General features: G+C 33.9%; 64 protein-coding genes (2 of these 64 only partly in view). 38 read left to right on the top strand and 26 right to left on the bottom strand.

The annotated features are described in order from the left end of the window. From ACZ1JT_RS10825 to ACZ1JT_RS10760, 14 genes are all read right to left on the bottom strand, one after another. On the bottom strand, positions 1-208 hold the 5' portion of the coding sequence (locus ACZ1JT_RS10825) for a hypothetical protein (RefSeq protein WP_465093841.1). It extends 92 nt beyond the left edge of the window; 208 of the gene's 300 nt are visible here — the first part of the coding sequence; it begins with the start codon at positions 206-208; its stop codon lies off the left edge, out of view. Position 209: 1 nt separating this feature from the next. Beyond that, positions 210-584: a hypothetical protein gene (locus ACZ1JT_RS10820; RefSeq protein ID WP_465093840.1), complete on the bottom strand. Its 375-nt coding sequence runs from the start codon at positions 582-584 to the stop codon at positions 210-212. A gap of 56 nt (positions 585-640) precedes the next feature. Further along, entirely contained in the window at positions 641-1,204 is a 564-nt protein-coding gene (locus ACZ1JT_RS10815; protein WP_465093839.1) for a hypothetical protein, read from the bottom strand. Positions 1,205-1,241: 37 nt separating this feature from the next. After that, the gene (locus ACZ1JT_RS10810; protein ID WP_465093838.1) at positions 1,242-1,898 is read right to left on the bottom strand and encodes a hypothetical protein; all 657 of its coding nucleotides are present in this window, start codon (positions 1,896-1,898) and stop codon (positions 1,242-1,244) included. A gap of 11 nt (positions 1,899-1,909) precedes the next feature. Beyond that, a complete protein-coding gene (locus ACZ1JT_RS10805; protein WP_465093837.1) occupies positions 1,910-2,623 on the bottom strand; it encodes a hypothetical protein in 714 nt (237 codons plus the stop codon). 4 nt (positions 2,624-2,627) lie between these two features. Continuing rightward, positions 2,628-2,864: a hypothetical protein gene (locus ACZ1JT_RS10800; protein ID WP_465093836.1), complete on the bottom strand. Its 237-nt coding sequence runs from the start codon at positions 2,862-2,864 to the stop codon at positions 2,628-2,630. A gap of 11 nt (positions 2,865-2,875) precedes the next feature. After that, positions 2,876-3,730, bottom strand: coding sequence for a transglutaminase-like domain-containing protein (locus ACZ1JT_RS10795; RefSeq protein WP_465093835.1), 855 nt, complete (start codon positions 3,728-3,730; stop codon positions 2,876-2,878). Between the two features lie 135 nt (positions 3,731-3,865). After that, entirely contained in the window at positions 3,866-4,111 is a 246-nt protein-coding gene (locus tag ACZ1JT_RS10790) for a hypothetical protein (RefSeq protein WP_465093834.1), read from the bottom strand. A gap of 227 nt (positions 4,112-4,338) precedes the next feature. After that, a complete protein-coding gene (locus ACZ1JT_RS10785; protein WP_465093833.1) occupies positions 4,339-4,602 on the bottom strand; it encodes a hypothetical protein in 264 nt (87 codons plus the stop codon). Positions 4,603-4,613: 11 nt separating this feature from the next. Next, on the bottom strand, positions 4,614-4,955 hold the full coding sequence (locus tag ACZ1JT_RS10780) for a hypothetical protein (RefSeq protein WP_465093832.1): 342 nt from the start codon (positions 4,953-4,955) through the stop codon (positions 4,614-4,616). A 238-nt stretch (positions 4,956-5,193) separates the two neighbouring features. Then, the gene (locus ACZ1JT_RS10775; RefSeq protein ID WP_465093831.1) at positions 5,194-6,963 is read right to left on the bottom strand and encodes a hypothetical protein; all 1,770 of its coding nucleotides are present in this window, start codon (positions 6,961-6,963) and stop codon (positions 5,194-5,196) included. A gap of 132 nt (positions 6,964-7,095) precedes the next feature. Further along, the gene (locus ACZ1JT_RS10770) at positions 7,096-7,377 is read right to left on the bottom strand and encodes a helix-turn-helix domain-containing protein (RefSeq protein WP_465093830.1); all 282 of its coding nucleotides are present in this window, start codon (positions 7,375-7,377) and stop codon (positions 7,096-7,098) included. A gap of 407 nt (positions 7,378-7,784) precedes the next feature. Continuing rightward, positions 7,785-8,684 carry a hypothetical protein gene (locus ACZ1JT_RS10765; RefSeq protein ID WP_465093829.1) on the bottom strand — a complete coding sequence of 300 codons (900 nt, stop codon included), beginning with the start codon at positions 8,682-8,684 and terminating at the stop codon, positions 7,785-7,787. Positions 8,685-8,986: 302 nt separating this feature from the next. After that, the gene (locus ACZ1JT_RS10760; RefSeq protein ID WP_465093828.1) at positions 8,987-10,204 is read right to left on the bottom strand and encodes a tyrosine-type recombinase/integrase; all 1,218 of its coding nucleotides are present in this window, start codon (positions 10,202-10,204) and stop codon (positions 8,987-8,989) included. A gap of 430 nt (positions 10,205-10,634) precedes the next feature. On the opposite strand from ACZ1JT_RS10760, the gene ACZ1JT_RS10755 reads away from it, so the two are divergent. The 8 genes from ACZ1JT_RS10755 to rlmH all read left to right on the top strand — a co-directional run bounded on the left by ACZ1JT_RS10755 (position 10,635) and on the right by rlmH (position 16,065). Then, positions 10,635-12,017, top strand: coding sequence for a hypothetical protein (locus tag ACZ1JT_RS10755; protein WP_465093827.1), 1,383 nt, complete (start codon positions 10,635-10,637; stop codon positions 12,015-12,017). A gap of 72 nt (positions 12,018-12,089) precedes the next feature. Further along, positions 12,090-12,554 carry an SRPBCC family protein gene (locus ACZ1JT_RS10750; RefSeq protein ID WP_465093826.1) on the top strand — a complete coding sequence of 155 codons (465 nt, stop codon included), beginning with the start codon at positions 12,090-12,092 and terminating at the stop codon, positions 12,552-12,554. A 160-nt stretch (positions 12,555-12,714) separates the two neighbouring features. Continuing rightward, positions 12,715-13,164, top strand: coding sequence for an SRPBCC family protein (locus ACZ1JT_RS10745; protein WP_465093825.1), 450 nt, complete (start codon positions 12,715-12,717; stop codon positions 13,162-13,164). Between the two features lie 15 nt (positions 13,165-13,179). Beyond that, the gene (locus ACZ1JT_RS10740; protein ID WP_465093824.1) at positions 13,180-13,902 is read left to right on the top strand and encodes a phosphodiester glycosidase family protein; all 723 of its coding nucleotides are present in this window, start codon (positions 13,180-13,182) and stop codon (positions 13,900-13,902) included. A 7-nt stretch (positions 13,903-13,909) separates the two neighbouring features. Next, positions 13,910-14,329: a DUF1801 domain-containing protein gene (locus ACZ1JT_RS10735; protein WP_465093823.1), complete on the top strand. Its 420-nt coding sequence runs from the start codon at positions 13,910-13,912 to the stop codon at positions 14,327-14,329. A 221-nt stretch (positions 14,330-14,550) separates the two neighbouring features. After that, positions 14,551-14,940, top strand: a complete 390-nt coding sequence (locus tag ACZ1JT_RS10730; protein WP_465093822.1) for a hypothetical protein — start codon at positions 14,551-14,553, stop codon at positions 14,938-14,940. Positions 14,941-14,952: 12 nt separating this feature from the next. Continuing rightward, the gene (locus ACZ1JT_RS10725) at positions 14,953-15,510 is read left to right on the top strand and encodes a DUF4256 domain-containing protein (protein WP_465093821.1); all 558 of its coding nucleotides are present in this window, start codon (positions 14,953-14,955) and stop codon (positions 15,508-15,510) included. Positions 15,511-15,591: 81 nt separating this feature from the next. After that, the gene (rlmH, locus tag ACZ1JT_RS10720; protein ID WP_465093820.1) at positions 15,592-16,065 is read left to right on the top strand and encodes a 23S rRNA (pseudouridine(1915)-N(3))-methyltransferase RlmH; all 474 of its coding nucleotides are present in this window, start codon (positions 15,592-15,594) and stop codon (positions 16,063-16,065) included. 2 nt (positions 16,066-16,067) lie between these two features. Here rlmH and folP read toward each other — a convergent pair whose 3' ends face one another. Continuing rightward, positions 16,068-16,892 (bottom strand): dihydropteroate synthase, encoded by an 825-nt coding sequence (folP, locus tag ACZ1JT_RS10715; protein ID WP_465093819.1) that lies wholly within the window; start codon positions 16,890-16,892, stop codon positions 16,068-16,070. Between the two features lie 113 nt (positions 16,893-17,005). Here folP and ACZ1JT_RS10710 point away from each other — a divergent pair, with 113 nt between their 5' ends. The 11 genes from ACZ1JT_RS10710 (at position 17,006) to ACZ1JT_RS10660 (ending at position 27,803) form a co-directional block, all read left to right on the top strand. After that, positions 17,006-17,551, top strand: a complete 546-nt coding sequence (locus ACZ1JT_RS10710) for a DUF1599 domain-containing protein (RefSeq protein WP_465093818.1) — start codon at positions 17,006-17,008, stop codon at positions 17,549-17,551. A gap of 17 nt (positions 17,552-17,568) precedes the next feature. Then, complete coding sequence (locus ACZ1JT_RS10705) at positions 17,569-18,666, top strand: BT_3928 family protein (RefSeq protein WP_465093817.1); 1,098 nt, start codon at positions 17,569-17,571, stop codon at positions 18,664-18,666. Between the two features lie 9 nt (positions 18,667-18,675). Further along, positions 18,676-19,185 carry a TlpA family protein disulfide reductase gene (locus tag ACZ1JT_RS10700; protein ID WP_465093816.1) on the top strand — a complete coding sequence of 170 codons (510 nt, stop codon included), beginning with the start codon at positions 18,676-18,678 and terminating at the stop codon, positions 19,183-19,185. After that, positions 19,185-19,937: a triose-phosphate isomerase gene (gene tpiA, locus ACZ1JT_RS10695; protein ID WP_465093815.1), complete on the top strand. Its 753-nt coding sequence runs from the start codon at positions 19,185-19,187 to the stop codon at positions 19,935-19,937. The genes ACZ1JT_RS10700 and tpiA overlap by 1 nt, the downstream gene beginning before the upstream one ends. Before the next feature lies 1 nt (position 19,938). Further along, a complete protein-coding gene (locus ACZ1JT_RS10690) occupies positions 19,939-20,694 on the top strand; it encodes a Rossmann-like and DUF2520 domain-containing protein (protein WP_465093814.1) in 756 nt (251 codons plus the stop codon). Continuing rightward, a complete protein-coding gene (locus tag ACZ1JT_RS10685) occupies positions 20,687-21,214 on the top strand; it encodes a KdsC family phosphatase (protein ID WP_465093813.1) in 528 nt (175 codons plus the stop codon). The genes ACZ1JT_RS10690 and ACZ1JT_RS10685 overlap by 8 nt, the downstream gene beginning before the upstream one ends. A 9-nt stretch (positions 21,215-21,223) precedes the next feature. Beyond that, entirely contained in the window at positions 21,224-22,147 is a 924-nt protein-coding gene (locus tag ACZ1JT_RS10680) for a geranylgeranylglycerol-phosphate geranylgeranyltransferase (RefSeq protein ID WP_465093812.1), read from the top strand. After that, positions 22,140-22,736 (top strand): Maf-like protein, encoded by a 597-nt coding sequence (locus ACZ1JT_RS10675; RefSeq protein ID WP_465093811.1) that lies wholly within the window; start codon positions 22,140-22,142, stop codon positions 22,734-22,736. The genes ACZ1JT_RS10680 and ACZ1JT_RS10675 overlap by 8 nt, the downstream gene beginning before the upstream one ends. 88 nt (positions 22,737-22,824) lie before the next feature. Continuing rightward, on the top strand, positions 22,825-23,412 hold the full coding sequence (locus ACZ1JT_RS10670; RefSeq protein WP_465093810.1) for a hypothetical protein: 588 nt from the start codon (positions 22,825-22,827) through the stop codon (positions 23,410-23,412). 101 nt (positions 23,413-23,513) lie between these two features. Further along, the gene (locus ACZ1JT_RS10665) at positions 23,514-26,003 is read left to right on the top strand and encodes a PIG-L family deacetylase (RefSeq protein ID WP_465093809.1); all 2,490 of its coding nucleotides are present in this window, start codon (positions 23,514-23,516) and stop codon (positions 26,001-26,003) included. Positions 26,004-26,117: 114 nt separating this feature from the next. Continuing rightward, positions 26,118-27,803 (top strand): sodium:solute symporter family protein, encoded by a 1,686-nt coding sequence (locus ACZ1JT_RS10660; protein WP_465093808.1) that lies wholly within the window; start codon positions 26,118-26,120, stop codon positions 27,801-27,803. Between the two features lie 45 nt (positions 27,804-27,848). Here ACZ1JT_RS10660 and ACZ1JT_RS10655 read toward each other — a convergent pair whose 3' ends face one another. Beyond that, positions 27,849-28,694, bottom strand: coding sequence for a DUF2911 domain-containing protein (locus ACZ1JT_RS10655; RefSeq protein WP_465093807.1), 846 nt, complete (start codon positions 28,692-28,694; stop codon positions 27,849-27,851). A 136-nt stretch (positions 28,695-28,830) separates the two neighbouring features. Between ACZ1JT_RS10655 and ACZ1JT_RS10650 the strand changes: the two genes are divergently transcribed. Together ACZ1JT_RS10650 and ACZ1JT_RS10645 are read left to right on the top strand one after the other, a co-directional pair. Beyond that, a complete protein-coding gene (locus tag ACZ1JT_RS10650; RefSeq protein WP_465093806.1) occupies positions 28,831-29,289 on the top strand; it encodes an SRPBCC family protein in 459 nt (152 codons plus the stop codon). Between the two features lie 6 nt (positions 29,290-29,295). Next, on the top strand, positions 29,296-30,585 hold the full coding sequence (locus tag ACZ1JT_RS10645) for a cryptochrome/photolyase family protein (RefSeq protein ID WP_465093805.1): 1,290 nt from the start codon (positions 29,296-29,298) through the stop codon (positions 30,583-30,585). On the opposite strand, the gene ACZ1JT_RS10640 is transcribed toward ACZ1JT_RS10645, so the two are convergent. Further along, positions 30,582-31,328, bottom strand: coding sequence for a DUF3667 domain-containing protein (locus ACZ1JT_RS10640; protein WP_465093804.1), 747 nt, complete (start codon positions 31,326-31,328; stop codon positions 30,582-30,584). The two genes, ACZ1JT_RS10645 and ACZ1JT_RS10640, sit on opposite strands and share 4 nt — an antisense overlap. A 20-nt stretch (positions 31,329-31,348) precedes the next feature. Continuing rightward, entirely contained in the window at positions 31,349-32,014 is a 666-nt protein-coding gene (locus ACZ1JT_RS10635) for an HAD family hydrolase (protein ID WP_465093803.1), read from the bottom strand. A 243-nt stretch (positions 32,015-32,257) separates the two neighbouring features. On the opposite strand from ACZ1JT_RS10635, the gene ACZ1JT_RS10630 reads away from it, so the two are divergent. The 3 genes from ACZ1JT_RS10630 to ACZ1JT_RS10620 are packed head-to-tail and all read left to right on the top strand — an operon-like array spanning position 32,258 to position 33,665. Continuing rightward, entirely contained in the window at positions 32,258-32,800 is a 543-nt protein-coding gene (locus tag ACZ1JT_RS10630) for an RNA polymerase sigma factor (protein ID WP_465093802.1), read from the top strand. A gap of 30 nt (positions 32,801-32,830) precedes the next feature. Beyond that, positions 32,831-33,217 carry a hypothetical protein gene (locus ACZ1JT_RS10625; protein WP_465093801.1) on the top strand — a complete coding sequence of 129 codons (387 nt, stop codon included), beginning with the start codon at positions 32,831-32,833 and terminating at the stop codon, positions 33,215-33,217. A 1-nt stretch (position 33,218) separates the two neighbouring features. Then, positions 33,219-33,665 carry a hypothetical protein gene (locus ACZ1JT_RS10620; protein ID WP_465093800.1) on the top strand — a complete coding sequence of 149 codons (447 nt, stop codon included), beginning with the start codon at positions 33,219-33,221 and terminating at the stop codon, positions 33,663-33,665. Between the two features lie 26 nt (positions 33,666-33,691). Here ACZ1JT_RS10620 and ACZ1JT_RS10615 read toward each other — a convergent pair whose 3' ends face one another. After that, entirely contained in the window at positions 33,692-34,786 is a 1,095-nt protein-coding gene (locus tag ACZ1JT_RS10615) for a WD40/YVTN/BNR-like repeat-containing protein (protein ID WP_465093799.1), read from the bottom strand. Between the two features lie 37 nt (positions 34,787-34,823). Next, positions 34,824-35,183, bottom strand: coding sequence for a DUF983 domain-containing protein (locus ACZ1JT_RS10610; RefSeq protein WP_465093798.1), 360 nt, complete (start codon positions 35,181-35,183; stop codon positions 34,824-34,826). 99 nt (positions 35,184-35,282) lie between these two features. Here ACZ1JT_RS10610 and ACZ1JT_RS10605 point away from each other — a divergent pair, with 99 nt between their 5' ends. Genes ACZ1JT_RS10605 through ACZ1JT_RS10595 form a run of 3 tightly spaced genes read left to right on the top strand, consistent with a single transcriptional unit; the run spans position 35,283 to position 38,542 of the window. Then, positions 35,283-36,158: an AraC family transcriptional regulator gene (locus tag ACZ1JT_RS10605; RefSeq protein ID WP_465093797.1), complete on the top strand. Its 876-nt coding sequence runs from the start codon at positions 35,283-35,285 to the stop codon at positions 36,156-36,158. A 45-nt stretch (positions 36,159-36,203) separates the two neighbouring features. Continuing rightward, on the top strand, positions 36,204-37,418 hold the full coding sequence (locus tag ACZ1JT_RS10600; protein ID WP_465093796.1) for an RsmB/NOP family class I SAM-dependent RNA methyltransferase: 1,215 nt from the start codon (positions 36,204-36,206) through the stop codon (positions 37,416-37,418). Between the two features lie 14 nt (positions 37,419-37,432). Next, positions 37,433-38,542 (top strand): endonuclease, encoded by a 1,110-nt coding sequence (locus ACZ1JT_RS10595; RefSeq protein WP_465093795.1) that lies wholly within the window; start codon positions 37,433-37,435, stop codon positions 38,540-38,542. A 69-nt stretch (positions 38,543-38,611) separates the two neighbouring features. Here the strand turns inward: ACZ1JT_RS10595 and rho are convergent, their stop codons facing one another. Beyond that, positions 38,612-40,294, bottom strand: coding sequence for a transcription termination factor Rho (gene rho, locus ACZ1JT_RS10590; protein ID WP_465093794.1), 1,683 nt, complete (start codon positions 40,292-40,294; stop codon positions 38,612-38,614). Between the two features lie 196 nt (positions 40,295-40,490). On the opposite strand from rho, the gene ACZ1JT_RS10585 reads away from it, so the two are divergent. The 4 genes from ACZ1JT_RS10585 to ACZ1JT_RS10570 all read left to right on the top strand — a co-directional run bounded on the left by ACZ1JT_RS10585 (position 40,491) and on the right by ACZ1JT_RS10570 (position 43,834). Continuing rightward, positions 40,491-40,901 carry a DUF4293 domain-containing protein gene (locus ACZ1JT_RS10585; RefSeq protein WP_465093793.1) on the top strand — a complete coding sequence of 137 codons (411 nt, stop codon included), beginning with the start codon at positions 40,491-40,493 and terminating at the stop codon, positions 40,899-40,901. 163 nt (positions 40,902-41,064) lie between these two features. Next, positions 41,065-41,727: a response regulator gene (locus tag ACZ1JT_RS10580; RefSeq protein WP_465093792.1), complete on the top strand. Its 663-nt coding sequence runs from the start codon at positions 41,065-41,067 to the stop codon at positions 41,725-41,727. A gap of 26 nt (positions 41,728-41,753) precedes the next feature. Then, positions 41,754-42,038, top strand: a complete 285-nt coding sequence (locus ACZ1JT_RS10575; RefSeq protein ID WP_465093791.1) for a hypothetical protein — start codon at positions 41,754-41,756, stop codon at positions 42,036-42,038. An 8-nt stretch (positions 42,039-42,046) separates the two neighbouring features. Continuing rightward, positions 42,047-43,834 carry an ATP-binding protein gene (locus ACZ1JT_RS10570; protein ID WP_465093790.1) on the top strand — a complete coding sequence of 596 codons (1,788 nt, stop codon included), beginning with the start codon at positions 42,047-42,049 and terminating at the stop codon, positions 43,832-43,834. Here the strand turns inward: ACZ1JT_RS10570 and ACZ1JT_RS10565 are convergent. After that, entirely contained in the window at positions 43,802-44,299 is a 498-nt protein-coding gene (locus ACZ1JT_RS10565) for a metallophosphoesterase family protein (protein WP_465093789.1), read from the bottom strand. The two genes, ACZ1JT_RS10570 and ACZ1JT_RS10565, sit on opposite strands and share 33 nt — an antisense overlap. Before the next feature lie 152 nt (positions 44,300-44,451). Here ACZ1JT_RS10565 and truA point away from each other — a divergent pair, with 152 nt between their 5' ends. The 6 genes from truA to ACZ1JT_RS10535 all read left to right on the top strand — a co-directional run bounded on the left by truA (position 44,452) and on the right by ACZ1JT_RS10535 (position 52,824). Continuing rightward, complete coding sequence (gene truA, locus ACZ1JT_RS10560) at positions 44,452-45,195, top strand: tRNA pseudouridine(38-40) synthase TruA (protein WP_465095292.1); 744 nt, start codon at positions 44,452-44,454, stop codon at positions 45,193-45,195. Then, entirely contained in the window at positions 45,195-46,946 is a 1,752-nt protein-coding gene (locus ACZ1JT_RS10555) for an ABC transporter ATP-binding protein (RefSeq protein WP_465093788.1), read from the top strand. Before truA ends, ACZ1JT_RS10555 begins: the two co-directional genes overlap by 1 nt. Positions 46,947-47,178: 232 nt before the next feature. Continuing rightward, positions 47,179-48,567: a dihydrolipoyl dehydrogenase gene (lpdA, locus tag ACZ1JT_RS10550; protein WP_465093787.1), complete on the top strand. Its 1,389-nt coding sequence runs from the start codon at positions 47,179-47,181 to the stop codon at positions 48,565-48,567. 323 nt (positions 48,568-48,890) lie between these two features. Beyond that, positions 48,891-50,801: an SPFH domain-containing protein gene (locus ACZ1JT_RS10545; RefSeq protein ID WP_465093786.1), complete on the top strand. Its 1,911-nt coding sequence runs from the start codon at positions 48,891-48,893 to the stop codon at positions 50,799-50,801. A gap of 177 nt (positions 50,802-50,978) precedes the next feature. Continuing rightward, positions 50,979-52,226, top strand: a complete 1,248-nt coding sequence (pepT, locus tag ACZ1JT_RS10540) for a peptidase T (protein ID WP_465093785.1) — start codon at positions 50,979-50,981, stop codon at positions 52,224-52,226. Positions 52,227-52,239: 13 nt separating this feature from the next. Next, a complete protein-coding gene (locus ACZ1JT_RS10535; protein WP_465093784.1) occupies positions 52,240-52,824 on the top strand; it encodes a YdeI/OmpD-associated family protein in 585 nt (194 codons plus the stop codon). A gap of 46 nt (positions 52,825-52,870) precedes the next feature. Here ACZ1JT_RS10535 and yajC read toward each other — a convergent pair whose 3' ends face one another. The 4 genes from yajC to ACZ1JT_RS10515 form a co-directional block, all read right to left on the bottom strand. Then, a complete protein-coding gene (gene yajC / locus ACZ1JT_RS10530; protein ID WP_465093783.1) occupies positions 52,871-53,146 on the bottom strand; it encodes a preprotein translocase subunit YajC in 276 nt (91 codons plus the stop codon). 15 nt (positions 53,147-53,161) lie between these two features. After that, entirely contained in the window at positions 53,162-53,641 is a 480-nt protein-coding gene (locus ACZ1JT_RS10525) for a DUF1573 domain-containing protein (RefSeq protein ID WP_465093782.1), read from the bottom strand. 14 nt (positions 53,642-53,655) lie between these two features. Continuing rightward, positions 53,656-54,600, bottom strand: a complete 945-nt coding sequence (nusB, locus tag ACZ1JT_RS10520; RefSeq protein ID WP_465093781.1) for a transcription antitermination factor NusB — start codon at positions 54,598-54,600, stop codon at positions 53,656-53,658. An 81-nt stretch (positions 54,601-54,681) separates the two neighbouring features. Beyond that, positions 54,682-55,788 carry a Glu/Leu/Phe/Val dehydrogenase dimerization domain-containing protein gene (locus ACZ1JT_RS10515; protein WP_465093780.1) on the bottom strand — a complete coding sequence of 369 codons (1,107 nt, stop codon included), beginning with the start codon at positions 55,786-55,788 and terminating at the stop codon, positions 54,682-54,684. Positions 55,789-55,987: 199 nt separating this feature from the next. Between ACZ1JT_RS10515 and ACZ1JT_RS10510 the strand changes: the two genes are divergently transcribed. Next, positions 55,988-57,411: the 5' portion of an ABC transporter ATP-binding protein gene (locus ACZ1JT_RS10510; RefSeq protein ID WP_465093779.1), read on the top strand. It continues 325 nt past the right edge of the window; only the first 1,424 of its 1,749 coding nucleotides appear in the window; it begins with the start codon at positions 55,988-55,990; its stop codon lies off the right edge, out of view.

Here is a 57,411-nt window from a genome sequence, read left to right as displayed (position 1 = left end):
TTGCTATATAATTGACCTCTAATTTTACCTTTGAAAAAGTGCCATCAGGAGGAATTAAAATCTGCTTCTGTGTTGGGTAAATAGTAATACCGTTGATAATTGCAATTGTAGTTCCTGTATTTACAACCAAAAGGCAGGTAACTCCCTCTAAAATGGGAATTTGCTCTTCTCTAAACTCTCTTGTTATAAAAGCAGATTCTACAAACATGCTATACTTTTTTAATGTTATTGTTATATAAAAACACTACATGAAATTTCAATGGGACATTACCAGTTAGAGGTTCGTCCAAAGCGAAAATGAGTGAATAATCCTTATTACCTGTGTCGAAATTCAAAGGCTTAAAACTCTTTTCGTATTCGCCACCGTTTGATTGTCTCCAGTTATCAATGTGAACCGAAGGGATGATAGCAATACTGTTATCGTCTTTCATTTCAATGGATGCCATTGCACTGATGCTTTTTTCTACACCGTTGGTGTACACAGCTACTCCTGTCGTAAATCCGATTGGAAGTTTAAAGTTCTCTGAAGTATTACTTTCTCCTGGTCTTATGGTTGCCTTTACTACATGTTGAATTTGTCGCATACTTTTAAAGATTTAAAAAGCCGTAGCCGTTATGACTTCGGCTTTTATTTGTTCTTTTACTTTTTAGCTTCAGTTACTCTAAATTCCAATCTGAGAAACATTGGCATTCCTTCTTTTATTGGAACGGTAACCCCTTTTGGGAATTCCAATTCCAATTTAAACTCCTCTTTAGCTCTTAAAAGTGGAGTTGTCGCAATGGGACGGTAATCCTCATTTTTAAAATTTTGAATATCAGTAAGCGGTAAATCAATGAGCATATCATTAGTCTGAATCAGCCTCAAATCAGCATTCTGTAATTCTGCTGGAAGTGTATCTCTACTTTGCCAATCGGCACTTTCAATTCTTTGTCCTTTAGTGGTAAACTGCACACGAATTGCATCAATAACCACATCACGACCAGAATTCAAAAGATTACCATCAAAATTGGTAATACCCACTACTTTTTTCGTGTTGGCATCAACGAGTTCATTAATACCACTCATACCATCAACCTTTACATTAAGGTAAAAGGTCTTATCTACTAATTTTGTGGCTTGTGGTCTTGCAACTTGATTGTTTTGACGTTGTCTTGCTCCTAAAACTTTAATTGCCCTTTGCAATTGTGGATTTCTATTTTCCATTTTTCTTTATGAATTTAATTTTACTTCTTGTTGTGGGTTACAAAATGTAGTTTCCGTTTTCGTCGATGTATGCTCCTAAGCCGTCATCTTCATAAGCTCCTAAACCATCATCTTCATAACCACTTAAGCCATCTTCTACATAGTTCCCGTTAACATCAATGTAGCCTCCTAAACCATCTTCGTGATAGTTTCCAGCTTCATCAAAATATCCGTTTAAACCATCTTCTTCGTAACCTCCCAAACCATCTCCTTCATAAGCGTTTAAACCGTTTTCTACATAATTGCCATTGATATCAATGTAACCACCTAAACCATCTTCGTGATAGTTTCCGTAAGCATCGATATAGCCTTGCAATCCATTTACCGCACCTGAAAGACCTGCTGTCTTTTGCATAAATCTTCCGATTGTTGTTTCAGGATTTAGCTTGGAAGCTATTTTTTCAGACGAAAAAATATTCTTCACTAATTCCAGACCGTGGGCAATGGAAACACCAATTGCCGAACCTCTCAAAAGCGAGCTTTTGGTATCGCTTCCGTTTACTTTTACCGCTAAAAATCCGGCACCAACTGCAACTGCTCCATTAACAACACTTTTTACCGTGTTGGAAGATGTCTCGGTCATAGTGCCTGTAAGACCTCTTGAGAGAGCGCCTACAACAACGGCAGAACTGATTGTTATTAACTCTTGTTTCATTTCTATGTTTATTAATTACTTTTTGAACTTGTGGCTAAAAGGATTCCGCCAACCGCTACCGCACCAATGACAATTGGAATAGTATAATTTGGTTTATCCGTTGGAGTTGTCCCGCTCTCGATTTGGGCGGTTTCCTTTTGTGCTTTTACTTCTTCTTTCAAATTCTGCACGGGAATATCTTTGATATTTGAAAGGGTTTCAATCTGCACATCGTTTGGAACTGCCTCGCCAGTTGGTGTGCCTGTAGATAAGGATTCCGCCGGAACTCCTTTTACCTCTGCAATGGTTTCTAATTGCGCTGGTGTAGGAGTTGCATTTGGCATCACTTCAACTGGCTCGGAAGCTTCCATTTGCTGTGGTTCGTTGTAAGCAGGCTGTGGCTGATTGCCTGCAAAGGCATTTTTAATCGTTGGCTTTACAACATTGTTTATCGCAAATTTGCCGACTTTGCTCTTGCCTAATTTTGTAGCTAATTTTATGGCTTTACTGCTTTTAACCTTGGTTAATATCTTGCCGACTTTGCTATCAAGCACTTTGCTTACTATACCGCCTCCAGGAATAATGCTCATAGCCATAGAAGCAATCGGAACTATCTTTTTACCCACTTTAACAGCGTTCTTGATAGACACGTTTTTTAACCTCACGTTCTTTTTAAGCATTTTGCCTATTTTAAGTCCTCGATTCAGACCTGCATTTAAGCCTGTGTGTTCTTCTAATATTAACATATACCTATCTTTTTAAAAGTGTGTGGGGTGCGAATACTCCTTTGATTAATCGATTTCTTTGATTCTTCTTTATCAAAGTGTGTGGTGCTAATGCTCCTTTGATAAGCATTCCTCTTTTGTTCTTTGGAATGAGTAGATGCGGTGCAAATGCCATTTTTGCAACATTTTTGAAATTCAGTTTCTTAAAAAGGCCCCTGTTCAATCCCGCATTCAAGCCTGTGTGTTCTTCTAATATTATCATACTCTCAATTATTAAAATGGAAATCTTCCTCTAGTGGGACTTGTCTTTTTTAATGCTCCTTTAAGTCCTCTTTTGCTACCGTAAACACTATTGCTTTTTACATAGATATTATAGACTCCTCCCTCGCTGTTAGATTTGTGAGCGATTGCAACAGCTCCTAATGATTCTAACATATTCTTTGCTTGTTCAGCACTTCTAGCAAAATCGTATAACTCGTAAGCTTTGGTGCAAGGCTTCTTTGTAACATACCAACCTTTCTTTTTTGGTGCAGGACAATTAAGCCCGATGTGTGGCAATTTCTGATTCATAAAAACATCTTTTTTATCGGTATAATTCGGCTCTTTGTTACTGGCAATTGTCCCGTCAATTATTGAGTGACCTTTTTCTAATTTCCCGCTCTCTTGGTCCGTTGGCACAACCACGTAAACATGTGTGTACTGTCTCGGATTAAAATTGGGCTGTTTGATTTGCCTGATGTAATGCTTAATCCCTAAATTCATTAAAACCGAACTGGCAAAAATCGAATAGCTTTTACAGTCAATTCCCTCTCTACGGTTAAACCAACTGTTTGCAGGACTTCTTAAATTCTGCGTAACCCCGTCAGCTTGATATTGTATGTCATAGTATAGAAAGTAATGGATCTTGTCACACGTCTCTTTTAGGGTCTGACCTTTCAAAATCTGTGATAGCTTGGCAACCTGTTTGTAAAAATTCTCAACCCATACTTTCATCATGGCAACCGAATAAAACGTATCGCCTTTTTTCAGTTTTATCTTTTGGTTTTTGGGCTTCTCGATTAAATGGTTAAACTCGTCACCTTTTTTTATCCTGCGCTTTAGAATTAAGTTGATTTCATCTTTCGTCATTTGCTAATTCTCTAACTTTTACATGACAAAGGTTTACAATAAAAAACCCCCGTCAGGCTGATTGACGGGGGTTAGTGGTGATTTCGACTGATTCAATTTAATTGCAATTATTTTTCGGAACAATTGCAATTGCTATCAATCATCATCTTCTAAATAATAGCCGACTGGCAAACCATAAATGGCAACAAATTCTTCTAAAATATCAGGCGGTACGGTGTGCATCCCTATTGAATATTCACATTTCTGCACTTCTTTTATTTTAGCTTCGATTATGGTATTCACGGCTTTTTTGATGGTGGCTTCACTCATCTTGTTTTTTAAATACATACTGACCAGTTCTGATTTGGTGACAGCACTTGGCATCGGTTTCTTATCTCTCATTGTGCAGCTGGCTTAAATGTTCTTTCTCAAATCATTGATAGAAAACAGCGTTCTAAAAACCCTGTCTTCCAAATATCTCAATATCCTGTTTTTGCCTTTTATCAGGAAAAGGACAAATTGCAATGGCATTGTGATAGCAATTGCAATGCACAGCAATACTACATAAGCGTTACACAGCAGTATTTTAAGGCGGTTTTTTAGTTTCATTTGTGTAGTTTTTTTAAAAGTTATTTTGAACAAAAATCAATTTTCAGACGGTTTCTAATCAGAAAGGTGTACTTATCAGCCTGACCGTTTAAAACCTTGGCAAACAGCTTCATTTTCAGTTTATCGTCATTTATCAGTTTTGAAATGGTGTTTGCCGTTCGGAGTTTGGTATTTTTAACTGGATTCTGTTTCGGATTTTCAAGCACCCTGATAATGAAATTTTTATTGATAATGGCATTAGTGGGATAGCGTGATTTCTTCCCTGCAATGAGCCTCTTTTCCATAGCCTGCCTTTTTAAATATTGACAAGCTTCTCATGCAATACATCGGACACCATTTGCATTGCAATTCTCTGCTCTTGTGTTCTTTCCTCTCTTTCCCATTGACAGCAAAAAAGAAGTATGACCGCTTGCGTAGGAGAAAGCGTAAGATTGGATTCTTGTTTTTTGCTTTCAATCTTTGTCCTAAAAATGAAAAACATACTTTGGAGCGTATCGATTACAATGATGTCATTGCAATACTTTTCATAATCCTTGCAATGGGCAATATTATCTACTTTGTGTCTAATGAATTTCAGCAGTTCGGATTGTATGATTTCGATGTCTGCTATCTTGATTTTCTTTAAGGCTATTTTCATAATTGAATTTGAATTGAGAGATTAATAGATTGTTTTCATAGAACTGTACCACGTTGGTAATGGGGAAAAGTTTGCTTTTTTCAAACCTCCTGAGCATACTTCTAATAACCAATTCGCTCTTTCGTTTGTTCTGATTAATGGGTGACCACCAAACCGCATTACTCTGTTTGTTTTGGGTTAGGATTACCATTTTAATTTTCGATTTTGTGTTGTCAAAAACTGGCATATTGTCTTAGTTTTAAAATTCAAAAAAGCTGTACTTTACCGCATCATTGCCCGTTATTGCAATGGTTTTCTCGTTGTCTTTCAATGATTTTTTAAGTATCAAATCAGGCAGTTTTTCCAGGTATTCTTTAGGCAGGTTCTTTTCCACGTAATCAAACAATTGCGTGTAGGTTACTTTGTTCTTGAAAAAGCGGTTGATTGCCGTTTCACACTTCTTGGCGTGGTTAATCGTTTCCTTTCTTCTCACGGCATTACACTCTTGTTTCTTCTTCAGTGCATCATACTTGGCAATGGATAACAAATGTTCGTTCCACTTGGCTTTGGTGTATTCAAAACCGACTTCTTTTGAAGTTTTGCGGGTCATATCAAAGTAATCGTAGGGAAACAATGGCGGGAACTGATTTTTTAGAAACCATTTTCTTGCCCATTCAATGCGCCAGCGCATCTGCTGTAACTCGTCAACCAGTACGCTTTTATTGAAGCTGTTACCAGTAAAGGCAATCCATTTGTTTTGATAATACAGAGTAATTGCCTTTTTCCAACTACCCGCAAAAGGCGTGGAAAATCGGTAAATCTTGGATATGGATTTAAAGAAATCCTGCAAAGCCAGTTCCCTGAACTCGTCATTGGTCAGCGTTCCAGAAAAGGCTTCTTTGAACAGATAGCGAATATCAATCGGCTTGTAATTCATATACTCTCCATTGGCAAGGTTTACCGCCAATTCCTGCGGGTGGATAATCAAACTTTGCAGTTTTTCGGATAAAGTATTTTGAACTTTAACAGTTTTCGCGCCCGCCCCTTGGTTTGAATTCTCTTGCTTGCTGGCATGTGTTCTTGTAGAAAAAAACAAATAAGAAGGCGTGAGGGCTTCGCTCGAACTCCTTATACCCTGAGAAATGTTTTCAACATTCTCATTCTTTTGATATTCATTTAATATTGTTCCAGTAATTTCATTGTTATCAGGTAAAAGATTCCAAAACACACATTTAAGTTGTTTATTTTCAGCGCTTTTCATTTTAGAGGTTTTGATATCCAAAACCACCAAAATTTCAGGGTTGATATGCACTTCAACGGGCTTGTTTTGCCCTGCAAAATGATATTCAGTAAATACGCCTGCTTCTTCCAGTCTTTGTCTGTGATTGCGCACCGTTTTGGTGCAGATGTCAATACTGTGAATCTCTTTTCGCTTTAACTGGGTAACTAAAAAGGAATTGATTTTAAACTCTTGTATTGGTCGTTTTGCTGTTATACCTGACTTAATAAATTTTTCGTTGCGTTTCATCAATTGCGAATTGTACAGGTGCAACAGGTTTTGAAAAACAATTTCGGTAGCGTATTTAACGCTTTGAATTTTCTTTTTCTCTACAATCAATCCGTAATCATTGCAGAACTCATTTACAGCCTCGTTGTAGGTTCTGGGTTTTAGATTTTTCCTGTTCAGCAAAAACACTTCTCTGAATGCTGTTTGAACTTCTGTAAGAGCGTTTTCCTTGCAGAATTGCTTAACTGAAGCATTGTGTTTTTGGATAAGCTCGTTTTCTGCCTGTGTCTTAAAATTGTAACTGGCAATATACTTGCGGTAATTGTCCATAGTAGTTGCAAAGGCTTCTTCGATTATGGCAGGATAAACCGCAATGATTCTGTTATCCAATTGCAATGTTGCGTTTTCTATTGCAATGGTTTCTTCGATTTGCTTTTTAACCTCTGTATTGCCAAAACCAAAGAGATTGGAGGCAAGGGAGAAAACCTTGTCGTCTATTTTTTGTGATGTACTGGCTCTCATAGTAAATATTTTTAACCTTTCGGCAAGGCGTAAATGTTTACGCCTGTGCGTCAAGGGAATTCAGCGAATTGCTGTCTATGTATTGTGTTATTGCAATGATTTGGATTACAATTGCAATGGTGTTGCAATGGTTTATTTGCTCTTGAATGATTTGTTGTAGTTCTCTGCCAGCAGTTTGTCAACGTCTGATAGCTTGTAGAAGATTTTTTTTCCGACTTGGCTAAATGAGATTTTGCCTTCATCACGCCAACCTTGGGCGGTACGTTTGGAGATACCCATTAATTGTATAAATTCCTCATTATCCATGAAGGATTTTTTCGAGGTATTGGTTTGGGTGTTTAATTGATTTTGCAGAGAATCCAACCTTGAAGTTAATTCTGCGAACTGTGCTTTGGATAAGATAAATACCTCCATGTTTTTGCGTATTTAAAAATTATGAAGCAAATGTGCGGGGTATGAAAAAGTCTTTTAGTCTTTTCTTGGTCTTCAAGGACTAAGTTTTTAAAATAAGCTTTGGGAAGCCCCTATTTTAAAGGACTTGAAGTGTTTTGCTTCTTATAAAAACAGGGAGTAAAAAAAGACCTTTTCTTTTTTGTGCAGAAATGGGTAAAAATTGACCCAAAAAAGATAGTTTTTTGCCTTTTTTGAGCTGAAAAAGGGGGCAATTTTAAAAAAGTCTTTTAAGGTCTTTTTGTTTTAAAAAGACCTTTTTCGTTTTTACAAATTCCTTATTTTACAAGTATTCACAGAGGTTTTAAAGGAGAGAAAAAGGAGAGGAAATAAAAAAGTCCACAGGAAATTTGTGGACTTTTTGTGTTTGATTATAAAAGCTTACTTATGTCTATTCTTTTATTGGTGTTGGGGCGTTTGTCTTCCCTTGAGGGTTGCAGGATAGTTTTAACGCTAAGGGGACTTAACTCTTTACCATCTTTATCAATGAATGTATTTACAATCATTTCCGCAATATCATTGATATTGCCCTCAACCATTGGCTTACCCTCAACCAATATCTCACGGGACATTTGATAGAATATATCCACAAATTGATTGACATTGCAATTGAATTGCAATTTTGTATGAGCGATTAAATTGCCCGGAACATTCGGCTTAAATTTTTCGATAGTACTTTTGATGCTTTGCAGTTCATAAATCTGTTTAATCTCTTTACTGCATTGCAAATCAAACAAGGGTAATTTTTGATTGATAAACTCAATATTGGCTTGTCGGTACTCGTGCTTTTCTTTGGTTAATAGCAATATCTTTTCGTTATCATCATCAAGACTGTCGATTTGCTTTTTGACTTCACAAAATGAAAAATGCCTGTCCTCACTCTCTGCATTGATGTATCTTTTAGCGATTGTCTGTTTGCTTTCTTTTGAACCCGAAAATTGTATTTCTTTTCGTTTGGATTCTATCAGATTGAATAGTTTGTTATAACGGCACAGAGCCTTTTTACTGGTAAATAAGTCCTCATTATTGGAAATCAATTCCTCAAATCTATTTAGCCAAACAATCGGCTCTTTAACCAAACTGGTTTGATAATTTAGAAAAATGGGGTAATCGGAGTAGTGCAATTCAAAAATCTTATTAATGAGTGCGGTACAATAATCGTGTACCGTAACTTTTTTATCGAGAATAATGTCAAAATCGTGATTGGAATTTTTTGCAGAATGCGCCACTACCATTTCGAGAAACGAGGTAGTTTGAAAATTTTGCTCCATAGAATTTAATGCTACAATTAGGGTTATGCTTCTGCATTTTCTTTGAAATGGCAATTTTAAATTTATCCCTGAATTTAATTTGTTTTGAAAGCCCTGCTTATGGCTGTAAATACAGTTTTTCTATGGAATATTTATTTAAAAGAACTTCTTTCTTTTGCGCTAAAATAGAGGAAAAAAAATCCTTTTTTCAAAAGGATTTCATAATTTTTTATTAAATATTTAGCAATATTTTAGCTACGTTAATGATTATTTCACAAGAACGTGATTTATAACATTTTAGTATTCCTATTTTTTTACATAATTTAATAAATATAGTTATCTACTGCTTTATCCAATTCCTCACCCAAGATTTTTGCATAGACCTGTGTGGTTCTAATATCCTGATGATCCATTAACTTTGAAACGTGTTCTATTCGCATTCCGTTGTTTAGTGCATTGGTAGCAAAACTATGTCGGCTTAAATGAAAAGAAACGTGGATTGGGAAGTCTAAAGCCTTTGAAATTCTTTGAATTTGAAAATTAGCGGCTTTATTTGTCTTTTGGGTTATCTCGTAACGATATTCGTCATTCTTTAAAAACATATCTCTATTGGTTACAATCGGAAAAATAAAGTCGTCAGGCTGTGGATTCGGTTTTTGATATTTCTTGATTATGTCCAAAGCTACTTTACCGATTTTAAACTGGTGTAATCTTCCTGTTTTGCGAATCACTTTTTTAATTCGCTGTTCTTCCTCGTTAAAATGCAGATTTTGAATTTCCAAAGCATCACTAAATCGTAGCCCTCCTGCGTAAATGGAAAATATGAACATATCCCTGTAAATGTCTCCCTTTGTTCCCTCGGTTACTTTATAATTAATCATTGCTTCGATTTGTTCCTTGTTCAAAAACAATCGTTTGCCAGTTTCTTTTTTTAAGGTCAATTTACTGATTGGGTACATATATTCGGGAATAATATCTTCTTTAATGGCTTGCTTGAACATTATTGCCAATATCATAATAGAATAGCGTTGTGTGGTTAATCCATTGCCTAATTCATTGCTCATATATGCCATATAATCCGTTAAGAGCAAAACGGTAATATCATCAAAGAAAACATCTTTTGTCCCTAACCAGTTTTCAAACTTTTCTAAATACAGCACATAATTTTTATACGTTCCAACCGAAACGCTCCCTCTTATCTTTGTACAATACTTATAGGAGTATTCAAAAAAGTTAGGCACTTCTTTACCCTTAATAGCTTCTTTGAGTTTCTTTGCCGAAACCGTTTTTACCTTTCTTTCCAAATCCGCAACTTGTCCTTCTGCATCGGCAACTTTTTGAGCAATGGAAGCGTTCATTCTGGCGCTATTGGGGTGGTTCTTTTTTACCCTCTGTTTTGCTTCGTCCCATTCACTCTCTTTCAGCTTCACGCCAACAGAAATAAATTTGGCTTTCCTATCTTTAATAACTCTTATATATAATGGGGAATGTCCTGTTTGGTCTTCCTGATGCGTTCTTAAAATCAACTTGATTGAAGCCATAAATTGCAAAAATTAAAAAGTTGTACTATATTTACAAAAGGAAGCAAACGGGTGAAGTCTTTGGAAATAAAGCGTTTCATTTGGGCGCAACCTGAAACGAAAGTACAACATTTGGTACAACAAAGCAAACATTATGTTGCTTTTTTTTGCGTCAATTTACGTCGTTAAAAATAATAAAGTCAATAAATACAGTACTTTAGAAGCAATACAAAACACAGAATATTATAATCGTACTAACAGCGGTTTTGTGAAAGCGGGGTTTTAGGTTTTATCGGTGGTGGTAAGTATTTGCACTTCTCTACTCAACTTCAAGTTTTTTCTTTTAAACTTTTCGGTATATTTGTGATTTCAGCAATAAAATTCAGTTACTTTTTAAAGCCATCGGCACGATAGCGGTGATTTTGACATTCCCTTACATTTTACACAAAACATGAATAAATTACTTTTTATCACACTGACGCTTTTAACTCTTAATTGTTATTCCCAAGATAATATTAATATTGAAATGACCGAGAGTTATGAATTGTCTAATATCATTTTAGCATTAACTGAATATGGAAGAACAGACAAATGGGATGTCCAAAAAGTAAATCCATATTATGACGAAGTTTTAAAGTATTTTGAGCCTGTAAAAAACCACCCACTTTTGGATAGTGTTAATTATTCACGACCTAAATGGGAAAAATTTCTTGGTTTTAGAACGGATATGTATGCTTTTTCATTTGATCATAACGGAAAATTGAAAAGAGACTATCCTTTCAATTCTTTTGGACCTGTTGAAGTGGATAAAAATATTGATTTGATTAATGATTTTGTGTTGAAATCAAATTATAGACAATTTTATAAAGACCATAAAAACTTTTATGACAAAATAGTGAATAATTACAAGGAGTATTATTTTGTGACCAAATCAAAACAGTTTCTTGATAAAGTTGCTGAAAAGCCCATAAGTAAAAATAAAAAAAGATATATCGTTGCAGTTTCGCCATTAGTTGGAGGTCAAAATTGCCATAGAGATACCGATAGCTCTACTACAGTTGATTTTCCAAATATCAACAAAGACTTAATTTTAGGTAATTTGGAAACCAAATATAATACGAGAATTGTTGAAAATCATTCCCTTTTTACAGAAATGGACCATGGTTACATTAATCCAATTTCTGATAAATATAAAAAGCTAATTAATTCTAATTTTAATCTAACACATTGGGACAATAAATCAGGTTATTCTGGCATTAATAGTTTTAATGAATACATGACTTGGGCAATTTACGATGTATTTATAAAAGAGAATTTTCCAAAAGTTGCAGATTCAATTGCTTTGCAATGGCAATATCAAAATGTTTCTCGTGGATTTATTGCACAAAATGTATTTTCAAAAAAAGTATCGGAGCTTTACTTCAAACAAAAAGGAAATAGAAAAATTGAAAATGTTTATAAACCATTATTAAAATGGTGTAAGAAGATGGAAAATAAAATAGTTCAACCAACATTATTGAATATCAACACACAGAATTTTGTTAAGGTAGATACTTCAAATTTTGTGATTGAATTTTCTGAAGAGATGAGTAATAGCCCTTTTAATTTTAAAATTTATGAGTTTAAAAATAGCAACCAAACAGGAAAAGAGAAATTAATTGAAATTAAAAATGCTGTTTGGACAAATAACGGAAAAAAAATGTCGATGAAACTTGATACAGATTTTGAGGAGTTTGCTATAGAATTTAATTGGTGGGGAATGGATAAACCACTCGTATCAAAAAATGGTATATTGCTTAAACCTCAAAGCTACATATTGGCAAAAAATAATTAGTTTCAAGTCTCTCAGCCTCACCAAGCTAGAGAACATTCACACAACCAAATTCTAACTCTAAAAACAAAAGCAATGCAAAAATTACAATTTAAAAAAGAGATAAACGCATCAGCACAAAAAGTATATGAAACGATGCTGGGTTTAAAAGACAAATCTACATACGAATATTGGACTGCTACTTTCAACCCAACTTCTACTTATGAAGGCAGCTGGAACAAAGGAAGCAAAATACTTTTTGTAGGTGTCGATGAAAATGGCAAAAAAGGTGGAATGGTCTCAGAAATTGTAGAACACAAACCTGCCGATTTTATTTCGATTCGTCATTACGGATTTTTAGACGGTGATACCGAAGTAACAACCGGTGAAATTGTAGAAAAATGGGCTGGCGGACATGAAAATTACAGCTTTCAGGAAAATAATGGCATCACGACCGTAACTGTTGAAATAGATACTATCGATGATTATTTGGATTACTTCAAAGAAACCTATCCAAGAGCTTTAGATAAACTAAAAGAAATTTCTGAAAATCAAAAATAGTAACGGGTAATAATTCTCATAAAATTTAGAGAAACCGCATCCAATTGAGATTTAAAAATTGTTTAATCAAACTCGCATTAAGAATCATTAAATTCAACAACAATTCCCAAGCAAACTAGTTAGGAATTTTGTAAATTAGTACTTCTTAAAATAAATCATCATGGCTAATAACAGCGTCTCCTTACATCGCGTAATGACAGCATCTCCGGAGAAAATATATCGTGCGTTTACCGATGCGAATGCCATAGCTTCTTGGTTCCCACCCTACGGTTTTTTATGTGTGGTTCATCAAATGGATGTAAAAGTTAACGGTAATTTCAAAATGTCGTTTATTAACTTCACTACTGGTAACAGTCATTCTTTTGGCGGCCATTATATCGAACTCAAAACCAATGAATTAATCAAATATACAGATACATTCGATGATCCTAATTTACCCGGTGAAATGATAACTTCCGTTTGGTTAAAAAAAGTTTCGTGTGGCACCGAAATTAAAATACTTCAAGAAAATATACCTTCGGTTATTCCAACAGAAATGTGTTATCTTGGTTGGCAGGAATCTCTCGAAAAATTAAAAAAATTGGTCGAACCGGAAATACCAGATGCCTAAATGAGCTTTGAGTAAATGACAAAAAAACTAGCCTTTATATTTTCAATACTAATTTTTTCAATTTCTGTTGGATGTATTGTCTATTCTGAAAATAACGAAGACGATCGTTTTGTTAGTTACACCATAAATCCAAAAAAACAAAACATAGATTTTTTCTGGAAAAACGAAAAAGATCAAAACTTCAAAAATGCAGAAAATCTTAAGCTTTGGCTAAAAAACCAGAACAAAGAACTGATATTCGCTACTAATGGCGGCATGTATAAAAAAGACCATTCTCCCCAAGGTTTATACATTGAGAATTCGATTACCAAAATTAAAATAGACACTACAAAAGGCAATGGCAATTTTTACCTTGAACCCAATGGGGTATTCTACTTAACATCCGATAAAACTGCTCACATCTGCTTAACTAAGGATTTTATTCCGAATAAAAGTATAAAGTACACTACTCAATCTGGACCATTACTGGTAATCAATGGCAAGATTCACAAAGCATTCAATCAAAATTCTACAAATCTTAATATTCGTAATGGCGTTGGAATTTTACCAAACAATAAAATACTCTTTGCGATGTCGAAAAAAGAAATCAACTTTTACGAATTTGCAGCATATTTCAAAAAACTTGGCTGCAAAAATGCCATATATCTTGACGGATTTGTTTCCAGAACCTATTTACCCGAAAAAAAATGGATTCAAACCGATGGAGATTTTGGAGTCATAATTGGGGTAACAAAATAATGTAACCATGAAAGTAGAAGAACAAATTAAGGAATATATTACTGCTCAATCTGAAGCCAAAAGTAGTGAAATGCAAGAGTTGCATCGTGTGGTATTGGAGATTAACCCAACTGCTAAACTATGGTTTTTAGACGGCAAGAACAGCGATAACAAAACCGTTTCAAACCCAAATATTGGATACGGAGAACAAACTATTAAATATGCAGACGGCTCCTCAAAAGCTTTTTATCAAATTGGTATCAGTGCAAACACCACTGGAATTTCTGTCTATATCCTTGGGTTAAACGATAAAACATACCTGGCTAAAACCTATGGTAGCACAATTGGCAAAGCATCTGTAACGGGATATTGCATTAAGTTTAAAACTATAAAAGACATCGATTTAGCATCGCTCAAAGCGGCTATACAAGACGGATTTAAATCTTAAATAGAACATCAGTAACAAAATCAACCACTTAAAAAAAGACAACATCATGAAAAAAATATTATTCCTTAGGATAATTGGTCTAACTTTAGTCACATCTCCCTTAATTTTGTCCAATAAAATTGAATCGGATTTAATGAAAGGATTAATTGCCGGAATTGGAATTGGTCTTCTATTACTTTCTTTGTTCAGTAAGCAAAATAAAATTACCTAAATAACCATATATGATTATTAGCATTGCAAAAATCACCATCATACTATTTGGTATATTTTTTATTTGTGTTGGAGGACTTATGATTATTAATCCCAATAAAGCAAGATCAATTATACGTAAAGCCGGAAGTACAAATTGGATTAATTATGGTGAAATTACACTTCGTATGATTCCTGCCACAGCTTTAATTCTTTATGCCGAATATTCAAAATTTCCAGATATTTTAAAGCTCATCGGATGGTTTATGCTTAGCACATCATTCGTATTGTATTTTGTACCAAAAAAATTGCACCACACATTTTCAAACAAATGCGTCGACTTTTTAAAACCTCTTTATTTTCAATTAATTGCACCTTTTTCAATTATAATTGGGTTGCTAATTATTTTTTCAGTAACATAAACAGTGTTAAGTATGAACAAACAACTAACATCTGAAGAACAAAACAAAATCCTTCAAACACTTAAAGATCGATTCGAAAAAAACAAAGTCCGCCATGAAAATCTAGCATGGGCCAACATTGAAGCTAAACTAACTTCCAATGAAAAAAAGCTTTGGTCTCTAAATGAAATGGAAAAAACTGGAGGAGAACCCGATGTAGTAGCTTACGACAGCAAAACCAATGAATATTTATTTTTTGATTGTTCAGCTGAAAGTCCCAAAGATCGTAGAAGTTGTTGTTATGATAGAGATGCGCTCGAATCAAGAAAACAATTCAAACCCGAAACCAATGCCGTTGAAATGGCAGAAACCATGGGCATAGAAATTCTCAACGAAGAACAATACCGTTACTTACAACAACTTGGAAAATTTGATTTAAAAACATCGTCTTGGGTACAAACTCCTTCCGAAATTAGAAAATTGGGTGGTGCACTTTTTTGTGACCGAAGATACAATACCGTTTTTCTATACCATAATGGTGCCGAATCGTACTATGCTGCTAGAGGTTTTCGTGCTTGTCTAAAAGTTTAAATACAATATCAAAACTATAGTGCCATTGGAACCAAAAAGCTAATTCAATAAAATAAGTACTTTTGTGTATTATTTCAAGTTATGAACATACGACTTTTAGCCATTGGTAAAACCGACAACAAAGCGCTCCAAACGCTAATAGACGACTATACCAAACGTCTTTCTTTTTATATTAAATTCGAATTGGAGATTATTCCGGATATTAAAAATGTAAAAAACTTGTCCGAAAACCAACAAAAAGAAAAAGAGGGCGAGCTTATTTTAGCCAAGTTGTCTCCAACAGATCAGCTAATTTTGTTAGATGAAAATGGAAAAACATTTTCGAGTGTAGGATTTTCGGAAGAATTACAAAAAAAAATGAATTCGGGTGTTAAAACTTTAGTGTTCGTTATTGGTGGTCCCTACGGATTTAGTGAAGAAGTTTATAAAAAAGCCCAAGGTAAAATATCGCTTTCGCCAATGACATTTTCACATCAAATGGTACGCTTATTTTTCATTGAACAATTGTATCGCGGATTTACCATTTTACGAAACGAACCTTATCATCATCAGTAATATTAACCATTCATTTGTTGAAAAAGACGGATACATTCTACGGCTTCTTTTACATCATGAACCCGTAAAATTTTTGCCCCTTTAACCAATGAAATGGTATTTAAAACTGTTGTTCCATTAAGCGCTTCTTCAGGATTTGAATCCAATACTTTATAAATCATAGATTTTCTTGAAACCGCCGAAAGTAAAGGCAAATCAAGCATTTTAAAAAGTTCCAACTTCTGTAAAACTTCATAATTCTGATCTAATGTTTTGGCAAACCCGAAACCAGGATCGATAATTAAATCATTGATTCCAAGTTTCCTTGCTTCAGCTACACGTTCCGAAAAATAAAAAATCATTTCTTTTACAATATCATCGTATTGTGTTAAAGTTGTCATGGTTTGTGGAGTGCCACGCATATGCATCATAATGTATGGAACATGAGCATTGGCAACAACTTCCATCATTTTAGCATCCAATAAACCGGCGGAAATATCATTTATAACAGCAGCGCCATGTTCTATAGCTTGCTTAGCTACTTCAGCTCTAAAAGTATCAATCGAAAGTATTGCATCAGGAAATTTATTAAGTATCAAATCGATAACCGGCAATACCCTTGAAATTTCTTCTTCTTCCGAAACAAAAACCGCATTAGGCCGAGAAGAATAAGCGCCAATATCAATAAAAGTAGCTCCATCAACAATCATTTTTTCAACTTGATTCAGAAAATCAGCATCCGATTTATACCGACCTCCATCAAAAAATGAATCGGGAGTCGTATTCAAAATGCCCATAACCCTAGGCGTAGATAAATCGATTAATTTTCCTTTACAGTTCATGTTCATGTTTATGAATTTCCGGTTTACTACTTACTAATCATTACTTACTAATCGCTACACTTTGTACTTCGTTGTAATTTCTTTACATTTGAAAAATCAAGTAACAAAGATAGACACAAATGAGTAATACCTCACAAGAATTTGATAAAGTAATCGCAATCTGCCGCGATTTATATAGTAAAAAAATGAAGGATTATGGAAGTGCATGGCGCATATTAAGACTTCCATCGTTAACCGATCAAATTTTCATAAAAGCACAAAGAATAAGAAGTTTACAAGAGAATGAAGTTCGTAAAGTTGATGAAGACGAAACCAGCGAATTTATTGGCATAATCAATTATTGCATCATGGCTTTAATTCAGTTGGATATGGGTGTAGCCGATCAACCAGATTTAGACTGGGAAACTGCAGTTCGATTGTACGATGAAAAAGTATTGCTAACCAAAACCTTAATGGAAGCTAAAAACCATGATTATGGCGAAGCTTGGAGAGACATGCGCGTAAGCTCACTAACCGATTTAATTTTACAAAAACTTTTACGCGTAAAACAAATTGAAAATAACAAAGGGAAAACTTTAGTTTCCGAAGGTATCGACGCAAATTATCAGGATATGATAAACTATTCTGTTTTTGCTCTTATTTTAATGGAATTCACCAAAAATTAAACGCTAATAGTTTAAAAATGAAATATCTAGTACACATATCACGATTTTTAGTTGGGGTCTTATTTATAATTTCCGGTCTGATTAAACTAAACGATCCTACAGGATTTTCGTTTAAGTTGGAAGAATACTTTTCAGAAACCGTTTTAAATTTACCCTTTTTAGTGCCATTTGCACTTGCAATTGCTGTTTTTGTAGTAGTTTTCGAAGTAGTTCTTGGAGTTGCCCTTTTAGTTGGTTTCAAACCTAAACTAACCATGTGGAGCTTGCTGCTAATGATTGTATTCTTCACATTCTTAACATTTTACTCGGCTTATTACAATAAAGTAACCGACTGTGGGTGTTTTGGTGATGCACTTAAATTAAAGCCTTGGGAATCGTTTTGGAAAGATGTCACATTGCTATTTTTTATTCTGATTTTATTTTTCAATCAGAAACACATTACGAGTTTATTCTCTAAAAAAGTAAATAGTTTAATCGTGATCACCTCACTTGGTCTATGCTTTTTCATGGGATTCTGGGTGTTAAATCATTTACCATTAAAAGATTTCAGAGCTTATAAAGTTGGAACAAACATCCAAAAAGGAATGGAATTTCCAAAAGGTGCTCCACAATCGGTATATGAATTAAACTTTGTGTACAATGTTAATGGAAAAGAACAAAATTTTGGTGAAAAGGATTTGATGAAACTACCTCCAGGAGCTAAATTTGTACGCAGAGATGACAAGTTGATTTCGCAAGGTTACGTACCTCCAATCCATGATTTTACAGTAGAATTGGATGGTGAAGATTTTACCCACGAAATACTAAACGCTCCAAAAGTGGTTATGTTGATTTCTTATGATTTGAAAAAAGCAAGTCCGAATGGTTTAGCAAAACTAGCAGACTTTGCAAAAAAAGCCGAAGCTAAAGGATACAAAGTTATAGGAATGACAGCCTCGGATATCGAGGAAATTGCTAAATGCAGAAAAGAAAACAATATTACTTTCGATTATTATTTCTGTGATGCAACCACGTTAAAAACTATCGAACGTGCTAACCCAAGTATTGTTGTGCTTCATAATGGCACCATTTTCGATAAAAAACACTGGAACGACATCGATAATGTTAACTTATAATTCTGAAGTATGAAAAAAATAATCAGCCTAGCTATTTTTGTTGTTGTTGCTTTCGTAGTGTATTCATACACCCAAAAAAAAGAAGATACACAGTTTAACAAAGAAGCTCTTGAAAACAAAATGATAGCTTTAGATGACTCCGAAATTACTTTTCAAGACATTTTAAGCAAATACAAAGGAAAAACAATAGTAATCGATGTTTGGGCTTCTTGGTGTTCCGATTGTATTAAAGGAATGCCAAAAGTTAAAGCACTTCAAAATGACTTTCCAGAGGCTACCTACCTTTTCATTTCTATGGATAAAACCTCAAAAAATTGGAAAAGAGGCATTGAAAAATATAACGTTACCGGCGAACATTTTATGGCTACAGACGGGATGAAAGGTATCTTCGGAAAAGCTATAAAATTAGATTGGATTCCGCGTTATATGATTGTGGATAAAACGGGTAAAATAGCTCTTTTCAGAGCTGTAGAAGCTGACGATGCCAAATTAATTGAAACACTAAAAACACTAAACTAATGAGACATAATATAGTTGCCGGAAATTGGAAAATGAATAAAAACGCTGGCGAAACAGCACAATTACTTTCCGATATTTTAAATGAATTACCATCGGGGAAAGAAGTTGAAGTAATCGTTGCGCCTTCATTTGTAAACTTATCACAAGCCGTTCATATTCTGGAACATACCAATATTGGTGTTGCAGCTCAAAATATGCATCAAGCTGAAGGTGGTGCTTTTACTGGAGAAGTTTCGGCAGATATGCTAACATCTATCGGGGTTCATAATGTAATTATTGGACATTCCGAAAGACGCCAGTATTTCAAAGAAACCGATGCCGTTTTAGCAAATAAAGTTGATACGGCACTTAAACACGAAATGCGTGTTATTTTTTGTATTGGAGAAGAATTAAAAGATCGTCAAAACAAACAACATTTTAATGTTGTTGATTATCAATTACGCGATGGTTTATTTCATTTAGAAGCCAATGCATGGGTAAATCTAGTAATAGCTTACGAACCGGTTTGGGCTATTGGAACAGGTGAAACAGCTTCACCGGAGCAAGCACAAGAAATGCATAAATTCATTCGTGAAACCATTCAGCATCAGTACGGTAGTAGTGTAGCCGAAAATGTATCAATTCTATACGGAGGTAGCGTTAAACCTGATAATGCTAAAGAAATTTTTTCTCAACCCGATGTAGATGGTGGACTAATTGGAGGGGCAGCTCTAAAAACAGAAGATTTTGTAGCGATAGTGGATTCGTTTTAATATGATTTCAGTAAACATTATCGGTTCTGGAAATGTAGCCTTGCATTTGATTTCTGTTTTACAACAAACAGATGCTATCAATTTGCAACAGGTTTTTGCACGCAAAAAAGAAAACCTAACAAACCTTGTTTCCGACGAAAAAATAGTCACTGAATTAACCGATTTAAAACCTGCAGACATCACCATCATTGCTGTGTCGGATGATGCTATTACAACCGTATCAAACCAAATTCCTTTTGAAAACAATTTGGTGGTTCATACATCTGGAAGCTTCGATTTAAAGGCATTAAACCCTAAAAACAGAAAAGGGGTTTTTTATCCCTTACAAACATTTTCCAAATCTAAGAAAGTCGATTTTAGTGAAATTCCACTTTGTTTAGAAACGGAGACTGAAAATGATTTTAAGACATTAGAACTTCTAGGCAAATCAATCACTAAAAAAGTATTCGCAATTAACTCTTCACAAAGACAAAGTTTACATGTAGCTGCTGTGTTTTCATGCAATTTTGTAAATCATCTTTACCAACTTGGCAATGAAATTTGCGAAGAAAACAAAGTGCCCTTTGAAATACTTTTTCCATTAATACAGGAAACCGCAGATAAAATAAAAACGCTATCACCCAAAGAAGCGCAAACTGGTCCTGCCATACGTCACGATCAAAAAACCATTGAAAAACATCTTGCTTTTTTAACCGATGAAAACAAAAAAGCAATTTATACATTACTAACACAATCGATACAAAACAATAATGACTAAGAGTTATAAAGAAATAATGAACGACATCACCACCTTCGTTTTTGATGTTGATGGCGTACTAACCGACGGAACTGTGCATGTAACTCCAACGGGAGAAATGCTCCGAGAAATGAATATTCGCGATGGATATGCCATGAAAGCTGCTGTAGAAAACGGATATACTGTTTGTATTATTTCGGGTGGAAGTAACGAAGGCGTAAGAGTGCGATTGCGTAATTTAGGAATTACCGATATTCATTTAGGTGTTCCAAATAAAGTAGACACTTTCAAAGAATTTACCGACATCTACTCTATTAAACCCGAACAGGTATTATATATGGGTGATGATATTCCCGATTATCATGTAATGCAATTGGTTGGCTTACCAACTTGTCCGCAAGATGCTGTTCCAGAAATCAAAAACATAAGTAAATACATTTCACATAGAAATGGTGGAAAAGGAGCTGTTCGTGATGTAATTGAACAAGTAATGAAAGTACAAGGGAAATGGATGGAACATTTCGATGCTAAATTTGATTAATAGTTAACCATGAAAATTTTAAAACTAATTCGATTCCAAAATTTATTAATGCTGGCTTTAATGCAGCTGGTTTTTCATTTTGTCTTCTTTAAAAATCAAGGCGATTTGTTATTTGCGCTATCCGATTGGCAATTTATATTATTGGTTTTATCTACTGTTTCTATTGCAGCAGGTGGTTATGTAATTAATAACATCATTGATCAAGAAACCGACGAAGTTTCTAAACCGGAAAACGTAATTGTAGGCAAGTACATTTCTGAAACGAATGCCTACAACCTCTATATCGCTTTAAATATAATTGGCGTTGGTATTGGCTTTTACTTGTCTAATGTTATTCAAAGGCCTATGTTTTCAGCAATTTTTATTGCGATTGCAGGAACCTTATACATGTACGCAAACAGTTTAAAACAAAGCTTACTCATTGGAAATATTATTGTTGCGCTATTATTAGGTTTCAGTGTGGTTATCGTTGGGGTATTCGATATTTTTCCAGCCACTGATGCCGCAAACAGACCTCAAATGGCGGTAATTTTCAGTATTCTTATGGATTATGCCATTTTTGCTTTTATCATCAATTTTATCCGTGAAATTGTTAAAGATATAGAAGATATAGACGGCGATTATAATTCTGGAATGAGCACACTTCCTATTGTTCTAGGAAAAGAACGTACCGCAAAAGTGGTATTCGGATTAACATTTGTACCAATAGTTTTATTAGTTACCTATATTAACAATAATCTTTTAGAGTTAAGTTGGGTTTTATACTATATGCTATTATTTGTATTGGCTCCACTACTCTATTTTCTCATTAAAATTTGGACAGCAAAAACCAAAAAAGATTTTGCCCATCTAAGTACAGTTTTAAAATTCGTTCTTTTATTTGGTATTCTTTCTATCATTGTAATTACCATAAATATGAAACTCAATGCTTAAAGAAAAATTAAAAGAGTATACAATCATACTGGCTTCGGGTTCACCTAGACGTCAACAATTTTTACGCGAATTAGATTTGGATTTCGAAATTCGTCTAAAAGAAGTTGAAGAAATATTTTCACCCGAGTTAAAAGCCGAAGCGATTACAAATTACCTAGCCGAATTAAAGGCTGATGCTTTTGCAGATGATATCACTGAAAAAGATATACTTATTACAAGCGACACTATTGTTTGGCATGAAGGACAAGCGCTGGGAAAGCCAAAAGACTACCAAGATGCTTTTAAAATGCTTCAATCATTATCCGGAAAAACGCACGAAGTAATCACTTCCGTTTGTATTAAAACAAAATACAAGACCGATGTATTCTTCGAAAAAACAAAAGTTACTTTCAACCCCATTTCCGATGAAGCCATTACTTATTATTTAGAGCATTACAAACCTTTTGACAAAGCTGGTTCTTATGGTATTCAAGAGTGGATTGGTCTTGTTGCAATAGCACGAATTGATGGTTCATACGCAAATGTGGTAGGACTTCCCGTAGACAAACTTTATCCGCATTTACTAGCGTTCGCATTACAATCTAAATAAATATCCCAATCAAAAAATAGAGTTTGGCACGATACTTGGTTTTAATCAATCAGAAATCGATAGTAATGTTTAATAAAATTATAAAGCCATGAGAACAATTCAATTATTTTTAGTCGGATTATTTTTAATGACATTCAATTCACAAGCACAAGTAAATGTGAATGTAAACATAGGAACACCTCCGGCATGGGGACCATCGGGTTATACAGAAGTACGTTATTACTATTTACCTGATATTGAAGTATATTATGATATTCCAACCTCAATGTTTATTTATTTCCACAATGGTGGTTGGGTTAGAACAACATATTTACCAAGACGATACAGACATTATGATTTGTGGGATGCTTATAAAGTTTGTTTGAACGATTACGGACCAAACCCTTATATCTACTACAAACAACACAAAGTAAAATATCACCCAGGTTATAGAGGTCCAGCACAACATAGTATTGGAGTTCGTCCAGCAGTAGTAAATAGCGGCCCTAGAGGCGGATATTATAGAGAAGGTAACCAAGGAAACTACCGAGGAAGAGAAGGTAACCAAAATGGTTACAGAAGAGAAAACGGTAATAACGACTACAGATCAGAATTCCGAGGCAACCGTGGTAATGGAAATGGCAAAGGGCATGAGCCAAAACACGGAAACGGAAGAGGAAACGGAAAACGAGGATAACAAAACCGTTTTTTAACAAAAAGCAAAGACAAATGTCTTTGCTTTTTCTGTTTCAAAAATATACGAAATGCTTATATTTGAACTATTCGCAAAATAACACAATGAACAAGTTTTACACTACATTACTATTTACTTTTATACTGTTTTCAAACTGTTTTTCTCAGCAAAATCAAAAATTCACACCTTCAGAAATTTATGATCAACTGGAAAAATTAAATTTCTTTGGTTCTGTTTTATATATAGCAGCACATCCCGATGATGAAAACACCAAACTAATTACCTATTTTGCTAACCATCAAAATGCTCGTACAGCTTACCTTTCATTGACACGAGGTGACGGAGGGCAAAACCTCATCGGAAACGAAATGAGTGAGCAATTGGGCGTTTTAAGAACACAAGAATTATTAGCTGCAAGAAGAATTGATGGTGGAGAACAATTTTTTAGTCGCGCGAATGATTTTGGTTTTTCAAAAAATCCTGAGGAAACCTTCGCGATTTGGAACAAACCTGAAATTCTAAGCGATGTAGTTTTAGCCATACGGAAATTTCAACCCGATATTATTATTAACCGTTTCGACCATCGAACTCCAGGTACAACACACGGCCACCATACTGCTTCGGCAATGGCTAGTTATGAAGCTTTTTCATTAGCAAACGACAGTAATGCATTTCCAGAACAGCTCAAATCAGCATCAACATTTCAACCTAAAAGATTGTTTTTCAACACATCTTGGTGGTTCTATGGCAGCGAAGAAAACTTCAAAAAAGCAAACAAAACCGATCTCTTTACTATTAATACCGGGGTGTATTATGTTTTGCGAGGAAAAAGCAATGGTGAAATTGCAGCTTTAAGCAGAAGTCAGCATAAATGCCAAGGTTTTGGTACAACTGGAACTAGAGGTGAAGAAACCGAATACCTAGAATTTTTAAAAGGTGAACTACCACAAAATAAATTCAATATTTTTGAAGGTATTAACACAACTTGGACACGCGTTCGTGGTGGAGAAGAAATTGGAAAGATACTGACTGAAATTCAAACCAATTTCAATTTTAATAATCCATCCTCACATCTACCAAAATTATTACATGCATATAGTTTAATATGTAAATTGGATGACGATCACTGGAAAGACATCAAAAAAGAACAAATTGAAAATATTATTGTAGGATGTGCCGGACTGTATTTTGAAGCTGTAACATCCGAGCAAAACACAAACCCAGGAGGCCACGTAAATCTAAAAATTGAAGCAACAAACCGAAGCAATTTCGATATTGCACTAAAGGCTATTTCATTCCAAGAAAACAATATATTGCCAGAAGAAATTCACCTGGAACAAGATCGTCCGTATAAAACAGAACAGGAAATTACTATTCCAAGCAATACATCTTTTACATCGCCATATTGGTTAAATGAAAAAGGAACTTTAGGCTTATATACCGTAAAATCAAAAGCTGAAATAGGAAATCCGGAATCGCAACGACCTCAGTTAACTTGGAAGTTACAAATTTGTGAAACGCCATTCCAAATCACCAGAGAAATTAGTTATAAGTTTAACAATCCTGCTAAAGGCGAAGTGTATCAACCTTTCGATATATTACCCAAAGTAACCACAGAAATAGTTAATAAAGTTCATTTATTTCCAAACAAATCAAAGCAAGTTATTACTGTAAAAGTAGCTGCGGGTGGCGATAATTGTGAAGGAAAAGTTGTTTTGGATTTACCCGCAGACTGGGTTATTTTTCCAAAATCACAACCTTTTAACTTAACTAAAAAAGGTAGCGAAGCAAATGTACAGTTTGAAGTCACACCTCCACCCTACGCTACGGAAGCAATTGGAAAAAGTTTTGCTATTATAGATAATATTAAATACGATAAAAAACTCATTACTATTGATTACGACCACATACCGGTTCAAAAAGTTTTATTGCCTTCGGAAGCTCGTTTTAACAAAGTTGATTTGGCTATAAAAGGAAAAAATATTGGCTATATTATGGGAGCTGGAGACATGGTGCCAGAAAGTTTAAGACAAATGGGCTATCAGGTAACTTTATTGCCTATTGAAAAAATAAATCCTGAGACCATCTCTAAATTTGACGCTATTATTACAGGAATTAGAGCATACAACACCCTAGATTTATTGAAATTCAAACAAAACATTCTTTTCGATTATGTTAAAAATGGTGGAAATCTAATTGTACAATACAATACCAATCAGAATTTAATCACAAAAGAATTAGCGCCTTTCGAAATACAACTTTCACGCGATCGTGTTACCGAAGAAGATGCTTCTATTTCATTTATTTCTAAGAAGCATCCTATTTTAACATCGCCAAATCAAATTTCGGAAAAAGACTTTGAATGCTGGATTCAGGAACGTGGATTATATTATCCAGATAAATGGGCTAAAGAATTTACACCGGTTATTTCTTCTAACGATACTAACGAAACGGCAAAAGATAGTGGCATTTTAGTAGCCAAATACGGAAAAGGTTATTATATTTATACATGCTTGAGTTTTTTCAGAGAATTACCCGAAGGTGTTCCTGGAGCATACCGCCTTATGGCAAACATGATTGCAATTGGAAAATAAATCAGTATGGAAACAAAAGATGTTAAATGGAAAAAAAGTTATACTGCAGTATTATTGCTTAATGCTTTTTACATATTGATTTTTTATTTTTTAATGGAAATTTTTGCTTAAGCCATGCAACTAATCGACTGGATTGTACTATCTGTAACGCTACTCTTCATCGTTTTTTACGGAGTTTGGAAAACCAAAGGAAGTAAAAACGTAGAAGAATTTATCCTTGCTAACAATGAAACTCCTTGGTGGACAGTGGGTCTTTCTGTAATGGCTACTCAGGCAAGTGCTATTACTTTTTTATCTACTCCAGGTCAAGCCTATCATGACGGTATGGGATTTGTACAATTTTACTTTGGTCTGCCTATAGCCATGGTTGTTATTTGTATAACCTTCATCCCATTATATCATAAACTCAAAGTATTTACAGCCTACGAATTTCTAGAACAACGTTTTGATGTAAAAACCAGATCGCTAGCTGCTATGTTATTTTTGGTACAACGTGGTTTAGGAACCGGTTTAACCATATATGCCCCAGCAATTATTTTATCTGCTCTATTAGGATGGAATTTAACGTTCATGAACATAATCATTGGAATTCTAGTTATCATTTACACTTTTTCTGGTGGTACTAAAGCGGTTAATGTTACACAAAAGCAGCAAATGTTTGTGATAATGACCGGAATGTTCATTACTTTTTTTCTGATTTTAAGCTACTTGCCTGATGGTCTAAGTTTTGGAAATGCCTTAGGAATAGCCGGCGCAAACGATAAAATGAATATTGTTGATTTTTCTTTTGATCCAGAAACGCGATATACATTTTGGAGTGGAATTACCGGTGGTTTCTTTTTATCACTTTCTTATTTTGGAACGGATCAATCGCAGGTTGGGCGTTATTTAACCGGAAAATCCATTCGGGAAAGTCAGATGGGCTTAATCATGAACGGAATTTTAAAAGTTCCGATGCAATTCTTTATTCTACTCACTGGAGTAATGGTTTTTGTGTTTTTTCAATTTCATTCATCTCCCATCCATTTTAATCCAACCAATGATAAATTGGTAAAAAACTCTGTTTACAAAGCAGACTATGAGAAACTTGAACAAGAATTAGAATTGGTTCAAAAAGAGAAAAAGGAAATCAGTATGTTGTATGTTGGTCAATTAAACCAAGATTTTGACAACCCTATTCTACAGCAAAAAATGGTTTCACTTTCCGGTAAAGAAAAAGATTTACGGGAACGTGCCAAAGACATTATTTATAAAGCCGATAAAAAAACTGAAACCAATGATAAGGATTATGTTTTCCTTTATTTCATCCTTAACTTTCTTCCAACAGGACTAATCGGATTATTATTAGCTGTAATCTTTTCAGCTGCTATGTCTTCATCGGCATCGGGACTAAGTGCACTAGCCTCCACTACGGCTATAGATATTTATAAGCGAAACATCAAGGATGAAAAATCAGACAAACACTTTGTTTCGGCAACACGTTTGTTCACACTATTTTGGGGAATAATTGCAATTGGTTTTGCCTGTATTGGAACTTTATTCGAAAATTTAATCCAATTGGTAAATATTATTGGTTCTATTTTTTACGGAACTGTTCTGGGTATATTTTTAGTCGCTTTTTATATCAAATATGTGAAAGCAAAAGCCGTCTTTATAGCCGCAATTATTAGTCAGTTAGCCATCTTTTATATCTATTATTTAGATGTTGTGAGCTTTTTATGGCTGAATTTTATTGGCGCTGTTCTCACTTGTTTACTGTCTGTATTGTTTCAATATTTATTCACACAAATAAAAAAATAAGGGTAACCTTCCGATTACCCTTACTATTTTATAGATTTTGAATTATTATTTTCTAGACCATTCTGATATAGAATCTTTATTCATTTTCACATAATCCTGATTGTTTGCTTTTTCTGCACCAGCCAATGATAACTTAGCCGATTCAATAGCACCTGCTTTATCTCCTTTTTTAGCTTGGATTAACGATTTCAAACGCAAATACCAAAACGGCGTTTCTTTTTCCATTTCAATCGCTTTATTCACCCAAACTAAAGCTTTACTCATATCACCATTCGATTGGTAAAAATATTGAGCCGAAGAAAAGTAATCGTTTGAAGAAGGCCCTGCTAACACTTTTTCGATACTTTTTGTAGCAACGCGATCAGTAGGTACTTCAAATTTAACAGCTACAACTGTTTTTTCCCATAAAAGCTCCAATACTGCGAAATTGTTTTCAATATTGTTAATGTCTATCGTAAACGTTTCGATTTTTCTTGAACTTGTTTCTGGTTTAACTACAGTTCGTAAAGCAACATTGCTTTCTTCCCATTTTTCGGGTAATCCCCAATTGTCTGTACTACTGTAGAAAATCACTTCCCAATTGTCTGCTTTTGGAAGCGTATATAATGCGTATTTTCCTTTTTTAAGAGTTTTGCCATCAATAACAACATCATCACTAAAGTTAACCGTTGTATTTTCATTAGCTCCAGTTCTCCATAACTTTCCGTAAGGAACCAATTCTCCAAATACTGTTCTTCCTTTAATACTTGGTCTGGAATACTCTATCTCAACATTCGTCAAACCAACTGTTTGATCAAATTTAGAACTCGGACTAGCTTGTGGGGTTTTCACCTGCGCCTGCGTCATTAATGTTCCTAAAACAAAAAAAGCAGTAAGCATTATTTTTTTCATAACTTTTGTAATTTGATTAATTGAAACGAAAATAACAAAAATTAAACCTAACAAATGTTAAGAATAGTATAAATAGCCATTATAAATTAGTTTTTTTTCAAAGAAGTGAAACAATCAGTAATTTTACAGAAAAAGAATGCGAACAATTCATACAACACAAAAATTACCAATTTCGATTGAACAGGCGTGGGCATTTTTTTCCAATCCGAAAAATTTAAATGAAATCACTCCCGATTCTATGAATTTTAAAACCCTTTCGGGTGATGATAAAGAAATGTTTCCGGGGCAAATTATTCATTACAAAATTTCACCTTTCAAAGGAATTGAAATGGAATGGGTAACAGAAATAACTCATGTTGTTGAAAATAGGTATTTTGTTGATGAACAGCGTTTTGGTCCTTATGCCTTTTGGCATCATAAACATTTTTTCAAGAGCATTGATGGTGGCGTTGAAGTTGAGGATATTGTGCATTATAAATTACCTTTTGGATTTATAGGCAATCTTTTTCATCCCTTGCTCGTTAAGCCAAAACTGGACGAAATTTTTAAGTTTAGAAGAGAAAAATTAACGCAATTATTCGGAGAATTAAAATAACTATTTATGACAATTTTTTGGTTTCGACGTGATTTACGATTGGAAGATAACACCGCACTTTTTCATGCATTAAATGAAGGCAATGCTGTTTTACCAATATTTATTTTCGATACTACAATTCTTTCGCAATTAGACAAAGATGATGCTCGCGTTACTTTCATTTACGAACAGCTCGTTAAAATACAATCACAATTAGAAATTGCCGGTAAAAAACTAGCTGTATTTTATGGAACACCCGAAGAAATTTTCAAGAAACTACTAGTTGAAAATCAAATCACAACGGTTTATACCAATCATGATTACGAACCTAATGCCCGAAAAAGAGACAAACTCATTTATCAACTTCTAAAAGAAAATAATATTGCGTTTAAAACCTGTAAAGACCAGGTGATTTTTGAAAAAAGTGAAATCGTCAAAACTGACGAAACACCCTATGTTATATTTACTCCTTATTCCAAAAAATGGAAAGAGAAAATCCATCAACTAAAATTACCGCATTATCCTTCAGAAAATTTACTCCAAAACATAGTTTCACATGCATATCCTTTTTTGAATTTAAGTGATATAGGTTTCATAAAATCGACTATTAGCCCAAAACCTTTCAATCTGGATGGAGCATTAATAGATAACTATGAAAACACTAGAAATTTTCCAGAAATTGAAGGAACATCAATGTTGAGTGTTTATTTACGATTCGGTACGATTTCTATTCGTCAGATTGTCAACAAAGTTCTCGTATCGAAAAATGAAACCTTTTTAAATGAGCTGATTTGGAGAGAATTTTTCATGCAAATTTTATGGCATTATCCCCATACGGTAACTAGAAGTTTCAAAGAAAAATACGATGCAATCCAATGGAGCAATAACGAAAAATTGTTTCAAAAATGGTGTATGGGAGAAACCGGTTATCCCTTTGTAGATGCTGGCATGCGTGAACTAAACACCACTGGCCACATGCATAATCGTGTACGAATGATTGTTGCTAGTTTTCTGTGTAAACATTTACTAATCGACTGGCGTTGGGGCGAAACCTATTTTGCTCAAAAACTGTTGGATTACGAGCAATCAAGTAATGTAGGAAACTGGCAATGGGCTGCAGGAAGCGGTGTTGATGCGGCACCTTATTTTCGTATTTTCAATCCAACAGAACAAATAAAAAAATTTGATAGTAAATTACTATACATAAAAAAATGGGTTCCGGAATTGGAGACATTGCACTATCCAAAACCTATTGTTGATCATAAAAAAGCACGAGAAAAATGTTTGTCAACATATAAATCGGCTTTGAATAATTAGTTTGACGAGTAAACACCAATAAAGAAAATAATTATAACCGTGCTCAATACCGAAATTAATACCGAAACCAATACTGTTTTTAAAAACAACAGACTCTTTACGCTATAATAAAAAGAGAAAAACTGATAATAAAACACTATCATATAAATCAAAAACAGTAGCTGTAGAAAAGCATACAGTACACTTATTAAGTCTATATCTTTGATAAAAATACAAGACACTAAAAAAATGATTGTTAGCAAATACTCCGCAGAAGTTCTATAACAATTGAGTACCATGTTTTCAGCGAAATTCAATTTACTTTTTCTATAAAACAGAAAACTAAAAATTGAATAAATTGGGATAGAAACCAACAGATAACCTCTAGGATATTGGCTTTGAAAATTTTGGATTTCTGAGAAAACCCCTTGCCCATTTTTACGATAAATTTCGGCAATATTAATTGCTGCCAATTTACTCACAAAGAAAGACAGCGTAACCAAAATAATCAACAAACTGAAATAACTAAAATGTTTCGCTCTTTTACCGTTGATATAATCTCTGATACTATGACCCGGACGAATAAGTAATTCCTTTAAAGTGTAAAAAAAGCCTTTTTCCAAATGAAAAATACCATGCATAAAATCAGAAATTACCATCTCAGAAAGTGAAAACCTATGTGTAGATGCTTTTTGACCACAATTACCACAATACGTTGAGTTTACTTCCGAATCGCAATTAAGACAATGAATTGTATCCGCCATAAAACTTAGTTTTCACTAAGTTATGCTTTTTTCTTGATGTTTAAAATGGTTTCGAAATCAATTTCATTGAAATCGTGGATTACATAATTGGCCAGTGATAAGTCCTGATGTTTAGAATTGTCGCTATGATAACCAACACAAAATATTTCTGCTGCATTAGCCGCTTTAATTCCGTTAGTACTATCTTCTATAACAATGCAATGCTCTTTAGGAGCTAGTGATAACGATGCTGCATGCAAAAAAATAGCTGGATCGGGTTTCGATTTAGGGAAATCTTCACCACTTACAGTATGCGTAAAATAAGGATATAAATTGAAACGAGTAAAAACGCGATTAATAGTACTATTTGATGCCGACGAAGCCAAAATGAGTTGAATTCCGTTAGCATGAAGATTTTTGATTAACGATTCTACTCCAGAAATTAATTCTAAATCGGGTTTGGTGTCAAATGCTTCATTAAATAAATGTCGCTTACGAAGAATTAAATCTTCTACATCATGCTGAAGACCAAAAGTATCTTTTATTTTCTGGAAAACATTTCTGGTAGAATTTCCGGTAAATGAAGCATATAATTTTTCGGAAACTTCAATCCCTAATTCGTTAAAATGTTGGTCGTATGCATATTTGTGAACCGGTTCGGTATCTACAATTACACCATCCATATCGAAAATTACAGTTTTAATCATTTTTTTGAGTGCTAAGTTGCAAAGTTACAAAGATGCTTCTTTTTTTCTCTCTGCAAATAGGTAATTCGTTTCCATTTCAGCCCTGATGGAAGCGGCACCTTGTATAGCGAACAGCAGGAATTACGATTACAAATACAAAACAACTATTCGCTCCTACTCTTTAACTCAAAATTTATAACTCATGACTTATAACTCCATTAAACCTTTTCTATTATCTTTAGTCATATCTACAAAGCGAAACCCTTGCAGGACGAAAAAGCATTTATAGCCGAATTATTAAATCCGAAAACGCAAAATGAAGCGTTTCGAAAATTAGTACGTGAATATCAACGTCCGCTATACAATCATATCCGAAACATTGTGCTAAACCATGATGATACCGATGATGTGCTTCAAAATACTTTTGTGAAAGTATTCCAGAATTTAAAGAATTTTAAAGGTGAGAGCAAACTATTTTCCTGGATCTATCGCATTGCAACCAATGAAGCCATAACTTTTATTAATCAGCGGGCAAAAAAACAAGGGATTTCTAGTGAAGAAGTACAAGAAAAAATGATTAACAATCTTCAAGCCGATGTAGATTACGATGGCGATGAAATACAACTAAAACTACAAAAGGCAGTTTCATTGCTGCCAGAAAAACAGCAATTGGTATTTAAAATGAAGTATTTTGAAGAAATGAAATATGAAGAAATATCGGAAATATTAGAAACCTCCGTAGGTGGATTAAAAGCTTCTTATTTTCATGCCGTAAAAAAAATTGAAGAATTTTTAAATAGCAATTAAACCTTTAGGACTTAAATTTGTCAAATAAACATGAAAAAGTTTGATTTACATACCGATTCAAAAATAGAAACCGGATTTAAAGTTCCAGAAAATTATTTTGAGAATTTTGAAGAAAGGCTACTACAACAATTACCACAGGAAGAACCTAAAGTTATTTCGTTATGGCAACGCAAATACGTTTGGATATCCAGTATTGCAGCCGTTGTTGTGGTATCGCTAGGCATCTGGTTTGTTACTAATCAAAATACAACTGAAACCAATTTATCGTCTGGCGATTATTTGAGTTATCAAAAAGATATAACAACCGAAGATATTGCAACTTATTTATCGGATGAAGACGTGGCGGTATTAGAAAAAGAATTGAATTTATACGACAACAACGAGTCGGAAACCTATATTAACGAATATTTGAACTAAAATGAAACGATTAATTACACTACTGATAGTACTGTTTTCTGTGGTAACATTTGGGCAAGAAGTTGAAAAACGCGTAGAACGCATTAAAGCCTTAAAAGTAGCTTTTATTTCGGACCGATTAGATTTATCGCCGGAAGAAGCTCAAAAATTTTGGCCTATTTTCAACCAATTTGAAGCGCGTCAATTTGAGTTACACAAACAAAAAAGACAATTGATGCATAAACTTCGTCCAGAAAATGCTTCAACGTTATCCGACAAAGAAACATTGAAATTAATGGAAGAAGATGATCAATTGGAAACCGAAATGCAAAACAACCACCGTCAGCTGGTTAAAGATTTGCAAGGTGTTATTCCAAATCAGAAGATACTAATGCTGAAACAATTGGAAATTGAATTCAAGCAAAAGTTATTAGAACAAATGAGAAACAAAAGAGGACCACGAGGATAAAAAAAGGAGCAAATTTTGCTCCTTTTTTATTTAAAACGAATACGTATTATTTTTTTATTCCCAGCTGCGATTGCGGTTTTAGCATTAACAAATCGGATGGTAAACAAATCGGTATAGTCTGCAATTTTTTTCCATTTTTTTCCTTGATCGTAAGAATAATAAATTCCAGATGCCCCAACCGTAATTAATTCTTTTCCATGGCTTCCAGGTATAAACTGCACACAAGAACCATAACCAAAGCCTTCATTTTCAGCAATTCTATTCCAAGTTTTACCACCATCTACAGTTAATATTTTATTTCCGAAATTTTGCTGAGGCTTTTCATAATCACCACCCGTTGCAAACCCAATTGTGTCATTATAAAAATCTGCTGAAAAAACACCCGTCATAGCGCTTCCTTGAATGATTGGTATTTCAATAATTTCCCAAGAAATCCCTTTGTCGGCCGAATAAAAAACGCGGGAACGTTTACCACCAGACACAATCCAGGTTTTATCATCTTTAATTACAATATTGGTGTTACTGGCTGCAAAAAAAGCTTCACCGCTAGCCAATTTAGGCAATTGGTTGCAAGACGTTTTTTTCCATGTTTTGCCACCATCTCTAGTAATCAATAAAGAAAAGCAATCTTCGGTAGGATCACCAACGGCAATACCTTCATTATTATTCCAAAACTGAATGGCGTCGTAAAAAACCATATCCCCTCTTTCCTGATACACAAGTTCAGCTTCTTCTTCATTGTTTGGAACACGATATAGCAAGCCTGGATTACCGACCGAAAGCAAAAAAACATTCGTACTGGTCTTGGCCATACTTCTAAATTCAGGACGCAATGAATCTTTTACAATACTTCCAAAAAAGTGCTTTTTAGTGATGAATTCAATATTACCATAACGTCCATTACTCGCTGCATACCAAACCTTATTAGTATCAACAACTAAAGCACGAATACTCAAATTATCAATCAATAGCGTATCTATTTCAATAGTTGAAAAACTGGGAGCCGAACTATCAATTACTTTTTCCACGACAACCTCGTGCGAAGTATCTTTATGAAAAAAAGGCATTCGGCTACAAGACAAAAACAAACCAACCCATAGTAATACAATGGCTACTCTCATTCTAATGAATTTAGAATAGCAAGATACTAAATTGAGTTTATATTTTTTTTTCTTTACCATCCAGCATGTAAATCCAAATCATTCTGGAAAACCTAAAATTAAATGTACTGAGCATAATGGATAGAAAAGCGATTAAAATTACAATGGTTAAATAACTTTCTATAAACTGATTGGCAATCAGAAAAAAAACAACCATTTCTAAAACAGCCACACCATAACTTACAAACATGGAACCAAAAAAATACCCAGGTTCTTTTTCAAATTTATGGTTGCAATGTGCACAATTTGAATGCATTTTTGGCATTCGTAATAAAAATATATTTCCTTTTTCTGCAAACACTTTTCCTTGTTCACATTTTGGACATTTTTCCGTAAGAATATTAAATAATACTGACATAACTTATTTTTATACAAATTTCATGAGTTTTTCTTAAAGTTTACATTTACAATTCACGCTAAAATTTGTACTTTTAAGACATTATTGAATTTTCTCCTTATGAAAAACCTCAAAGTTTTAGACATTCAACAATTTGATTCGGTGAAACAGAAAAAAGACTTTTACACCAATACAATTGAAAACCACATTATTACAGCACATAAAAACATTCACAAACCTCATAAGCACAATTTTTACCTAACAGTACTTTTTACTCATGGTAGCGGAGTTCATGAAATTGATTTTATCAAATACAATATTCAACCCGGAACACTTTTTTTCTTAAATCCCGGACAAATGCATCATTGGAATTTATCTGAAGACATTAAAGGGTACATTTTTTTTCATACCCAGTCTTTCTACGATATTCACTATACAAAAAACCGACTAACTAACTTCCCATTTTTTTACAGTTTACAAAATGAATCGGTTCTATATTTAAAAAAGGAACAGTCAACAGAATTTAAAAAAGCATTCCAACAGATTTATATTGAAAATCAATTAGATACATTTTTTAAAACGCAAAAAATAATATCTCTTGTAGATTTAATTTACATTGAAAGTACACGCTTATATATTGAAAAGAAAGATTCGGAAATAATCACGCCAAACTCCTATTCAACGACTTTCCAAAAATTAGAAACATTAATAGATGCCCATTATAAAACTGAAAAATCGGCTTCAAAATATGCCAATTGGTTAAATATTTCTACCAAACATCTTAACAGAATAACCCAAAACATGGTAGCAAAAACCACTACAGATTTGATTTTAGAACGTGTTTTTCTCGAAGCCAAAAGAGAATTAATAAATCGGAAGTTAAATTTTAATGAGATTGCAACTGACTTAGGATACTTTGATTACGCTTATTTTTCAAGGATTTTCAAGAAAAAAACGGGTGAAACACCGTCCGATTTTATAAAACGCTATAAATAAAGTTTTGCAAATAATTCACTATCTTTGCAAGCTTATTTTTATACAATGCGATTACACAGAAATTTAGTTTTTACCGTTATTGATTCGCTTATGGCGATATTCAATGAAGGACAATATGCCGACAAAGTTGTTGCTTTGGCACTAAAAAAAGACAAACGCTGGGGAAGCCATGACCGTAAGTTTGTTGCTGAAACCATATACGAAATTGTTCGTTGGAAACGCCTATATGCCGAAATTGCAGAAGTTAAGGAACCTTATGACCGTGATAACATTTGGCGTATGTTTGCCGTTTGGGCCGTTTTACGTGGCTATATCTTACCCGATTGGAAATATTTTGAATCTACGCCGGTTCGTAAAATTAAAGGCCGTTTTGATGAATTATCTAAAATTAGAAAATTCAGAGAATCTATCCCGGATTGGATGGATGAGCTTGGGATTCAGGAATTAGGTGAAGAGCTTTGGAATAAAGAAATTGCAGCACAAAACGAACAAGCAAAAGTAATTTTACGGGTGAATACTTTAAAAATCACAAAAGAAAAATTACGTTCCATTTTAATGGATTTGAATATTGAAACCGAATTCCATACTAATTATCCTGATGCGTTAATTTTAAAAGAGCGTGCCAATGTATTTTTAACTGATGCTTTTAAAGAAGGCTACTTTGAAGTACAAGATGCATCTTCGCAATTGGTTGCGCGATTTTTAGATGTTAAGCCAGGTATGCGTGTTGTAGATACTTGTGCCGGTGCGGGTGGTAAAACCTTGCATATTGCTTCTTTAATGGAAAACAAAGGACAATTAATTGCTATGGATTTATACGAAAGTAAACTAAAGCAATTAAAACTCCGAGCAAAACGAAATGGTGCGTTTAACATCGAACCACGCGTAATAGAAAGCACAAAAACAATCAAAAAATTACACGAAAAAGCAGATCGTGTTTTAATTGATGCTCCATGTAGTGGTTTAGGTGTTTTAAAACGTAATCCAGACAGCAAATGGAAATTACAACCAGAGTTCATCGATAATATTAAAAAAGTACAAGCGGAGGTTTTAGAAAGTTATTCTAAAATTGTAAAACCTGGCGGAAAACTTGTATATGCAACCTGTTCAGTGTTACCATCTGAAAATCAGGAACAAATTAAGAAATTCTTAAGCACAGAAAGCGGAAAAAACTTTAACTTTGTCAGAGACGAGAAAGTATTGGCTTCAGAATCCGGATTTGACGGTTTCTATATGGCCTTGTTAGAACGAAAACCTTAAACCCAAATTAAAAAATGAAAAAACTTTACACAATATTTTCAATATTGAGCTTTGTTGTCGGCTTTGCTCAAATTCCAACTGGATATTATAATACGGCAACTGGTACAGGATATACCTTGAAAACGCAGTTGAAAAAAATCATTGACAATGTAAATGACGGAATACCTTCCGAACATTTAGCTGGTGATAACGGATATTCTGGTTTATATACTACATATCTAACATCAGACAAGGATTTTTACTATGAAAATGATGGAACATTATTAGATATGTATACCGAAAATCCAACTGGATCGGAATGTGAATTTACTTATGGTGTTAATCAGGATGATGGAACTGGTGGTACTGCTGAATGCCAAAAATACAACCGTGAACATATCATACCACAATCCGTTTTTAGTTCGGCTACCCCAATGTATTCTGATGCTCACTTTGTTGTACCATCAGACAAATACGTAAATGCACAACGTGGTGACTTCCCGTTTGGTAGAACTAGTGCTCCAACAAATACTTACTCAAATGGTTCAAGAAAAGGTCCAAATCTAAATTCAGGGTACTCTGCAGGTTATACAGGAACTATCTTTGAGCCAATTGATGAATTTAAAGGAGATATTGCTCGTATGATTTTATACTTTGCAACGCGCTACGAAGACCAGGTTGCTGGCTGGTCCTTTCCAATGTTTAATGGCACGAGTGATCAAGTTTTCACAAATACCCATTTAGAAATTTTAAAACAATGGCATATTCTTGATCCAGTTAGTCAAAGAGAAATTGACAGAAACAATGCGATTTATGCTCGTCAAAACAATAGAAATCCTTATATAGATCACCCAGAATGGGTTGCTGTAATTTGGGGTCCAACTTTACAAACTGATTCGTTTAACGCTTTAAATAATGTTTCTGTTTATCCAAACCCAAGTTTAAACAGCAGAATCAACATTACTTCTAAAGTAGAATTAGACGATATTCAGCTTATCAATATTAACGGACAAATTATTAAAGAGATTAAAAATCCGGTACGAATTCAAAATGAATACACTTTAGAAAACTTACCACAAGGATTTTATTTCGTAAAATTATCTTCGGATAACCAAACAACCACCAAGAAAGTATTAGTGAATTAAATTTCACCAATGCAAACAAATAAAAAATCCACCATAAAGGTGGATTTTTTATTTTATATCAACGAAGTATTAATCATTCATAGAGATTAAAAACTCTTCATTATTTCTAGTTTTCTTAAAACGATCATTAATAAATTCCATAGCTTCAACCGGATTCATATCTGCCAAATACTTACGCATAATCCACATACGTTGAATGGTTTTTTCATCTAATAATAAATCATCTCTTCGCGTACTCGATGACGTTAAATCGATAGCAGGGAAAATACGTCGATTAGCAATACGTCGATCCAACTGCAACTCCATGTTGCCCGTACCTTTAAATTCTTCAAAGATAACCTCATCCATTTTAGAGCCCGTTTCCGTAAGTGCTGTAGCAATAATACTTAACGAACCACCATTTTCGATATTACGAGCCGCACCAAAAAAACGTTTTGGTTTTTGAAGCGCATTGGCATCCACACCTCCACTCAATACTTTACCAGAAGCTGGCTGAACCGTATTGTATGCTCTAGCTAAACGCGTAATAGAATCTAATAGAATAACCACATCGTGACCACATTCAACTAGGCGCTTTGCTTTTTCTAATACAATGTTAGCCACTTTCACATGACGTTCTGCCGGTTCATCAAAAGTAGAAGCAATAACCTCTCCACGCACACTACGTTGCATATCGGTTACCTCTTCCGGACGCTCATCAATCAATAAAACAATTAAATACACTTCAGGATGGTTTGCCGCAATTGAATTGGCAATATCCTTAAGTAACATAGTTTTACCGGTTTTAGGTTGTGCTACAATCATACCTCTTTGTCCTTTTCCAATTGGCGAAAACAAATCGATAATTCGTGTAGATATAGAACTTTGACGTTCTGCTAAATTGAATTTTTCTTCTGGGAATAATGGGGTTAAATGTTCAAAAGAAATTCGGTCGCGAACCACTTGCGGGTCATGACCATTAATTTTCAAAACTTTAACCAAAGGAAAATACTTCTCTCCTTCTTTAGGAGGTCGAACCACGCCTTTTACAGTATCACCCGTTTTCAATCCGAATAAACGAATTTGAGATTGTGACAAATAAATATCATCCGGTGAAGCCAAATAATTATAATCTGATGAACGCAAAAAACCATATCCATCTGGCATCATTTCTAAAACACCTTCACTTTCAATAATTCCATCAAACTCGTAATCCGGTTCTCTGAAATTTTGTTTTTTATGCTTTTGATTTGGATTCTGGTTTTGATTTGGATTTGGATTAGCTTGCTGCGGCTGGTTTTGTACTGGTGCAGCGGCCTGAGTTTTTTCAACAACTGCTTCTTCAGTATTTTCTAAAGGCAACTTCCCTTGATTTTGAGGTTTTGCTTGAAAATTTTGGCTATTCTCTTTGTTGAATTTTTGCTTAGGCTGAAATTCTTTCTTTTTATTGAACGGCTCCTTTTTTGCTTCTTTTTCAGTAGTTTCTTTAGGCTCAAAAGTAGCTTTCTCTGTATTTTGTGGAACACTTGGTGCTTCCGATTGTTCTTTAGCTTCAGCTTTTGGAGCAATACGAGCTCTTTTCGGCTTATCGTCTTTAGATTCCTTGCTAGGTTTCACAGGTTCGATTATAGCCGGATCTGCAGCTTGAAGATCTAAAATCTGATAAATAAGCTCTTCTTTTTTAAGATTTCGGTATTTATTGATTTTAGCAACTTTTGCAATTTCTTGAAGCTCAGGTAGCTTCATTTCTTTTAACACATCAATATCAAACATGTATGTTCTTTGTAGTTTAATTAACGTAATTGGGTAGTTCTAAAAATTGTAGTGATTTTTTTTTTGACTTGAAACAATCGTAGAATGAAGTACTTACGATTTTACTATGCAATAGTACGAATTTAATTTAAAAAACAATAGCTTTTTTATGAAAAAGACGCTATTTTTGTCCAAATCTTAAGAATAAGTTTTACCAATGATTCAAAGAATTCAAACCGTTTATCTTTTCCTTGTTTTTGTTTGCTCAGGGATTTTACCGTTTGTTTTTCCTTTATGGAAAGATGCGGAAGGAAACGATTTCTTTTTCATGAAACAAATGATCTTTTCAGTATTGTTTGGTTTAAGTACAACCTTAGCTTTGGTAAGCATTTTAGGATACAAAAAAAGACAAAATCAGTTTGTGATGAACAGACTGAACATAATATTAAACGTTATATTACTAGGATTTTTTGTGTATCGATCGCTAAATTTATCCGGAGAAACGCAAGTTTCGGAGAAGGGTATTGGGATGTTTCTTCCTATTGTTTCTATCGTTTTGTTGGTTCTTGCCAATAAAGCCATCAAGAAGGACGAAGATCTTGTAAAATCTGTTGACCGATTACGATAAACCTATCATCTTAGTTTATTAGTGCGAAAAAAAATCCGAATCATAACCGATTCGGATTTTTTGTTTCTTGCAATATCACTAAATTTAGTGATACAAAATCACTAAATATGGTGAGCTAAAGTCTTATTTTTTGTCATATATTTGGATAACTGAGATTCCACCAATGACAGAAAAAATACGCATATACCTTGCAGACGACCATCAAGTACTTATTGATGGCCTAATTGCTGTTTTAAAATCGAATAAAGCATTTGAAGTAGTTGGATTTTCACTTTCCGGTGAAAACTTATATGAAAAAGTACTATCCAAAAAAACAGATGTACTTATCATGGACATTAATATGCCCGAAATAGACGGCTTAGATGTTTTACGAGAGTTTAAACAAAAAGGGTATCCGTGTGATGTTATTGTGTTTTCAAGCTTTGATGACATTAAACTTATTAAAGAAGTACTACAACTTGGCGCTAAAGGTTACTTAACCAAACAATCTGCGGGTGAACATCTTACCGAAGCCATTACTTCAGTATATAACGGTGAGGAATACTATTCTAAATCGGTTCGTGAAAAAATATTCTTATCTTTTGCAGGAAAAGGAAACGAAACGGAAACTATAAATGAAGAAGAAATCCTCCAAAACATTACAGACAGAGAGCTTGAAATTTTAAAACTTATTTCATTAGAGTACAGCGGCAAAGAAATAAGTGAAGCATTGTACATCAGTTCCAATACCGTTGAAACTCACAGAAAAAACTTGATAAAAAAACTAAATGTAAAAACCACAATAGGGCTTGTAAAATTTGCTTACAAGCACAATCTTATCAAATAACAATTAACCTCAAAAACAAAAAAAATATGGCATTAATCAGAAATTATGGTTTTCAAACCAATTATTTAGATGGTGAATTTGAATTTAATTTTGAGATTCCAGACAATTGTAATTATACTACTCATTATGATGCTGTGAAAAAAAATTACACTGTTACCATCCAACTAAATTCGGGGCAAACGATACCCTCTACAACCTTCGAAATGCAGTCCTATAATTTTAGCTCAGACGACGGTGTATTAGACCTAACTTTTGATCAAAAGTTAAATGGTACATCTAATAAAAAACCAATTATAAAAATTTACGAGTAATTCAAAATATGAAAAACTTATTTTTCATATTTATAATAACATCTTTCACGGGATTTGCACAGCAAAATGCCGTGAAAGATTCTTTTTTACTATACAAAAACAATAAAAAATATCTCAAAGCTTTAAGCTACATTGACAACAAAGCCAATTCCTATTTATTAAAGAAAGATTATACCAATTATGCCTATGCTATAGACAGCAAAGCCAAGTTACTTACATTAAATATAAAAGATTACAAACGAGTATTAAAAGTATCCTACGATGCTTTAAATAAAGTTGACAATAAGATAAGTGGAACACCCAAAATTTTACTTCAAAAAAATATTGTTGTAGCCTATATGCGGCTAAAAAAATACCCAAAAGCTATTGAAGAGGCTGAAAAAATACTTAAAACAAGTAATTTCCCAAAGAAAGATTCAATATACTACAGATTAAACAACCATATTCTAATCAGCTACTTGATAATGTCTCAAACCGATAGTGCCTTCAAGTATTTGGAACCTGATTTAAAATATTATAAAAGTACAAACGATTACAAAGAAATTTCTAGAGCGTACAACCTCCACAATTTTTTTTATGCTGTCATTAATGAGCGGGAAATCGCTGGAAAATATCTCGACTCTTCCTATATTTTTGCTTTAAAAAGTGGTCATAAAGAAATAATAGCTACTGCAGAAAGTAATTTAGGAGTACATTATTTAACTGTTGAAAAAAACTATAAAAAGGCAGAAAAAATATACCTTAAATTAGTTGATCGATACAAAAATGATACTTTAGATAATTCCTATGCAATTGCTGTTTCAAACTTATCGTATACGTATGATAAATTAGGGGATTACAAAAATGCATACAAATACAACTCTAAATACACTGACTATTTAGATTATCTCGTTAATGAAAAAAACGACAGTGAAATTGAACGGTTACAAATTCAATATGAATTAGACAAAGCCGAAAGTAAATTCTATGAAAAAGAATTACTATTAAAGCAAAAACAACTAAAAAGTGAAAAATTAATGTATTTGCTAATTGCTATACTTACCTTTTTAGGGGTATTGTTTTATTTCTTCTATCAAAATTTAAAACTAAAACAAAAGAGTAAACTAAAAGACATTTCCCAAAAACAACAACAAAAAATAGTTAACGCTACTATCGATGGTCAGGAAGAAGAACGTAAGCGTCTTTCGGGTGTTTTACACGATAACATTAGTGCTTTATTATCATCTGCTAGTTTACACTTAACCGCTTTTGAAACCGATCATCCCGAATTAAAACAAGAGCTTGTAAAAACCCGTGGAATTATACAAGACGCTCATGATAAAGTTCGTGATTTGTCGCATAATCTAATACCTCCTGCTCTTGAAAAATTAGGCCTTGTAAGTGCACTGCAAGATTTATGTGAAAAAAACTCTAACTCCTTAATCGAATTTAAGTTCAATAATTTCATTCCTAGCGAATATCGCTTTCCAAAAGAATTTGAATTAAAAATTTATTTTATAGTAGCAGAGCTATTCAATAATATTATGAAGCACAGTAAAGCAAACGAAGCTTCATTAACTTTAGATAAAACCGACAACCAATTATCCATAAACATAGAAGATAACGGTCATGGTTTTTCAAATAAGAAGACTACCGAAAAAGAAGGATTTGGCCTTTCGCAAATTAAAACACGTATTAAAAGCATGAAAGGATCCATAACCATAAATTCTAAAGAAAACTCAGGAACATTGGTTTACATCAAAGTAGAAATTCCCGAAGGAAAATCAAACTCGGGTTCCCAATTCCACAACGCATAAATTTTCAATTTTAGCTCCGTTTATTTCAAACTGTAACATTGTTCGTACTTGATGAAAACCATGTTTTCCAGCAGCACCTGGATTCATATGCAGCAGTTTTAAATCGTTGTCGTACTGAACTTTTAAAATATGCGAATGACCACAAATAAACAATTTTGGTGGATTTGATTTTATTTCATTCCGAATATCAAGATTGTATTTCCCAGGATATCCTCCAATATGTGTAATCCACACTTCAACTTCTTCACACATAAAACGATTATGAAGTGGAAATTCTATTCGGGCTTTAGCATCATCAATATTTCCATAAACGGCTCGCAAAGGCTTTAATTGTTTAATAGAATCGGTTACAGCCAAATCTCCAATATCGCCAGCATGCCAAACTTCATCGGCAAGCTTAACGTATTTTAAAATCGTTTCGTCAATATGACTGTGTGTATCGGAAAGCAGTAAAATTTTTTTCATTGATAAACTGAAACTATCAGTTGGCTAAGATACTTTTATTTTAATGTACAGCAATAACCACTTCCCTTTAACCTTTTCCCACACAACTTTAACCTTTTCACAACACAAAAACTTCGTAACTTTGCTTCTCCAAAACTTTGACGCTTTATACCTTGAGATATTTTATTGAATTTGCATACAACGGAAAAAACTACCACGGCTGGCAATACCAACCTCAATCGGTTTCGGTACAAGAAACTTTAAACAAAGCTTTAAGTGTTTTACTGAAAAAAGAAATAGATGTTGTAGGAGCCGGACGAACCGATACTGGAGTACATGCAAAACAAATGTATGCTCATTTTGATTATGAAGATTCTTTAGATTCGGCGTATTGGACAAAAAAATTAAATTCGTTTTTACCAAAAGATATTGTTGTGTATCGAATAATTGCCTTACACGATGATGCACATGCGCGATTTGATGCGGTAAGTCGTACTTACGAATACCATATTCATACTTTTAAAGATGCATTTCAAAACGATGGAAGCTGGTATCATCATTATCCTCTTAATGTGGAACAAATGAACAAAGCAGCCAAAATACTTTTTGACTATACCGATTTTGAATGTTTTTCGAAAGTTAACACCGATGTTAAAACATTCAATTGTATCATTAAAGAAGCCCATTGGAAACAAAATGACAACGAACTTATTTTTACTGTTTCGGCAGATCGTTTTCTTCGTAACATGGTACGAGCCATTGTTGGCACATTAATTGGCGTTGGTTTAGGCAAAATTTCTTTAGATGATTTTAGAAAAATAATTGAAAGTAAAGATCGCGGTAAAGCTGGTTTTTCAGTTCCCGCACACGGATTGTATTTAACCAAAGTAATTTATCCTTATCTTCACAACTTGTAATGAAAGTAATTCAATCCATATCATTAAGAAAGGTAATGCAGTTTGCCCAACCCTACAAAAGTAGGCTGTATTGGGTAGTTGTTTTTGCTGTAAGTCTTTCCATTTTTGCTGCTCTTCGCCCCTATTTACTAAAGCAAACAGTAGATACTTATCTAAAAAATCATGACGGCACAGGTTTGTTATGGTATATTTTATTAATGGGGTTAATTTTGGTTTTGGAAGTTGTCTCACAATTTCTTTTTACCTATTGGGCTAGTTGGTTAGGACAAGACATTGTAAAAGATATTCGGGAGAAACTTTTCAAACATATTACAGCTTTTCGAATGAAATATTTCGATCAGGAGCCTGTTGGTAAATTAGTTACTCGTTCGGTTTCTGATATCGAATCGATTGCCAGTATATTCAGTCAAGGATTATTCATGATTGTTAGCGACTTATTAAAAATGTTGGTTGTTTTAGGCATCATGTTTTATATGAACTGGAAACTGAGCTGTATTGTAGTTTTAGGAATGCCTATTCTACTCTATGCCACTCGAATTTTTCAGCAAAAAATGAAAATTGCTTTTGAAGAAGTTCGTACACAAGTAGCCAACTTAAATACGTTTGTTCAGGAACGCGTTACCGGAATGAAGATTGTACAATTATTCAACCGCGAAGAAATCGAACTGGAAAAGTTTAAAGAAATCAACCAATTACACAACAAAGCTTGGTTGAAAAACATTTTATACAACTCCATTTTCTTTCCAATTGCCGATATTTTATCATCGTTAACCTTAGGACTTGTAGTTTGGTATGGCGGGTGGAATATTAGCCATGGAGATACCATGACAACTTTTGGGGATTTATTTGCTTACACCATGCTAATTGGTATGTTATTCAATCCTTTACGTCAAATTGCCGATAAATTTAACGTGATGCAAATGGGAATTATCGCAGCCGAACGTGTTTTCGAAGTGCTGGATAAAGAAGAACAGGTACAAGAATCCGGAACAACAATACCAGGACATTTTCAAGGTAACATCGATTTCCAAAAGGTACACTTCAGTTACATTAAAGATGAAGAAGTACTAAAAGGTATTAATCTAAAAATTAAAGCTGGCGAAACTATCGCTATTGTTGGTGCAACGGGCGCGGGTAAATCAACCATTATCAATTTGTTGAATCGTTTTTACGAAATCGATAGCGGAACAATTTTAGTAGACGATACAGACATTAACGAGTTCGATTTAGATAGTCTACGAAGACAAATTGCCATTGTACTTCAAGATGTTTTTCTTTTTGCAGATACTATTCTAAACAACATCACACTAAACAATCCAGAAATTTCGAAAGATGATGTTATTCAAGCAGCAAAAAAAATTGGAGTGCATGAGTTCATTATGAGTTTACCTAATGGTTACGAATATAATGTAAAAGAACGTGGTGTAATGCTATCATCAGGTCAGCGTCAATTGATTGCTTTTTTAAGAGCTTATGTCAGTAATCCGAGTATTCTAATATTAGATGAAGCAACGTCTTCTATAGATACGTATTCAGAAGAATTAATTCAAAAAGCAACTGAAACCATAACACAAGGCAGAACATCAATTGTTATTGCGCATAGACTGGCAACAGTTATTAATGCTGATAAGATTATTGTTATGGATAAAGGTCAGATTGTGGAAGAAGGCAAACATTTCGATTTAATCAACAAAGCAGAAGGCTTCTACAAAAATTTATACGAATCACAATTTGCCGTTGAGAATAATTGATAATTATTTAATTATTGTTTATTTTCGTGCACTGAAATTAAAACAAAATTTTATTTAAAAAATGACACGAAGCTTTGCTGAATGCATTTTGTACAAATAATAAATAAACACAAACAAAATGACTCGAAGGCCTGCCGACTGCATTTTGTACAAATAATAAATAAACACAAACAAAATGACTCGAAGGCCTGCCGACTGCATTTTGTACAAATAATAAATAAACACAAACAAAATGAAATACGATATTATTGTTTTAGGAAGTGGCCCTGGAGGATATGTAACAGCCATCAGAGCATCACAGTTAGGCTTTAAAGTAGCCGTTATCGAGAAAGAAAATCTTGGCGGAATTTGTTTAAACTGGGGATGTATTCCAACCAAAGCATTACTTAAATCGGCTCAAGTTTTCGATTACCTAAAACATGCTTCAGATTACGGATTGAAAGTGGAAAATGCCGATAAAGATTTCGGAGCTGTAATTGCGCGTTCTCGTGGTGTTGCAGAAGGAATGAGTAAAGGTGTTCAATTCCTAATGAAGAAAAACAAAATCGACGTTATTGATGGATTCGGTAAAGTAAAACCTGGTAAAAAAGTTGATGTTACAGCTGCCGATGGAAAAGTAACTGAATATAGTGCAGACCATATTATCATTGCAACTGGAGCTCGTTCACGCGAATTACCAAACTTACCTCAAGATGGTAAAAAAGTAATTGGGTACCGCCAAGCTATGGTATTACCAGAACAACCTAAGAAAATGATTGTTGTAGGATCAGGGGCTATTGGTGTTGAGTTCGCTCATTTTTACAATGCAATGGGTACAGAAGTTACTATTGTAGAATTCATGCCAAATGTTGTACCTGTAGAAGATGAAGATATCTCAAAACAATTTGAGCGTTCTTTGAAAAAAGCTGGTATCAACATCATGACCAATGCTTCTGTAGAAAAAGTAGATACTTCTGGAAAAGGGGTTAAAGCAACCGTTAAGACTTCTAAAGGTGAAGAAATCCTTGAAGCTGATATTGTGCTTTCTGCAGTTGGAATTAAAACTAACATCGAAAACATCGGATTAGAAGAAACCGGTATTGCTACCGATAGAGATAAAATTTTAGTAAACGCATACTACCAAACTAATGTTCCGGGTTATTACGCTATTGGTGATGTAACTCCAGGACAAGCTTTAGCGCACGTTGCTTCGGCTGAAGGAATTTTGTGTGTTGAAAAAATTGCTGGTTTACATGTTGAACCTTTAGATTATGGTAACATTCCAGGTTGTACTTATGCCACTCCAGAAATTGCTTCTGTTGGTTTAACAGAAAAAGCAGCTAAAGAAAAAGGATACGAATTAAAAATTGGTAAATTCCCATTCTCAGCCTCTGGAAAAGCAAAAGCTGCAGGTACTCCAGACGGATTTGTAAAAGTAATTTTCGATGCTAAATACGGAGAATGGTTAGGTTGCCACATGATTGGTGCTGGTGTTACCGATATGATTGCCGAAGCTGTTGTAGCTCGTAAATTAGAAACTACAGGTCACGAAATCTTAAAAGCAGTTCACCCTCACCCTACTATGAGTGAAGCGGTTATGGAAGCTGTTGCAGATGCATATGGTGAAGTAATTCACTTATAGTTTAGGCATAACATAATTAAAATAAAAAGTCCGTATTGGTTATTCAATACGGACTTTTTATTTATCATATTATCAGTGATTTACATATTTACTGAAAATATTTTAATGATTTCCTGTAACTTTTAAAATATCCTCACGTATAATTACTGATTTTAAAATAATTTCAGACCAAAAATGACACATAAGTGTTGTAACTTCTAAACGTCTATCGAAGACATTTATTTCGACCCAAGGTTCCTTCGACCTGAGATTTTACCCGGAAACTTTTTCTGGTTGAATTCTATCTTAAAATCAACATTCGTTTTTTTATTAATTATATTTATATGACAACAATTTTATCTTTTTGGTGGTTAATCCTGTTGGTATTATCCATTGTATTTTACAAATTCGTTTTAAGGGTTTTCTTTGGAATGGTGATTGTTCCGGAAGACAAAATCGGTTTGGTAACCAAAAAATTCGTGCTTTTTGGTGCAAATAAATCATTACCTGATGGTAGAATTATAGCAACCAAAGGAGAAGCTGGTTTTCAAGCACAAACATTAGCACCTGGATTGTATTGGGCGATGTGGATTTGGCAATATTCGGTAGACATGACTTCCTTTACTATTATTCCTGAAGGAAAAATTGGTTTAGTACTAAGTAAAGATGGTAAAGAAATCCCTATTGGACGAATCTTAGCTCGAAAAGTCGAAAGCGACAACTTTCAAGATGCTACTGCTTTTTTAAATAATGGTGGACAAAAAGGACGTCAAACAGCTTTTATTACTACGGGTTCCTATCGTATTAACACATTCCTTTTCGAAATTGTAATTGCCGATCAGGTAAAAATATTCGAGAACATGGTTGGTATTGTAACCGCATTAGATGGAGAGCCAATTCCATTAGGCCAAATTGCAGGTAAGTTTGTTGAAGGCCATAACAATTTTCAGGATTTTGATGAATTCTTGGAGAAAAATGGAAACAGAGGATTACAACCTCAAGTGATGTTAGCTGGTTCATATTACATCAATACTTGGGCAATTCAAATTGAACAAAACCCAATGACAGATGTACCTATTGGTTATGTAGGTGTAGTAATTTCTTATATTGGTGAAGACGGGCAAGATGTTACAGGTGAAACATTTAAACACGGTAATATCGTATCTAAAGGGCAACGTGGAGTGTGGATGGAACCATTTGGACCTGGTAAATATGCGTTGAATAAATACACCACTAAATTAGAAGCAGTTCCTACAACAAACTTAGTTTTAAACTGGGCAAATGCACGTAGTGAATCGCATGATTTAGATAAAAATTTATCAACAATTACAGTACGTTCAAAAGACGGTTTCCCTTTTAATTTGGATGTTGCTCAAATTATTCACGTTCCGGCAAACGAAGCGCCAAAAGTAATTGCCCGTTTTGGAAGTATGACTAACTTAGTTTCTCAAGTATTAGAACCAACAATTGGTAACTACTTTAGAAACTCCGCTCAAGATAGCGATGTAATTTCATTCTTAAGCACGCGTAAAGAACGTCAAGAATCAGCTAAAAATCATATTAAAACCGTTTTAGACGAGTATAATGTGAACGCAGTTGATACATTAATTGGAGATATTGTTCCGCCAGATTCGTTAATGAAAACTTTAACCGACAGAAAGATTGCGGAAGAAGAACAAAAAACGTATCAAACGCAAAAATTAGCGCAAGAACAACGTCAAGGTGTTGAAAAAGAAACAGCTATTGCCGATATGCAAAAAGAAATAGTGCGTGCTTCACAAAGTGTTGAAATTGCGCAACGTACTGCAGATGCAACGGTTAAAAAAGCAGAAGGTGATGCAACCAGTTTAAAATTGAATGTAAACGCAGAAGCAGAAGCTACAAAAATGAGAGCAAACGCTGAGGCAGAGGCTACTAAAGCAAGAGCTGGTGCTCAAGCAGAGGCTACTCGTTTAAATGCAAGTGCAGAAGCTGAAAAAATCTCTAAAACCGGTTTAGCAGAAGCTGAAAAAATTATGGCCATTGGTAAATCAACAGCAGAAGCATATCAATTACAAGTTTCTGCAATGGGTGGCGATAACTTTACCAAATATAAAATTACAGAAGAAATTGGTAAAGGAAACATTAAGGTTATTCCAGATGTGTTGATTTCAGGAGCAAATGGTTCTGATGGCAGCATAAGCGGTTTACTTGGAATGAAACTTATGGAAATGATGGATGCAAAACCTTCATCAAAAGATAATCCAAAAAAGTAGTTTAATTTCGGTTTATAAAACTAATCCGTTCTGTGTATTCAGAACGGATTTTTTATTTCAAATTTTCTAAAGAAACTAGCATTAAGCTACAAATTAAAAAACTGACATTCTTACTATTTCGTAAAAAGAAAAACCGTAAAATCCTTTATATTTGCTATTCAATTTAATTTAATTACTATGCAACATATTATTGATCGTTTCATTAGTTATGTAACGGTAGACACCGAATCCGATCCAAATTCAAATACAACTCCAAGTTCAGCGAAACAATGGGATTTAGCCAACAAATTGGTAGATGAACTTAAGGCAATCGGGCTTCAAGATGTTAGCATAGACGATAAATCGTATATTCAAGCTACACTTCCAAGTAATTTAGATTACGAAGTTCCAACCATTGGTTTTGTTTCTCATTTCGATACTACACCCGATTTTACTGGTGCAAACGTAAAACCTCAAATTGTTCCAAATTATGATGGTGGTGATATTATACTGAACAAAGAACAAAACATTGTTTTATCGCCGAGTTATTTTGAAGACTTACTGCTATATAAAGGTCAGACACTTATTACCACTGACGGTACAACTTTATTAGGAGCTGATGATAAAGCCGGTATTACTGAAATAATTACCGCCATGGAATACTTAATCCAAAATCCGCATATCAAACACGGAACTTTAAAAGTTGGATTTACCCCTGATGAAGAAATTGGTCGTGGAGCTGACTTTTTTGATGTAGAAAAATTTGGTTGCGAATGGGCTTATACCATGGATGGAAGTCAGATTGGTGAATTAGAATACGAAAACTTTAATGCAGCCGGTGTGAAACTTAAATTCAAAGGGAAAAGCGTTCACCCAGGATATGCAAAAGGTAAAATGATTAACTCAATGCTTTTAGCCACTAAATTCATTTCTAAACTACCTAAAAAAGAAGTTCCGGAAAGAACAAAAGGGTATGAAGGCTTTTTTCATGTGGTTCATTTAGACGGAAGTATCGAAGAAAGTAATGTTCAACTTATCATTCGTGATCATAACAGAAAGAAATTTGAAGAACGAAAAAAACTAGTTCAAAAGCTTGCCGATAAATTGAATAAAAAATATGCAAAACAATTTGGCGCTAATATTGTTGAAATTGAAATCAAAGACCAATATTACAACATGCGTGAAAAAGTTGAACCGGTTAAGCATATTGTAGACATTGCAGAACAAGCTATGAAAGAACTAGGCATAAAACCCCTTATCAAACCAATTCGTGGTGGTACTGACGGTTCTCGTTTATCGTTTATGGGATTACCTTGTCCTAATATATTTGCTGGCGGACATAATTTTCATGGTAAATATGAATATGTTCCTGTAGAAAGTATGCAAAAAGCGGTTGATGTAATTATTAAAATTGCTGAAATTACAGCGACAAAGTACAAGAAATAATTTTTATACCGAGATGAGTGAATCAAAAAATCCATGGAACAAAACCAATCAATGGGCTGAAGAACTAGACTATCTTAAATCGCTCATTTCACAAACCGAATTGGAAGAAATGACCAAATGGGGAGGTCCGGTTTACACTATAAATAAAAAAAACGTTGTTGGTATTGGAGGCTTTAAATCGTACGTAGGAATATGGTTCTTCAACGGTGTTTTCATGAAAGATGAGAAAAAAGTGCTCGTCAATGCCCAAGAAGGAGTTACAAAAGCGCTTCGACAGTGGCGTTTCAATTCTAAAGAAGAAATCATTAAAAACGAGAAAACGATTCTTCTGTACTTAAAAGAATCTATTGCAAATGAAAAAGCTGGATTGTCTAAAAAACCGGAGAAAAAAGAAGAAATAATTTCAGAATTATTAAACTCCGAATTTAAAAATGACAGTGCTTTGAAAAAGGCCTTTGAAAGTTTCTCCCCCTACAAACAGCGCGAATTTTTAGAGTATATTGAATCGGCTAAACAGGAAAAAACAAAGCTCACCCGATTAGAAAAAATTAAACCTCTAATTTTAAGCAATACTGGTTTAAATGATAAGTATAGATAATAAAAAAGTCCCTTTTGGGGACTTTTTTATTACTGTAAAAGTAATATTATTTTGCTGCGTTTACTTTTTGGCTTAATTCTAATGAAATAGCAGAACGCTCCATTTTAATTTTTCCAGCCATAGTTTCAATTACTACAGAATCTTCATAAAGCTCTGCAATTTTACCATGAATACCAGACTTTGTTATAATCTTATCACCAACTTTTAAAGCTGCTTCAAATTCTTTTTCTTTTTTAGCACGTTGTTGTTGTGGGCGTATCATTAAAAAATACACAACAACAAACATTAAAAGTAACGGCAACATTGAACCTAATTGTCCCATAATTTATTTTATATATTAATGCATTGAAGGAGTTGAATCTCCTGCTTTTGGTGTTACACTTGCTTTAATAGTAACTTTTTCAGTACCTTCTTTTGTGTTGGTCGTTAAAGTAACCGTTTTTTGTTGCTGACCCGATTTTCCAGCTGAACTGAACGTAACTTTCATATCGGCAGTTTCTCCTGGTTTAACAGGCTCTTTTGGCCATTCAGGAACTGTACATCCACAACTTCCTTGAGCATTGATAATAATTAAATCGGCTTCACCTTCATTGGTGATTTTAAAAACCGTTTCAACTTTATCACCTTCATTAATTGTTCCAAAATCATGTTCTTCTTCATTGAACTTAATTTTTGGAAGTTTTCCAGAAGCAGCATTTTCAGCCATTACTTTTTTAACGTTCTCAGGATCAATTTTATCTGAGGCATTGTCATTTTTACAAGAAGTTGACAAGATTAATGTTGCAATTGCCAACAACCCTAAAGATTTTCTAATCATACTTAAAAATTTAATTACATTAAACCTCTACCGGTTTTGATTAATTTTTTTTCGTTTTGATAATCTTTTACAAGATTATCTAAAATTCCGTTGATAAAAATACTACTTTTTGGAGTAGAATACTCCTTAGCTAATTCTAAATATTCGTTAATTGTAACTTTCACCGGAATTGAAGGAAATTTTAAAAATTCGCAAATAGCCATTTTTAAAATGATAGTATCTATTTCGGCTATACGCTCTGTATCCCAATTAGGTGTTTTGTCTATAAACTCTTTAGCCAACATATCGTTATTCAATACCGTTTTACGGAAAAGATCGCGAACAAAATCTTTATCGTCAGCATCTTTATATAACTTCGGCACAAAGAACGAAGTATCATCTGCCGGTTCGATATGTTTAAGCTGTTTTGCAATCATGGTATTCACCAATGGAATATCATCAACCCAAGTCAATTTATTGTCTTCCAAATAATCGTATAATTTTTCATTTGGCGCAATAATATCTGTAAACAACGATACAACAAACTGCTTATCTTCTTCAAAATTATTTACAGAAGATGTCATATACTCATTATATAAATTGCTGTTTTTTATTTCTTCCAAAAGCAATAAAATATAATCGTCGTTATTTTTCCAGTTTGTAATTTTTCGATTTTCTAATGCGTTTTGCAACGATAGATTTTCATCTAACTGAACTAGAACCTTATTACCGATAAACTTTTTATTGGGATTGCGTTCTTCTTTTGTTGCGAGATGCTTTTTACTTGATTTTTCGATAAAATCTTCTTCCGATTTACGAATTTCTACCAATGCAGAAATCATAATCAAATATAAATCCTGGATATTTTCGATACTTTGATAAAGAAATTTTTCTTCCTTTTCTAAATTATCGGAATTGTTTTGATGCATAGCATAAATGGACTGCATCACTTTTACACGGATATGTCTTCTGTTTAACATCTTGCTGAAAGAACTTTAAATTAAAGGAGCGAAAGATTACTCTTTCGCTCCGCAAAATTAGAAAATATTTTTTAGAGAAATTTACTTTCCTGCATTTTCTTTTTTTCTAGCATCAATACGCTCTTGAGCCATTCGCATAGCAGCTTGATGTGTAGTGATGTTATTTTCTTTAGCATAATTGAAAATATCTAAGGTTGTGTTATAGATATTTTGCGTTCTTTTCATCGCTTCATCTTTTCCGTAACCTGCAATTTCACCATATACATTAATGATTCCACCCGCGTTGATTAAGAAATCTGGAGCATATAAAATTCCTTTTTCTTGAAGTCTAGCACCGTGAATTTGCTCTACCGCCAATTGGTTGTTTGCAGCACCAGCAATTACTTTAGCTTTTAATTTTTCGATAGTATCATCGTTAATTGTAGCACCTAAAGCACATGGCGCATAAATATCAACATCAGCACTGTATAAATCATTACCGTTATATACTTTAGCACCATATTTAGCTCCTACTTCTTGTAAACGAGCCTCGTTAATATCTGCAATTTGAACTAAAGCGCCTTCTTTAGAAATTAATTCTACTAAAGTTTCACCTACGTGACCAATACCTTGAACCAAAACCTTCTTACCTTCAAGATTGTCTGATCCGAATTGGTATTTAGCAGCCGCTTTCATTCCCATATAAACCCCATAAGCGGTTACTGGTGAAGGGTTTCCTGAACCCCCAATAGCTTCAGAAATTCCAGTTACATAAGGTGTATGCTTACGAATTAAATCCATATCTGGAGTGGTAGTACCTACGTCTTCAGCAGTAATATAACGTCCACTTAACGAGTGAACATACTGACCAAATTTTACGATTAATTCTGGTGTTTTATCTAATTTAGAATCGCCAATAATTACCGCTTTTCCTCCTCCTAAATTTAATCCTGAAATCGCCGATTTATAAGTCATCCCTCTAGATAAACGAAGTACATCGTTTAAAGCCTCCCATTCATTTGTATATTTCCACATTCTGGTACCACCTAAAGCGGGTCCTAAAACTGTGTTATGAATTCCAATAATTGCTTTTAATCCAGTATCTTTGTCGTGACAGAACACGACTTGCTCATGATTATCAAATGAAACTTGACCAAAAACGGGGTCAATTTTGTGAAGCTCATTAGCGTTAGTAACCTCTGTTATCATGTTTAAATTGTTTTTATAGGTTGAAAATAATTCAAAAACAGAGTGTAAAATTACATTTTTATTCAGAATATTTCAACATAAATCGCATATTTTAATTTTTTATTAATAATACTTTCTACTGTAATTACAATACATGTAGCGTGTAAAAATCAAAAAATTAACAAATTATCTAAATATATTTTTGTAATTAGAAAAAATCATGAAAGAACTTCAATATTTAAACAAATATTTCATAAAATATAAATATCATTTTTTACTCGGAATTATCATCACGATTGTTGCTCAATTCTTTACTTTATTTACGCCTAAATTAATTGGGGATTCCATTAAAGTACTGGAACACAACAAAACAAACTCTGCCTTTGTTCAGGAAACCTTACTGCATAATATTCTTATGATTCTTGTTACAACTTTAATTGCAGGATTCTTGACATTCTTAATGCGTCAGACACTTATCGTTATGTCTCGCCACATAGAATTCGATTTAAAAAATGAAATTTTCCTCCAGTACGAACGCCTGTCGCAAAATTTCTACAAAAAGAACCGCACCGGTGATTTAATGAACCGAATTAGTGAAGATGTTGGAAAAGTTCGTCAGTATGTTGGCCCTGCACTAATGTACTCTTTAAATACCGTAATACGATTTGCTGTAGTTACAGTACAAATGTATTTAGTGTCGCCAAAATTAACAATGTACTCATTATTACCACTTCCCATTTTAGCGTATAGTATTTTTAAAATAAGTACAGCAATTAATATTCGTAGCACAGCATACCAACAAAATCTCTCAAAGCTTTCTACGTTTACCCAAGAAATGTTTTCGGGAATTAGAGTGATTAAAGCCTATGCTTTAGAGGAGCAAAAACAAAATGATTTCATTGATTTATCGAACGAAAGCAAAACTAAAAATTTGGATTTGGCTAGAGTTCAATCGATGTTCGGACCTTTTATGATTTTACTAATTGGCTTAAGCAACCTTGTTGTGATTTATGTTGGCGGTATGATGTATATAAATGGAGGAATAACCGATATTGGTGTTATCGCTCAGTTTATTCTTTATATAAACATGCTAACATGGCCGGTAGCATCGTTAGGTTGGGTATCTTCTATGGTACAAGAAGCTGAAGCATCTCAAAAACGAATTAACGAATTCTTACATGTTGTGCCGGAAATTCAAAATGAAGTACAAGAACAATCAATCTTACAAGGAAAAATTAGTTTTGAAAATGTTTCTTTTACTTATGAAGACACTAATATTGAAGCTTTAAAAAATGTTTCATTTACCATAAACAAAGGAGAAACCCTTGCGATATTAGGTAAAACCGGTTCTGGAAAATCGACTATATTATCACTTATTAGCCGTTTGTATGATGTTAAAGATGGAGCTCTAAACATCGACAACACTCCTATTAAAAAATTAAATCTTTTTGATTTACGAAATCAGATTGGATTTGTGCCACAAGATGCTTTTTTGTTTTCCGATACCATAAAAAACAATATTAAGTTCGGAAAAGAAAATGCTACCGATGAAGAAGTAATAGAATTTGCTAAAAAAGCCGTAGTTCACAACAACATCATTCATTTTAAAAATCAATACGATACCATATTAGGAGAACGCGGAAT

The organism is Flavobacterium sp. IC2-16, assembly GCF_055521455.1.
The sequence above is the reverse complement of the archived record's forward strand: the minus strand, read 5'-3'. Positions and strand labels throughout refer to the sequence as shown.

Coding starts and splice junctions, on each gene's coding strand:
- ACZ1JT_RS10735 (WP_465093823.1), top strand. CDS start 13,910: ATGAAAGTAGAAGAACAAATTAAGGAATATATTACTGCTCAATCTGAA.
- lpdA (WP_465093787.1), top strand. CDS start 47,179: ATGAAATACGATATTATTGTTTTAGGAAGTGGCCCTGGAGGATATGTA.
- ACZ1JT_RS10640 (WP_465093804.1), bottom strand. CDS start 31,328: ATGGCGGATACAATTCATTGTCTTAATTGCGATTCGGAAGTAAACTCA.
- ACZ1JT_RS10780 (WP_465093832.1), bottom strand. CDS start 4,955: ATGAAAATAGCCTTAAAGAAAATCAAGATAGCAGACATCGAAATCATA.
- ACZ1JT_RS10525 (WP_465093782.1), bottom strand. CDS start 53,641: ATGATTAGAAAATCTTTAGGGTTGTTGGCAATTGCAACATTAATCTTG.
- ACZ1JT_RS10810 (WP_465093838.1), bottom strand. CDS start 1,898: ATGAAACAAGAGTTAATAACAATCAGTTCTGCCGTTGTTGTAGGCGCT.
- ACZ1JT_RS10740 (WP_465093824.1), top strand. CDS start 13,180: ATGACAAAAAAACTAGCCTTTATATTTTCAATACTAATTTTTTCAATT.
- nusB (WP_465093781.1), bottom strand. CDS start 54,600: ATGTTAAACAGAAGACATATCCGTGTAAAAGTGATGCAGTCCATTTAT.
- ACZ1JT_RS10775 (WP_465093831.1), bottom strand. CDS start 6,963: ATGAGAGCCAGTACATCACAAAAAATAGACGACAAGGTTTTCTCCCTT.
- ACZ1JT_RS10610 (WP_465093798.1), bottom strand. CDS start 35,183: ATGTCAGTATTATTTAATATTCTTACGGAAAAATGTCCAAAATGTGAA.
- ACZ1JT_RS10765 (WP_465093829.1), bottom strand. CDS start 8,684: ATGGAGCAAAATTTTCAAACTACCTCGTTTCTCGAAATGGTAGTGGCG.
- rlmH (WP_465093820.1), top strand. CDS start 15,592: ATGAACATACGACTTTTAGCCATTGGTAAAACCGACAACAAAGCGCTC.
- ACZ1JT_RS10800 (WP_465093836.1), bottom strand. CDS start 2,864: ATGATAATATTAGAAGAACACACAGGCTTGAATGCGGGATTGAACAGG.
- ACZ1JT_RS10670 (WP_465093810.1), top strand. CDS start 22,825: ATGAGAACAATTCAATTATTTTTAGTCGGATTATTTTTAATGACATTC.
- ACZ1JT_RS10675 (WP_465093811.1), top strand. CDS start 22,140: ATGCTTAAAGAAAAATTAAAAGAGTATACAATCATACTGGCTTCGGGT.
- ACZ1JT_RS10705 (WP_465093817.1), top strand. CDS start 17,569: ATGAAATATCTAGTACACATATCACGATTTTTAGTTGGGGTCTTATTT.
- ACZ1JT_RS10555 (WP_465093788.1), top strand. CDS start 45,195: ATGAAAGTAATTCAATCCATATCATTAAGAAAGGTAATGCAGTTTGCC.
- pepT (WP_465093785.1), top strand. CDS start 50,979: ATGCAACATATTATTGATCGTTTCATTAGTTATGTAACGGTAGACACC.
- ACZ1JT_RS10595 (WP_465093795.1), top strand. CDS start 37,433: ATGAAAAAACTTTACACAATATTTTCAATATTGAGCTTTGTTGTCGGC.
- ACZ1JT_RS10515 (WP_465093780.1), bottom strand. CDS start 55,788: ATGATAACAGAGGTTACTAACGCTAATGAGCTTCACAAAATTGACCCC.
- ACZ1JT_RS10730 (WP_465093822.1), top strand. CDS start 14,551: ATGATTATTAGCATTGCAAAAATCACCATCATACTATTTGGTATATTT.
- ACZ1JT_RS10650 (WP_465093806.1), top strand. CDS start 28,831: ATGCGAACAATTCATACAACACAAAAATTACCAATTTCGATTGAACAG.
- ACZ1JT_RS10755 (WP_465093827.1), top strand. CDS start 10,635: ATGAATAAATTACTTTTTATCACACTGACGCTTTTAACTCTTAATTGT.
- ACZ1JT_RS10645 (WP_465093805.1), top strand. CDS start 29,296: ATGACAATTTTTTGGTTTCGACGTGATTTACGATTGGAAGATAACACC.
- ACZ1JT_RS10770 (WP_465093830.1), bottom strand. CDS start 7,377: ATGGAGGTATTTATCTTATCCAAAGCACAGTTCGCAGAATTAACTTCA.
- ACZ1JT_RS10605 (WP_465093797.1), top strand. CDS start 35,283: ATGAAAAACCTCAAAGTTTTAGACATTCAACAATTTGATTCGGTGAAA.
- ACZ1JT_RS10710 (WP_465093818.1), top strand. CDS start 17,006: ATGAGTAATACCTCACAAGAATTTGATAAAGTAATCGCAATCTGCCGC.
- yajC (WP_465093783.1), bottom strand. CDS start 53,146: ATGGGACAATTAGGTTCAATGTTGCCGTTACTTTTAATGTTTGTTGTT.
- ACZ1JT_RS10785 (WP_465093833.1), bottom strand. CDS start 4,602: ATGGAAAAGAGGCTCATTGCAGGGAAGAAATCACGCTATCCCACTAAT.
- ACZ1JT_RS10815 (WP_465093839.1), bottom strand. CDS start 1,204: ATGGAAAATAGAAATCCACAATTGCAAAGGGCAATTAAAGTTTTAGGA.
- ACZ1JT_RS10600 (WP_465093796.1), top strand. CDS start 36,204: ATGCGATTACACAGAAATTTAGTTTTTACCGTTATTGATTCGCTTATG.
- ACZ1JT_RS10745 (WP_465093825.1), top strand. CDS start 12,715: ATGGCTAATAACAGCGTCTCCTTACATCGCGTAATGACAGCATCTCCG.
- ACZ1JT_RS10580 (WP_465093792.1), top strand. CDS start 41,065: ATGACAGAAAAAATACGCATATACCTTGCAGACGACCATCAAGTACTT.
- ACZ1JT_RS10660 (WP_465093808.1), top strand. CDS start 26,118: ATGCAACTAATCGACTGGATTGTACTATCTGTAACGCTACTCTTCATC.
- ACZ1JT_RS10790 (WP_465093834.1), bottom strand. CDS start 4,111: ATGAGAGATAAGAAACCGATGCCAAGTGCTGTCACCAAATCAGAACTG.
- ACZ1JT_RS10680 (WP_465093812.1), top strand. CDS start 21,224: ATGAAAATTTTAAAACTAATTCGATTCCAAAATTTATTAATGCTGGCT.
- ACZ1JT_RS10535 (WP_465093784.1), top strand. CDS start 52,240: ATGAGTGAATCAAAAAATCCATGGAACAAAACCAATCAATGGGCTGAA.
- ACZ1JT_RS10625 (WP_465093801.1), top strand. CDS start 32,831: ATGAAAAAGTTTGATTTACATACCGATTCAAAAATAGAAACCGGATTT.
- tpiA (WP_465093815.1), top strand. CDS start 19,185: ATGAGACATAATATAGTTGCCGGAAATTGGAAAATGAATAAAAACGCT.
- ACZ1JT_RS10575 (WP_465093791.1), top strand. CDS start 41,754: ATGGCATTAATCAGAAATTATGGTTTTCAAACCAATTATTTAGATGGT.
- ACZ1JT_RS10565 (WP_465093789.1), bottom strand. CDS start 44,299: ATGAAAAAAATTTTACTGCTTTCCGATACACACAGTCATATTGACGAA.
- ACZ1JT_RS10750 (WP_465093826.1), top strand. CDS start 12,090: ATGCAAAAATTACAATTTAAAAAAGAGATAAACGCATCAGCACAAAAA.
- ACZ1JT_RS10655 (WP_465093807.1), bottom strand. CDS start 28,694: ATGAAAAAAATAATGCTTACTGCTTTTTTTGTTTTAGGAACATTAATG.
- ACZ1JT_RS10820 (WP_465093840.1), bottom strand. CDS start 584: ATGCGACAAATTCAACATGTAGTAAAGGCAACCATAAGACCAGGAGAA.
- ACZ1JT_RS10570 (WP_465093790.1), top strand. CDS start 42,047: ATGAAAAACTTATTTTTCATATTTATAATAACATCTTTCACGGGATTT.
- ACZ1JT_RS10615 (WP_465093799.1), bottom strand. CDS start 34,786: ATGAGAGTAGCCATTGTATTACTATGGGTTGGTTTGTTTTTGTCTTGT.
- ACZ1JT_RS10620 (WP_465093800.1), top strand. CDS start 33,219: ATGAAACGATTAATTACACTACTGATAGTACTGTTTTCTGTGGTAACA.
- ACZ1JT_RS10795 (WP_465093835.1), bottom strand. CDS start 3,730: ATGACGAAAGATGAAATCAACTTAATTCTAAAGCGCAGGATAAAAAAA.
- ACZ1JT_RS10760 (WP_465093828.1), bottom strand. CDS start 10,204: ATGGCTTCAATCAAGTTGATTTTAAGAACGCATCAGGAAGACCAAACA.
- rho (WP_465093794.1), bottom strand. CDS start 40,294: ATGTTTGATATTGATGTGTTAAAAGAAATGAAGCTACCTGAGCTTCAA.
- ACZ1JT_RS10690 (WP_465093814.1), top strand. CDS start 19,939: ATGATTTCAGTAAACATTATCGGTTCTGGAAATGTAGCCTTGCATTTG.
- ACZ1JT_RS10725 (WP_465093821.1), top strand. CDS start 14,953: ATGAACAAACAACTAACATCTGAAGAACAAAACAAAATCCTTCAAACA.
- ACZ1JT_RS10685 (WP_465093813.1), top strand. CDS start 20,687: ATGACTAAGAGTTATAAAGAAATAATGAACGACATCACCACCTTCGTT.
- ACZ1JT_RS10585 (WP_465093793.1), top strand. CDS start 40,491: ATGATTCAAAGAATTCAAACCGTTTATCTTTTCCTTGTTTTTGTTTGC.
- ACZ1JT_RS10545 (WP_465093786.1), top strand. CDS start 48,891: ATGACAACAATTTTATCTTTTTGGTGGTTAATCCTGTTGGTATTATCC.
- ACZ1JT_RS10805 (WP_465093837.1), bottom strand. CDS start 2,623: ATGTTAATATTAGAAGAACACACAGGCTTAAATGCAGGTCTGAATCGA.
- ACZ1JT_RS10700 (WP_465093816.1), top strand. CDS start 18,676: ATGAAAAAAATAATCAGCCTAGCTATTTTTGTTGTTGTTGCTTTCGTA.
- folP (WP_465093819.1), bottom strand. CDS start 16,892: ATGAACATGAACTGTAAAGGAAAATTAATCGATTTATCTACGCCTAGG.
- ACZ1JT_RS10635 (WP_465093803.1), bottom strand. CDS start 32,014: ATGATTAAAACTGTAATTTTCGATATGGATGGTGTAATTGTAGATACC.
- ACZ1JT_RS10665 (WP_465093809.1), top strand. CDS start 23,514: ATGAACAAGTTTTACACTACATTACTATTTACTTTTATACTGTTTTCA.